This is a genomic window from Synechococcus sp. RC10A2, assembly GCF_047502605.1.
Genome location: NZ_JANSHP010000088.1, coordinates 1 through 46,693, shown reverse-complemented (window position 1 = coordinate 46,693; position 46,693 = coordinate 1). Strand labels below are relative to the sequence as shown.

General features: G+C 59.2%; 46 protein-coding genes and 2 pseudogenes. 28 read left to right on the top strand and 20 right to left on the bottom strand.

What is annotated here, in order from left to right:
* Positions 1 to 115 precede the first annotated feature (115 nt).
* Both NW848_RS12130 and NW848_RS12125 read left to right on the top strand, forming a co-directional pair.
* Positions 116 to 367, top strand: a complete 252-nt coding sequence (locus tag NW848_RS12130; protein ID WP_143597298.1) for a hypothetical protein — start codon at positions 116 to 118, stop codon at positions 365 to 367.
* Positions 368 to 661: 294 nt separating this feature from the next.
* The gene (locus tag NW848_RS12125; RefSeq protein ID WP_011429811.1) at positions 662 to 925 is read left to right on the top strand and encodes a sulfiredoxin; all 264 of its coding nucleotides are present in this window, start codon (positions 662 to 664) and stop codon (positions 923 to 925) included.
* Between the two features lie 21 nt (positions 926 to 946).
* Here NW848_RS12125 and NW848_RS12120 read toward each other — a convergent pair whose 3' ends face one another.
* From NW848_RS12120 to NW848_RS12105, 4 genes are all read right to left on the bottom strand, one after another.
* A complete protein-coding gene (locus tag NW848_RS12120; RefSeq protein ID WP_011429812.1) occupies positions 947 to 1,618 on the bottom strand; it encodes a response regulator transcription factor in 672 nt (223 codons plus the stop codon).
* 183 nt (positions 1,619 to 1,801) lie between these two features.
* Positions 1,802 to 2,590: an ABC transporter permease gene (locus NW848_RS12115; RefSeq protein ID WP_011429813.1), complete on the bottom strand. Its 789-nt coding sequence runs from the start codon at positions 2,588 to 2,590 to the stop codon at positions 1,802 to 1,804.
* The gene (gene cobA / locus NW848_RS12110; RefSeq protein ID WP_099812301.1) at positions 2,587 to 3,345 is read right to left on the bottom strand and encodes a uroporphyrinogen-III C-methyltransferase; all 759 of its coding nucleotides are present in this window, start codon (positions 3,343 to 3,345) and stop codon (positions 2,587 to 2,589) included. Before cobA ends, NW848_RS12115 begins: the two co-directional genes overlap by 4 nt.
* Positions 3,346 to 3,412: 67 nt before the next feature.
* Positions 3,413 to 4,168, bottom strand: a complete 756-nt coding sequence (locus tag NW848_RS12105) for a sirohydrochlorin chelatase (RefSeq protein ID WP_041438185.1) — start codon at positions 4,166 to 4,168, stop codon at positions 3,413 to 3,415.
* 142 nt (positions 4,169 to 4,310) lie between these two features.
* Here NW848_RS12105 and NW848_RS12100 point away from each other — a divergent pair, with 142 nt between their 5' ends.
* The 5 genes and pseudogenes from NW848_RS12100 (at position 4,311) to NW848_RS12080 (ending at position 8,286) form a co-directional block, all read left to right on the top strand.
* Positions 4,311 to 5,264, top strand: a complete 954-nt coding sequence (locus NW848_RS12100; RefSeq protein WP_011429816.1) for an asparaginase — start codon at positions 4,311 to 4,313, stop codon at positions 5,262 to 5,264.
* 75 nt (positions 5,265 to 5,339) lie between these two features.
* Positions 5,340 to 6,107, top strand: coding sequence for a hypothetical protein (locus NW848_RS12095; protein ID WP_414511169.1), 768 nt, complete (start codon positions 5,340 to 5,342; stop codon positions 6,105 to 6,107).
* Positions 6,104 to 7,054 carry a hypothetical protein gene (locus NW848_RS12090; RefSeq protein WP_414402381.1) on the top strand — a complete coding sequence of 317 codons (951 nt, stop codon included), beginning with the start codon at positions 6,104 to 6,106 and terminating at the stop codon, positions 7,052 to 7,054. The genes NW848_RS12095 and NW848_RS12090 overlap by 4 nt, the downstream gene beginning before the upstream one ends.
* Positions 7,027 to 7,314: pseudogene (locus NW848_RS12085) on the top strand (BREX system ATP-binding domain-containing protein); the annotation flags it as partial. The gene NW848_RS12090 and the pseudogene NW848_RS12085, both read left to right, overlap by 28 nt.
* Before the next feature lie 420 nt (positions 7,315 to 7,734).
* On the top strand, positions 7,735 to 8,286 hold the full coding sequence (locus NW848_RS12080) for a hypothetical protein (RefSeq protein WP_414511170.1): 552 nt from the start codon (positions 7,735 to 7,737) through the stop codon (positions 8,284 to 8,286).
* Between the two features lie 33 nt (positions 8,287 to 8,319).
* Here NW848_RS12080 and NW848_RS12075 read toward each other — a convergent pair whose 3' ends face one another.
* Positions 8,320 to 9,000, bottom strand: coding sequence for a DUF3318 domain-containing protein (locus NW848_RS12075; RefSeq protein ID WP_414402382.1), 681 nt, complete (start codon positions 8,998 to 9,000; stop codon positions 8,320 to 8,322).
* Positions 9,001 to 9,175: 175 nt separating this feature from the next.
* On the bottom strand, positions 9,176 to 9,667 hold the full coding sequence (locus NW848_RS12070; protein WP_099884135.1) for a YajQ family cyclic di-GMP-binding protein: 492 nt from the start codon (positions 9,665 to 9,667) through the stop codon (positions 9,176 to 9,178).
* A gap of 118 nt (positions 9,668 to 9,785) precedes the next feature.
* Here NW848_RS12070 and NW848_RS12065 point away from each other — a divergent pair, with 118 nt between their 5' ends.
* Together NW848_RS12065 and NW848_RS12060 are read left to right on the top strand one after the other, a co-directional pair.
* On the top strand, positions 9,786 to 10,628 hold the full coding sequence (locus NW848_RS12065; RefSeq protein ID WP_011429821.1) for an SDR family oxidoreductase: 843 nt from the start codon (positions 9,786 to 9,788) through the stop codon (positions 10,626 to 10,628).
* A gap of 112 nt (positions 10,629 to 10,740) precedes the next feature.
* Positions 10,741 to 11,103, top strand: a complete 363-nt coding sequence (locus NW848_RS12060; RefSeq protein ID WP_011429822.1) for an FHA domain-containing protein — start codon at positions 10,741 to 10,743, stop codon at positions 11,101 to 11,103.
* Here the strand turns inward: NW848_RS12060 and NW848_RS12055 are convergent.
* On the bottom strand, positions 11,100 to 12,365 hold the full coding sequence (locus tag NW848_RS12055; protein ID WP_240530488.1) for a lipopolysaccharide biosynthesis protein: 1,266 nt from the start codon (positions 12,363 to 12,365) through the stop codon (positions 11,100 to 11,102). The two genes, NW848_RS12060 and NW848_RS12055, sit on opposite strands and share 4 nt — an antisense overlap.
* Before the next feature lie 121 nt (positions 12,366 to 12,486).
* Between NW848_RS12055 and mrdA the strand changes: the two genes are divergently transcribed.
* The 5 genes from mrdA (at position 12,487) to NW848_RS12030 (ending at position 18,070) form a co-directional block, all read left to right on the top strand.
* Complete coding sequence (mrdA, locus tag NW848_RS12050) at positions 12,487 to 14,367, top strand: penicillin-binding protein 2 (RefSeq protein ID WP_414401344.1); 1,881 nt, start codon at positions 12,487 to 12,489, stop codon at positions 14,365 to 14,367.
* 332 nt (positions 14,368 to 14,699) lie between these two features.
* The gene (locus NW848_RS12045; RefSeq protein WP_011429825.1) at positions 14,700 to 15,017 is read left to right on the top strand and encodes an HU family DNA-binding protein; all 318 of its coding nucleotides are present in this window, start codon (positions 14,700 to 14,702) and stop codon (positions 15,015 to 15,017) included.
* Positions 14,992 to 16,233, top strand: a complete 1,242-nt coding sequence (locus tag NW848_RS12040; RefSeq protein WP_346426044.1) for a threonine-phosphate decarboxylase — start codon at positions 14,992 to 14,994, stop codon at positions 16,231 to 16,233. The genes NW848_RS12045 and NW848_RS12040 overlap by 26 nt, the downstream gene beginning before the upstream one ends.
* 26 nt (positions 16,234 to 16,259) lie before the next feature.
* The gene (locus NW848_RS12035; protein ID WP_011429827.1) at positions 16,260 to 16,925 is read left to right on the top strand and encodes a hypothetical protein; all 666 of its coding nucleotides are present in this window, start codon (positions 16,260 to 16,262) and stop codon (positions 16,923 to 16,925) included.
* 380 nt (positions 16,926 to 17,305) lie between these two features.
* Positions 17,306 to 18,070, top strand: coding sequence for a hypothetical protein (locus NW848_RS12030; RefSeq protein ID WP_240527877.1), 765 nt, complete (start codon positions 17,306 to 17,308; stop codon positions 18,068 to 18,070).
* 200 nt (positions 18,071 to 18,270) lie between these two features.
* Here NW848_RS12030 and NW848_RS12025 read toward each other — a convergent pair whose 3' ends face one another.
* Positions 18,271 to 19,347 carry an ABC transporter substrate-binding protein gene (locus tag NW848_RS12025; RefSeq protein WP_414402383.1) on the bottom strand — a complete coding sequence of 359 codons (1,077 nt, stop codon included), beginning with the start codon at positions 19,345 to 19,347 and terminating at the stop codon, positions 18,271 to 18,273.
* A gap of 18 nt (positions 19,348 to 19,365) precedes the next feature.
* Here NW848_RS12025 and nadC point away from each other — a divergent pair, with 18 nt between their 5' ends.
* From nadC to NW848_RS12010, 3 genes are all read left to right on the top strand, one after another.
* Complete coding sequence (gene nadC, locus NW848_RS12020) at positions 19,366 to 20,208, top strand: carboxylating nicotinate-nucleotide diphosphorylase (protein WP_011429830.1); 843 nt, start codon at positions 19,366 to 19,368, stop codon at positions 20,206 to 20,208.
* A gap of 156 nt (positions 20,209 to 20,364) precedes the next feature.
* Positions 20,365 to 21,297, top strand: coding sequence for a quinolinate synthase NadA (gene nadA / locus NW848_RS12015; RefSeq protein ID WP_414402384.1), 933 nt, complete (start codon positions 20,365 to 20,367; stop codon positions 21,295 to 21,297).
* 31 nt (positions 21,298 to 21,328) lie between these two features.
* A complete protein-coding gene (locus tag NW848_RS12010; RefSeq protein ID WP_414402385.1) occupies positions 21,329 to 22,852 on the top strand; it encodes an L-aspartate oxidase in 1,524 nt (507 codons plus the stop codon).
* Here the strand turns inward: NW848_RS12010 and gndA are convergent.
* The 3 genes and pseudogenes from gndA to tnpA all read right to left on the bottom strand — a co-directional run bounded on the left by gndA (position 22,849) and on the right by tnpA (position 25,337).
* Positions 22,849 to 24,258 (bottom strand): NADP-dependent phosphogluconate dehydrogenase, encoded by a 1,410-nt coding sequence (gndA, locus tag NW848_RS12005; RefSeq protein WP_414402386.1) that lies wholly within the window; start codon positions 24,256 to 24,258, stop codon positions 22,849 to 22,851. The two genes, NW848_RS12010 and gndA, sit on opposite strands and share 4 nt — an antisense overlap.
* Before the next feature lie 92 nt (positions 24,259 to 24,350).
* The gene (locus NW848_RS12000) at positions 24,351 to 24,848 is read right to left on the bottom strand and encodes a pentapeptide repeat-containing protein (protein WP_011429834.1); all 498 of its coding nucleotides are present in this window, start codon (positions 24,846 to 24,848) and stop codon (positions 24,351 to 24,353) included.
* 94 nt (positions 24,849 to 24,942) lie between these two features.
* Positions 24,943 to 25,337: pseudogene (tnpA, locus tag NW848_RS11995) on the bottom strand (IS200/IS605 family transposase).
* A 35-nt stretch (positions 25,338 to 25,372) separates the two neighbouring features.
* On the opposite strand from tnpA, the gene NW848_RS11990 reads away from it, so the two are divergent.
* From NW848_RS11990 to NW848_RS11970, 5 genes are all read left to right on the top strand, one after another.
* Positions 25,373 to 26,476 carry an RNA-guided endonuclease InsQ/TnpB family protein gene (locus NW848_RS11990; protein WP_099812285.1) on the top strand — a complete coding sequence of 368 codons (1,104 nt, stop codon included), beginning with the start codon at positions 25,373 to 25,375 and terminating at the stop codon, positions 26,474 to 26,476.
* 76 nt (positions 26,477 to 26,552) lie between these two features.
* Positions 26,553 to 27,746 (top strand): nickel pincer cofactor biosynthesis protein LarC, encoded by a 1,194-nt coding sequence (larC, locus tag NW848_RS11985; protein WP_414402387.1) that lies wholly within the window; start codon positions 26,553 to 26,555, stop codon positions 27,744 to 27,746.
* Positions 27,747 to 27,957: 211 nt separating this feature from the next.
* Complete coding sequence (locus NW848_RS11980) at positions 27,958 to 29,952, top strand: ABC transporter ATP-binding protein/permease (RefSeq protein ID WP_011429836.1); 1,995 nt, start codon at positions 27,958 to 27,960, stop codon at positions 29,950 to 29,952.
* 168 nt (positions 29,953 to 30,120) lie between these two features.
* Complete coding sequence (locus NW848_RS11975; RefSeq protein WP_414402388.1) at positions 30,121 to 31,902, top strand: NADPH-dependent assimilatory sulfite reductase hemoprotein subunit; 1,782 nt, start codon at positions 30,121 to 30,123, stop codon at positions 31,900 to 31,902.
* 115 nt (positions 31,903 to 32,017) lie between these two features.
* Positions 32,018 to 32,839 (top strand): tetratricopeptide repeat protein, encoded by an 822-nt coding sequence (locus tag NW848_RS11970; RefSeq protein ID WP_099835590.1) that lies wholly within the window; start codon positions 32,018 to 32,020, stop codon positions 32,837 to 32,839.
* A 15-nt stretch (positions 32,840 to 32,854) separates the two neighbouring features.
* On the opposite strand, the gene NW848_RS11965 is transcribed toward NW848_RS11970, so the two are convergent.
* Positions 32,855 to 33,199 (bottom strand): STAS domain-containing protein, encoded by a 345-nt coding sequence (locus NW848_RS11965; RefSeq protein ID WP_414508655.1) that lies wholly within the window; start codon positions 33,197 to 33,199, stop codon positions 32,855 to 32,857.
* 112 nt (positions 33,200 to 33,311) lie between these two features.
* On the opposite strand from NW848_RS11965, the gene NW848_RS11960 reads away from it, so the two are divergent.
* Positions 33,312 to 34,496, top strand: a complete 1,185-nt coding sequence (locus tag NW848_RS11960; protein WP_414508654.1) for a glycosyltransferase family 2 protein — start codon at positions 33,312 to 33,314, stop codon at positions 34,494 to 34,496.
* A gap of 9 nt (positions 34,497 to 34,505) precedes the next feature.
* On the opposite strand, the gene NW848_RS11955 is transcribed toward NW848_RS11960, so the two are convergent.
* Both NW848_RS11955 and NW848_RS11950 read right to left on the bottom strand, forming a co-directional pair.
* A complete protein-coding gene (locus NW848_RS11955) occupies positions 34,506 to 35,456 on the bottom strand; it encodes a DNA adenine methylase (protein ID WP_011429841.1) in 951 nt (316 codons plus the stop codon).
* Between the two features lie 73 nt (positions 35,457 to 35,529).
* The gene (locus NW848_RS11950; RefSeq protein WP_346426103.1) at positions 35,530 to 35,733 is read right to left on the bottom strand and encodes a PD-(D/E)XK nuclease superfamily protein; all 204 of its coding nucleotides are present in this window, start codon (positions 35,731 to 35,733) and stop codon (positions 35,530 to 35,532) included.
* A gap of 1,201 nt (positions 35,734 to 36,934) precedes the next feature.
* Here NW848_RS11950 and NW848_RS11945 point away from each other — a divergent pair.
* The 3 genes from NW848_RS11945 to NW848_RS11935 all read left to right on the top strand — a co-directional run bounded on the left by NW848_RS11945 (position 36,935) and on the right by NW848_RS11935 (position 40,266).
* Positions 36,935 to 37,711, top strand: coding sequence for a type 1 glutamine amidotransferase (locus NW848_RS11945; RefSeq protein WP_240527708.1), 777 nt, complete (start codon positions 36,935 to 36,937; stop codon positions 37,709 to 37,711).
* A gap of 76 nt (positions 37,712 to 37,787) precedes the next feature.
* Positions 37,788 to 39,197 carry a UDP-N-acetylmuramoyl-L-alanine--D-glutamate ligase gene (gene murD, locus NW848_RS11940; RefSeq protein WP_414508653.1) on the top strand — a complete coding sequence of 470 codons (1,410 nt, stop codon included), beginning with the start codon at positions 37,788 to 37,790 and terminating at the stop codon, positions 39,195 to 39,197.
* Positions 39,142 to 40,266, top strand: a complete 1,125-nt coding sequence (locus NW848_RS11935) for an FtsW/RodA/SpoVE family cell cycle protein (RefSeq protein WP_414508652.1) — start codon at positions 39,142 to 39,144, stop codon at positions 40,264 to 40,266. The genes murD and NW848_RS11935 overlap by 56 nt, the downstream gene beginning before the upstream one ends.
* A gap of 14 nt (positions 40,267 to 40,280) precedes the next feature.
* Here the strand turns inward: NW848_RS11935 and NW848_RS11930 are convergent, their stop codons facing one another.
* Positions 40,281 to 40,484 carry a hypothetical protein gene (locus NW848_RS11930; protein WP_414402391.1) on the bottom strand — a complete coding sequence of 68 codons (204 nt, stop codon included), beginning with the start codon at positions 40,482 to 40,484 and terminating at the stop codon, positions 40,281 to 40,283.
* Between the two features lie 287 nt (positions 40,485 to 40,771).
* Positions 40,772 to 42,022 (bottom strand): dynamin family protein, encoded by a 1,251-nt coding sequence (locus tag NW848_RS11925; protein ID WP_414511168.1) that lies wholly within the window; start codon positions 42,020 to 42,022, stop codon positions 40,772 to 40,774.
* A gap of 166 nt (positions 42,023 to 42,188) precedes the next feature.
* Between NW848_RS11925 and NW848_RS11920 the strand changes: the two genes are divergently transcribed.
* Positions 42,189 to 42,791 carry a Ycf51 family protein gene (locus tag NW848_RS11920; protein WP_414402393.1) on the top strand — a complete coding sequence of 201 codons (603 nt, stop codon included), beginning with the start codon at positions 42,189 to 42,191 and terminating at the stop codon, positions 42,789 to 42,791.
* On the opposite strand, the gene NW848_RS11915 is transcribed toward NW848_RS11920, so the two are convergent.
* Positions 42,731 to 43,600 carry an alpha/beta fold hydrolase gene (locus NW848_RS11915; protein WP_414402394.1) on the bottom strand — a complete coding sequence of 290 codons (870 nt, stop codon included), beginning with the start codon at positions 43,598 to 43,600 and terminating at the stop codon, positions 42,731 to 42,733. The two genes, NW848_RS11920 and NW848_RS11915, sit on opposite strands and share 61 nt — an antisense overlap.
* A gap of 3 nt (positions 43,601 to 43,603) precedes the next feature.
* Positions 43,604 to 44,269, bottom strand: a complete 666-nt coding sequence (locus tag NW848_RS11910) for a Crp/Fnr family transcriptional regulator (RefSeq protein WP_414402395.1) — start codon at positions 44,267 to 44,269, stop codon at positions 43,604 to 43,606.
* A 372-nt stretch (positions 44,270 to 44,641) separates the two neighbouring features.
* Here NW848_RS11910 and surE point away from each other — a divergent pair, with 372 nt between their 5' ends.
* Positions 44,642 to 45,421, top strand: a complete 780-nt coding sequence (gene surE / locus NW848_RS11905; RefSeq protein WP_011429851.1) for a 5'/3'-nucleotidase SurE — start codon at positions 44,642 to 44,644, stop codon at positions 45,419 to 45,421.
* Between the two features lie 56 nt (positions 45,422 to 45,477).
* Here surE and NW848_RS11900 read toward each other — a convergent pair whose 3' ends face one another.
* Together NW848_RS11900 and hisH are read right to left on the bottom strand one after the other, a co-directional pair.
* The gene (locus NW848_RS11900; protein WP_414347111.1) at positions 45,478 to 45,939 is read right to left on the bottom strand and encodes an EVE domain-containing protein; all 462 of its coding nucleotides are present in this window, start codon (positions 45,937 to 45,939) and stop codon (positions 45,478 to 45,480) included.
* Between the two features lie 6 nt (positions 45,940 to 45,945).
* Positions 45,946 to 46,596 (bottom strand): imidazole glycerol phosphate synthase subunit HisH, encoded by a 651-nt coding sequence (hisH, locus tag NW848_RS11895; protein ID WP_011429853.1) that lies wholly within the window; start codon positions 46,594 to 46,596, stop codon positions 45,946 to 45,948.
* Positions 46,597 to 46,693 lie beyond the last annotated feature (97 nt).

Genomic DNA, 46,693 nt, shown 5'->3' with positions numbered 1-46,693 from the left:
AAAGTTGCATCCAGCTTTGTGGCTTGCGAGGCAGATACCTTGAGCTTGCAGAAGACAGTCAGGACTTGGGTCATGCAGGTTATATTAGGCGCTATCCCTCCCCACCGTATAGACGATGGGGAATCCCGCGCGTTTTCTTGAAATAGAACTGACCGCGCGGCCACTGTCGGTGGCGGAAGCAATGCGGGAAATCCGGGATCCTGTATCGGCCATGGCCCAGAAGCTGCCGATGCTTTTGGCCGTAGAGGTGCCCAGGGGAGATTCTACTGTCTCAGAGTCGGGGGATTTCTCCTGGGAAGCGATCAACACCGCCGCTTCCCCACCCTGCCGGGCTACCGCTGGAGTGGAAGGTTCCAGCGTGGGCTGAGAGGCTTCTGCTGGGCAGGTGAAAGATGACTGCGGCGGCCTCTTGCCAGGGGAGGTTTGTGGGGCCTTGCCTGTCCTGACGGCAGGGGGTACGGGAGGAGCCTTGCCGGCGATCTTTCCCCATAAAGCCTGGAGGAGTTGCCACATGGCTAAGTTGGCTCCTGAGCGAAAGGGCAGCGAGGGATGGTGCTATCCTGCCATGCTCTGACCTGAGAATCCACCCCCTCTGCAAGCCTTGCTAGAGCAAAGTCATAACGAGTATGATTAAGGAGCTTACCTAGGGAGAGAATTCACCATGGCGCAAATTCGCGAGATTCCCTTGGCCCAAATTCGTCGCCCCTTGCCGCGGCAGACGGATCCGGAGAAGGTGCGGGCACTGATGGCTTCCATCGAAGCAATCGGGCTGCAGGAGCCGATCGAGGTTTTGGAAGTGGAGGGAGAGTACTACGGGTTCTCGGGCTGCCACCGCTACGAGGCATTTGTCCGCTTGGGTAGGGAGCGGATTCCTTGCCGGGTGCGCAAGGCAACGCCTGCCGTCTTAAGACTCCACCTAGCCTAGAAGGGATCCCTCTCTCCCAACCTATTTTTTGTCGCTCGACTCTTCCCGGGGGATGTAGCCCCGTTCGTAGGCAAAGCGCACCAGTTGGGAGCGATTTTCCAGAGAGAGCTTGCTGAGAATGTTGGTCAAGTGGGTCTGCACGGTACGCGGACTGATGAACAGCTTCTCGCCAATTTGCTTGTTGGTGAGGCCGCGGATCACTTCCCGGAACACCCGCTCTTCGGCAGGGGTGAGGGGGAGATCTGCCAAGGTGGGACGGGGGGCAGCTTCAGCTTTGGCCTGGGTCTGCTGCTGGATTAGGCGCAGAATCTCCAACTGGGTGCGGCGGGCTCGTTCGATTTGCGCCTCGATCTTGGCCACCAGCTCCAGCGGCTCGAAGGGCTTGATGATGTAGTCGTCGGCTCCCCACTCGTAGCCCTGAACGCGGTCATCCAGCTCGCTGCGAGAGGAGAGGAAGATGAAAGGAACGAGTTCGCCGCCCCGCTGTTGGCGCAGTTGGCGGCAAAACTCGAAGCCATCCATTTCCGGCATCACCACATCCGATACCACCACATCCGGCTGCTCTTGGGCAAACAGGCGCAACCCTTCTACACCCGAAGCGCCTGTACAAACCCGATAGCCGTGCTGGGTGAGGTGGCGGCTCAGCACCTTTAAGGAGAGGGGATCGTCATCTACGACCAATACGCGCTTCATGATGACCGGGGAGAGGCTGTTGAGGAATGGTTGAGGCGTAACAGAGGGATGACTTGAGGGCAGTGTTCAACCCTTGCCGCAAGATTGAAGTTTAGACAGGGATACTGGCAGTCAACTATAGATAGATCCTTGCCCCATGATAGTTTCGGAAGCGGTCTGGCTGCCGGCTCAGGCGGACTGGGCCTAAGCTCCCATCCCGGAGTAGTGTTGCAAACCCTTGCGCCACAGCCAGCGGTTGACCAGCCAAAACAGAACCAGCCAGGCCAGGCCCATGGCAAAACCGCGCGGGATATCTTGCGGGATCCCCACCCAGAGGCTGGCGGGAAAATGCACCAAGTAGGGAAAGGGCGTCCAGGCCAAGGCCTGACGCACCGCCGGCGGAAACACCTCCAGAGGGGCGATCACCCCTGAGAGAAATAGGTACACCAAAAAGTGGAATTGCTCCAAGGCCGATATTCGCTCCACCCAAAAGGCCAGCAGCGCCAGGGTGTACTGCATGAGAAAGCGCAGGGCAAACGCCAACAAAATGGCCAGGGATCCCAGCGCCACTTGTTGCCAAGACGGGATCCAAAAAGCGCGGGGGTAGAGCAGGAAAAAGAGGGCAATCAAAGCCACGGTAAAGGGGAGGCGGGCCAGGCGTTCCATCAGGTGGCTGGCCACATGGTGCCAAGCGGGATCCAGAGGCTGCAACAGAAGGGGCGAGAGTCTTCCCTCCACCACCTCCCGCTCAAAGTCCCAGATTACCCAGATGATGCTGAACTGGCGCACCAGGAACACGGCCAGGAAATAGCGGATGAACTCTAGGGAAGACAGCGAGAAATCTCCTGAACGGGCCGCCTCGCTCCAGAGCCCCATCATGATCAAGGGCAGGGATCCGGCCAAGGCCCACAGGAGCAGCTCCGCCCGGTACTCCAGCATGTAGGCGTAGTAGGCGGCAAAGAGCGCGCTCAGCTTGCGAAAAAAGGCGTTCATTGAGGTTCTGAAGGGGCAAGGGGGTACAAGGTGGGCAACAGGCTGGCCAAATTGACCACCGCCCCCACCACGACAATGGCGGGCGGCGCCGCAGGCGAGGGCTGACCGGCCAGAGACTCCAAACGGAGCAGATGAATCTCTTGCTCCGGGGTGGTGCCCCAGCGGATCAAGGCGACTGGGGTAGCGGGATCTTTTCCTCCCGCTAACAATTCGGCAGCGATGTAGCCGAGGTTGTGCATGCCCATGTAGATCACCAAGGTTTCTACGGCCTCGGCTAGGGCACGCCAATTGACCTGGGGGCGGTATTTGCCTGCCGCCTCGTGGCCAGTAACAAAAGCAACCGAGGAGCTGAGGTCGCGATGGGTGAGGGGGATCCCGGCATAGGCGCTGGCGGCCATGCCCGCTGTAATTCCCGGCACCACCTCCACCGGGATCCCGGCCTGCACCAGGGCCAGCATCTCCTCTCCCCCCCGCCCAAACATGAAGGGATCCCCGCCCTTGAGGCGCACCACCACGGCTGCCGTCTGGGCTTTCTCGATCAGCAAGGCGGTGATCTGTTCCTGAGGAAGGGTGTGGGCGCCGCAGTGTTTGCCGGCGTAGATCCGCTCTGCTGTGGGCGGGATCAAATCCAAAATGGGGGATCCCACCAGGGCATCGTAGATGACCACGTCCGCATGGGCGAGCAGGGCCTTGCCCTTCACCGTCAGCAGTCCCGGATCCCCAGGTCCTGCCCCCACCAGATACACTTTGCCCATCTCGAGTCCCAATGGTTTTCCGGAGATATCTATTCTGCTGGAACAGGACAGTTTTGACCAACCAACTCTACTTCCAGGTCAGACAGGCCGTCTGCAGGGTCTCCTGAATGGCCTGCACCAGTTGGGGATCCCGCCAGAGGGGCGGCTCCACCGTGATCTGCAACAAGGGCCATTCTCGCTGCAGCCGCTGAGCCTGTTCCTGTAAAGCGCGCAGCAGACCGCCCGGAAAGAGAAAAAACGGCAGCACCCGCAGGCGATACTGGCCGAGGCGCAGGCAATGGATTACGGCCGCTTCCAGTGTGGGGGGCTGGGCGGCAAAAGCCACATGCAAGCGGATTCCGGGCAAGCGCTGTTCCAGAGCTTGGATCCCGGCCTGGAGCTGGGCGGCAAATCCCGGCAGGCGGCTGCCATGGCCAAACAGGATCCAGCCGTGGGTCAGTTCCCCCAACCGCTGCGCCGCTGCCACCCGCGCTGCCACCAGATCAAGCAGGGCTGGATGCTGGCCAATCGGCGGTGTCAACAGCAGCTTCAGGTGCGGCCAGCGAGCTTGAACCTGCTCCAGGGCAGCCGGCAAGTCCTCCTCCACATGGGATCCCCCGCCCATAAACAGCGACAGCAGCACCACCGGCCCCTCCAGGCGGGCTGTCAGGTGTCTGTGAATCTGCTCCGCCAGGCTCAGAGGCTGACCTTCCAACTGGGCCAGCTCCACCGGTTGAGGAGCCAGCCGCTGCCGCACCCGGGCCAGCAAATCCGCCGCCGCTTGCTGGTATTCGGGATCCCGGCTGCCGTGACAAACCAAAAACACCAGCGGGGCTGAGGACATGGCAGCAGTCAGGGATCCAGACGCAACTGTTCTATTTTGCTACTTGGAAAGGTTCCGGCAACGTCTCGCACCGCATCTGCGCGTATGATTTGATAAAGTACACACCTCCTTTTCAGACTCGTCGGCCCTTTCCCAGGATTTCATGTCATTTGAGAATCGTTCTACCACCCCCGAACTGTTGATCCATGTCTTGCGGGAGGGGTTGACCGAATCCATCCATCATTGCCAAGCGGTCGTGGCCGATAGCCGCGGGCGATCCCTGGCCATGGCCGGCAAGAGCACCACCCCTGTTTTTGCCCGTTCTGCGCTCAAACCCTTCCAAGCGCTGGCCATGCTCTCCACCGGCATCCGCGAGCGCTATCGCCTCAGCGAGAAAGACATCGCCATTATGTGCGCCTCCCATCAGGGCACCACGGCCCATGCGCGGCAGGTGTTCAGCATGCTCTGGCGGGCCGATCTGTCTCCCGATTTGCTGGTCTGCCCCACCCCACCCGGCAAGCCCAGCCCCCTCTGCCACAACTGCTCCGGCAAACATGCCGGCATGCTCCTGGCCAGCCGCGCTCAGAACTGGACTCTGCAGGACTACGCCCAGCGGCAACACCCCGTCCAGGCCCTGGTGCGGGCCAAGTTGGCCGACTTGTTGCAAATGCCCTCAGAAGAGTTTTTGTTTGCTCGTGACGACTGTGGCGTGCCCACCTACCAGCTACAACTCAACCACCTGGCTTCCCTATATGCCCAACTGACCGCCGGCGAGCGGCCGGACTTGGAGGCCATCGCCCGCGCCATGACCCACCACCCCGAAATGGTGGCTGGTGAGGGATGTTTCGACACCGAATTGATGCGGGCCACCCAGGGAGAGTTGGTCAGCAAGTCCGGCGCCGAAGGGATCCAGTGCATCGGGCGCGTCGGAGAGGGGATGGGCCTGGCCATCAAGGTACAAGACGGGGCCGCGCGGGCCAAATATGCCCTGGCCCTGCACCTGCTGCAGCGCATGGGCTGGATCCAACCGGCTGCCGCCGAGATGCTGGGGGAACGCTTCCTCGCCGTCGGCCCCTACACCCGCCTGGAGGTGGAAGGGGAGCTGCGCATGCCTTGAAGAGCCGGAGGTGGGAAGGCCTTGCACCCAAACTCTTGGTGATGCTAGTTTTCTGAAGAAAAGGCCCAAAAACTAATGATTGAAGCCCTCTTCAAGACTCTTGACGACGAGCTAGGCAAGCTATTTGCCCTGACTAAGAAAGCAAAGGAGACCGCAGGGAAAGCCCAAGTCGCTTGTAAAGGAGGGCAAGTTCCAGCCCTGAGCCGCCAGCTACAAGGCTGTAGCTCTGTCCTCAGCGAGGCTCTTTCCCAGGTGGAGACGGTAAGACAAGCCCTTGAACAAACCCAGCAGGTTTTGGAGAGAACTTCTCTTGAAGAACTTGCTAGCGAGGTAGGAGAACGAGTCGGCCAGCCTTGGCTGCCTACGGAAAGCCCCCATGTCTTTGTAGCTTTCCCCGCCTTGGTGCGCTTTTCCAGGGAGGGAGTGCGCATAGATCGCAAGCTTCTACGCTCTCAACGGCCCAGTGCCATTGCAGAGAAGATTCTCCGAGCAAGAATGACCAAAGGGAAAGAAACTAATCCAGAGGTAGTTCTTGAACGCATCTGGAAAGCGGCAAAAATTGCAGCGGGTTACTTGAGAAAGTCAAGCGCAGAGCTGCCTCGTTCTCTTCAAGTACCTGCTCGCGATGTCTTCGAGGTGCTCCACCTCAACAACCCAGACTACACCGAAGTGGAGTTTACGCGGCATCTTTACCTCTTGGATCGAAATGGCACCAACCATGTGGAGGGCTACCGCTTGATCTTCTCCGCGTCTACAGGCACGCGCTCGGGTCGCTACTACCGCATTCGAGACGAAGCTGGGGTGGAGCACGCCTACTATCTTTTGGAGTTTGAGAAGCTATGAGCGAAGAGGGCCAGGGTCGGCTAGAGCCTAATTTGTGGCTGCGCTGTCTGGAAGAAGACTACTTGCGTTCTTTTATCCCTGAAGGTGGTGCCACTGTCAAGCTGGCCGTTGTTCCGAAAGATTCCTACTCTTGGGTGCGGAAAGCGCTGCTGGAAAAGCTTAACCAGTATTCCTTTCATATTTTTGATTTGACAGAGGAGTGCTTAAAGCTGCATTCAGTCGAACAGCTTTGGTTTGCCCTTGCTCAGAGAGTAGATTGGGAGACTTTTGCCAAAGATCTGCGCTTCAACATTCTCCAAAAAATTGGATACCCTCCCAGGCTAGATCTGCAGGACTGCACTTTAGAGCAGTTGGCCGAATTCTATCAGATTGAAGCCCGTGAGATCAAACTAGAGTTTCAGCGGGAAATTAAGAGAGGTATTTTTCTGGATTACTCACTAGCCCTTGACTTTCGCAAAGCCATAGTCCGACTTGTCTACGAACCCCTTCAAAGCCCAGGCACTCTGGAAGGTCTATGCTCTGCAATTCAAGAGTGGCTTAAAGGTACGCTGAGCTCTATCAGCCGGGTGCGTGAAGCGGCTATTTTTCGAAAGATTGACAGGACAAATGCTCGAGAGATTCTACTTTCTTTCTTAAGACTATTTACACGACGATCCGGCTTAGTAGCAGTCCTTGTCAGCTTGCTTCACTACTACGAGCGGACCCCCAGTGGACGCCCTAACTTTACCAGTCGACAAATCCTTGAGCTCTACGAGACTTTGCGTGAGTTTATCGATGCGGAGAGTGAACTAGAAAAAACTGTGTTAATTTTCTTAGCTCCTCCAGAGTTTATTGAATCTGAGCGTCTGTCTTATCATAGATATCGAGCTTTGCAAACTCGAATTGAGAATGAGGTTTCTTCTCTTCAAAAGCCTAATCCATGCACAGCTATGGTGCAGCTTCTATGAATGTAGCGATTGCAGCTAGGCGGGCCATTGAAGCCCTACGAAATGGCGTTCCTAACCGGTTCGCAGTTGCAGAACTTGGCTCTTGGCAGTCTCAGATTGAGGAGCGTTTTCAAGAGCTGTGCAAGGGTGCTAGTTCAGGCCCTGCAGGAATGCTGATAAAGGGGGATTTTGGGACAGGCAAGTCCCATCTTCTACTAACCCTGCAGGAGCGAGCAAGGAAGAATAATTTTGCCACCTCCCTAGTTGTCGTCTCCAAAGAGTTGCCCCTCGGTAACCCCAATCGCCTGATTCCCCGCCTCCTTGCCCAGGTCGAGCTCCCTGACATGGTTGAGCGTGGGATCCAAGGCATGGCAGCCCGGCTACAGTACTCCTCGCCTTCTTTCCAGAAGTTCCAGCTTTGGGTTAACCAGTGGCAGTTTGGGTCAGGCTGGTGGCCGGCCACCTTGGCTCTGTACCAAAGGTTAGGAGGCGATGACGAGAAGCTAGACGCCATTGTCCGCTTTTGGGCTGGTGAGCCCACTCTGAAGTCCTCAGAGGTAAGGCGAAGCCTACGGGATCACGGCTTGGCAGGTGCTTATCCCATTGGCAAGCTACCCCCTGCAGAAAGCCTACACTGGCAGCGCCTGGCCTTCTGTGCCCAGCTATGTCGGGCCATAGGGTTTGGGGGCTTGGTGGTTTTGGTGGATGAGATTGAGCTTATTGCCCAGTACAGTCTTCTTCAGCGGGTCAAGTCGTACCGCGTTCTTGGGCACTTGTTTGGTACAACAACCCTGCCTGAAGAAATAAAGAAAGCTCCGCTGGTTTTCGTAGGAGCAGTAACCCGCGATTTCGAGAGGGTCATTCTACAAGAAAAAGGAGATTGGGAGAAAGCACCTAAGATAGCTCTCCAGAAGCATATGTCTGAGGAAGTCGTAAAGGCCGGCATGGAGGCTATTAGCCAAGCTACCCCTCTCCGTTCCTGCTTAGAAGCCCGCGAGGCCATTCAATCCATGTGGCATAGGGTAGCGGATCTCTACCAGAAAGCTTATCCCGATTGGGTACGCCCATCGCCGCCACAGCTTCCTGAGCTCTACAGCACAACCACTGTGCGGTCAATTATTCGCCGCTGGATTACGGAGTGGGATGTGCGTCGGTATTACAGCCCCGATACAGAAATTGTGATTGTAGAAGATGAGGCGATCAAGTCTACCCCAACTGAGGAGCTTCCAGAGTTGGAAGAGGACGAAGAATAAGCCCAGTCAATCCCTAACTAGCTTTGAGAGGCCTCAGCGCTGGAAAGGGTTTTGGAAAGGATTCGGGCTGGAGCTTTGCCTTCTGTTGCGGTACTTGGGGTTGATGGTCAGGGTGCCAGCTCCCAGGCCTCGCTGCGCCAAAAACTCCAGGTTGCGGTGGCGCATGGTGGTGTCGTAGTCAGTTTTAACGCGATCTTCTAGAATAGCCACCTGCTGCAGCGCACTTAGCAAAATGGAAGCTGCCTGTTCGGACGTGTAGCCATTCTGGGAGGCATAGCGCACGGCAAACTCGTCGGCTGCCACCTGGGCCTTCTGGCCTTTCTCTGCTTTGCGCAAAAGAAACACCGCCGACGCCGCCAAGCCGGCTGCCAAGCCCACGCCCAGGTTATCCCCCATCTGCAACTCCACCAAAATGCCCATGCTGCCGGCCCCGATCAGCGCGGGATACAGCAACAGGGCCGACCAGTTATCCCCCAAGGCCAGCTCGGTGGCCATCACCGCTTCCCGCAAAAAGTAGATCTTTTGTTGGTCAGGGCTCAGCTTCTGCCAGCGGCTGAGGTCAATGGCGAAGCGGGTGTACTTCTGCCAGGGGAAGCGCCAGAGCGGCTGCACAACCCGAGATTGGTCAGGGGTGCCGATCTCGATCTGCACCTCGGGGCGGATCTCCACCGGGAGAAACTGGATCAGGCGATCGAACTCAGAGATAGTGTACATACTGGCACGGCAGAGTCGCGGCTGGAGATGGAGATCATCCCCATAGTAAGGGATCCTAGCTTTTTCTGCAGACTGGTTCCAAGAGAGGCTGTGGCGATGGGATGGCGAGAGCCGGGATCGCTCTGCACCAATCCTTATCATCAACCAGGGATCCCCCCGACTTTGTATCGGCTCTCTATCGGTAATTGACAAATTGGAGCGCCACCGGGTAATCCTGCTGCTTGAGCATTTGAATGACCGCCTGCAGCTCATCTTTGTCTTTGCCGGAAACCCGCACCAGATCCCCTTGAATGGAGGGCTGCACTTTTTTGAAGTTGTCGCGGATTTGTTTGGCAATCTGCTTGGCCAGCGCCGCATCGATGCCCTTTTTCAGCCGAACCACCTGGCGCACCCGGTTGCCGCCGGCACTCTCCGGAGGTTGAAAGTCGAAGATCTTTAGGGAGAGGCCCCGCTTGGCCGCCTTGGTGAGGAGGAGATCGCGAATGGAGTTGAGAGCCATCTCGCTGGCGGTGGTGATGGTCAGGGATCCCTCCTCCAGCTCGATTTCTGTCTGAGTATCCTTGAGGTCATAGCGCTGTTTGATCTCCCGCCGGGCTTGATCCACGGCATTCACCAGTTCCTGCCGGTCGAAGTCGCTGACGATATCGAATGAGTAGGTAGAGGCCATAAACTGTATCTTCGCTACCGCTCCGTATCTTAAGCCCTCAGGCCAAGCAGGGATCCCCAACCCCCAAAGAAGCTACAACAGGTAAAGGGATCCCAGTCCAGATTTGCGGAGAAGCAGGATGGCCGATGTTGTTTTAATTACAGGCGCTTCCGAAGGCATCGGCAGGGCCACGGCCTTTACCTTTGCCCGTGGCGGCTACCGCTTGGCGCTGGCTGCCCGTACCGCCGAAACCCTGAGACAAACCGCCATCGAGCTGGAGCAAAGCCTAAACGCCGAGGTCTTGGCCGTTCCCACCGATGTCACGCAGCCAGAACAGGTGCAAAACCTGGTGGAGAGAACCCTAGAACGCTATGGCCGCATCGATTGCCTGATCAACAACGCCGGCATCTGCCTGAAGGGCCCTTTTTTGCAAACCACCCTGGAACACTGGCAGGCGCTGATGGCGGTCAATTTTTGGGGCTACCTGTACACCATCCGGGCCGTGCTCCCCGATATGCTGAAGCGCAAAAAAGGTCAGATCATCAACGTGGGATCGGTCGGCGGCAAGATGCCCCTGCCCCAAATGAGCGCCTATTGTGCCAGCAAGTACGCGGTCAGTGGGCTGACGGAGGCGCTGCGGCTGGAACTGCAACCCCACGGGATCCAGGTGATCGGCGTCCATCCGGGCATTGTCAGCAGCAATTTTCTCAAGCGAGCCATTTTTTTGGATGAGGGGGGGCCGGAGTCCTCTCCCGATGGCCAATCGCAAGCCTCAGGTGGGAAAGCCCGCGAGCAAATGCAACAGGCGCTGGAGAGTTTTTGGGCCAGCCGGCCAGAAGAAGTGGCCGCAGCCATTTGGGACGCCGCTCGCCAGTCCAAGTCGGAGGTGGTGGTGGGCATGGCCCAATGGGCAGTAGGAGCCTATGCCCTTTTCCCAGAGCTGGTGGGCCCGCTGCTGCAAAGGGCCGCTGGCCGACCTTGAGATTTGGCAGGTCATCTTAGGCGATTCTGCAGCTCTGCCAATTCTGGAGTCGAGCTTCTATTCTATAGTATGGTGCTAAGGTTAGATTCGGGCAGTTGCAGCGGAAGGGATTATGGTTGATTCTGCGCCTTCTCCTCCGAGTGCTCAGCAGCACATCTTGGTCGTGGAGGATCGAGATGGCCGCCGCAGCCAGGTGCTGACCTCTGCGAAATACTTCATTGGTCGCGACCTGGCCAACGACATCTGCCTTAACTCCCAGTACGCCTCCCGCTACCACGCCATGCTGCTGCGCGTTCCTGCTGAGAAGGAGGGAGAGTACTACTACCGCATTCTCGATGGCGATCTGGAGGGTAGGCCCAGCACCAACGGCCTGCTGATCAACGGCCAGAAAATTTCTACCCACCAACTTAAGTCGGGGGATGTCATCAGCTTTGGTCCGGACGCCAAGGCCACCTACATCGTCAAGACCTCCTAGTTCGAGCTGGGTTGGCCTCCCTCTGGAAAGCGCAATTGCTGTCGAATTAGCAGCAGCAAGGCCAGCACCAGCGCCACTTCTGAGAGCAAGGTGGCCGAAGCCGCCCCTCGCCAACCCCACCTCGGGATCCAAACCGCATTCAAAAGCCCGTTGAGCCCCAGAGCCAGCAGTTGCAGGCGGCTGCGGGGCTTTTGCAACCCTGACCCGGTGAGCAGGTGAGACAGCAGCAGGTGGATCCCCTCCAGCAAGATCACCGGGCTAAGCCAGCGCAGGATGAGGGCCGTCTCTTGGTAAGCCGACCCCAGCACCCAAGGGATCCCGTAAGAGCCCAATGCCACCCCCAAGGCGGCCAAACTGCCGTAGCCCGCCACCCAAGGGGAAAGGTGCCAGGCGTAGCGGCAGCCCTGCGGCAGGCTTTTCTGTCCTTGGCGGCACAGCTCGGCAAAGTGGCTGGTGAGCAGAGCGATCATCGGCGTTTGCGAAAAGTTGATCACCCGGTAGGCAGCGCTGTAGAGCCCCCCCGCTGCTGCCGAGGCCAGGCGGGGCAAAAGCAGCTTGTCCAGGTCGGTGAAGGTTTTGGCCGCCGCCAGCCCCACGGCAAAGTCCCAGCCCGCCACCAGCCGTTCCCCCAGATCTCTCCAGGCCAGGGGGGGAGAAGGCTTGCTCCACCGTCCCATCCCCCGCGCCATCAGCAGCAGCACCGCCAGCACCATCAGCCCGTAGAGAATGGCCCATTGGGTTAGGGATCCCCAGCCCAAGGCCACCGCCAGCAGCACAGCCCCCAATCGCCCCAGCGCCATGCCGGTGTCGATGAGGGCCACGCCGGCAACTTGCTCTTGCCCAATCAGGATCCCTCGGTACACCTCAGGAATGGCGATAAACAGCAGGTCGCTGGCCAGCAGGATCCCTACCAGCAGGGGAGAAGTCTCCGCCAGCCAGAGGCTCAGGAGGGGCGCCAACAGCAGCGCCATCCCGCCGCAGCCCAGTCCGGCCAGCCACAGGCTGGGACTGATCTCCGGGGCAGCCGCGGCAGATCTCCGGTTGCTTAGGCGCTGGATCAGCAATTCCGATTGGCCCCAGTAGCCAAAGGGGGCAGCTAGGTTGCTGCAGGCCAAAATCGCGGAGAACACTCCAAAAGCTTCCGGCCCCAACAGCCGCGCCAGCAGGATGAAATAGGCCCCGGACAACCCCAGGCGCAGGCCATTGCCCACCATCAGCCAGGCAGCCTGGCGCAGCCGTTGTCGTTGCCCTGCCCTATCCACGCGGCCCTCCTGGACGAAGCTTGCCGCAGCCGGGGATACTGGAGGGAGGCCGAGACGGCCCGCCCAGACGTGTGACGTTGTGCGCTGGGTGGATGAGTTGCAACTTTTGCAGCAATTCTTCATGGCCAAACTTTACCCTGTTGGCGGCCCCGCCTCATCGGCGGGACGGGATCCGAAGACCCTGTTTTCTCTCCACTCCAGGCCCCCCGACCCGCGCCGCGTCCTTCCCCCGCCGCCCAGGAGCCCTCGCTGGCTGGGATCCCCGCCAGCCAAAGCGGTGGGCCAGGGCTACCGAGCTGTTGTCTTGCTCCTGCTGGCCAGCGTGTTGCTGTTTGGAGGGCTGGGATCCCGCCTGGCCTACCTGCAACTGGTGCGCACCCAGTATTACCGCCAGTTGGCCGATACCAACCGCATTCGTCTCTTGCCCCAGCCGCCGGAACGGGGGCGCATTGTGGATCGCAACGGCGTGTTGTTGGCGGGCAGCCAGCTCTCCCACTCGGTCTTCCTGTGGCCGCTGGTGCAATCGCGGCAGGGCTGGCAGGAGACGATCCCCAAGCTGGCCCGGTCCTTGAACATGGCTCCCGAAGAGATTGCCCAAAAACTGGAGCAGGCGGGCTATCGCTCCCCGTTTCCGGTGCGCATCCTGCGCAACGCCAGCCCCCAGGTGGTCACTCAACTGGAAGAGATGAGCCGCGAGCTGCCGGGGGTGATGGTGGAGGCAGAGACGGTGCGGTTTTATCCCCATGGCGACCTGGCCGCCCACCTGCTGGGCTATACCGGCGAGATCTCGCAGGAACAACTGCGGGCCGATCCCAGCTATCGCCTGGGGGATATCGTCGGCCTGATGGGCGTGGAGGAATTGTTCGAGAGCCATCTGCGCGGCCAATGGGGCGGGCGCCAGGTGGAGGTAGACGCCATGGGAGAAGTGCTGCGGGTGCTGGGAGAGCAAGCGCCTCGACCGGGCAACACCCTGCAGCTGACTTTGGATGTACGCCTGCAGCAGGCAGCGGAGCAGGCCCTGGGCCAGCAGAAAGGAGCAGTGGTCGCCATGGATCCCCGCGACGGCTCGATCCTGGCCATGGCCAGCTATCCCACCTTTGATCCCAACCTCTTTTCCAGCCGCATCACCCAAGCCCAGTGGGAGAGCCTGCAACAGCGGGACTTCCCCTTCCTCAACCGCGCCCTGCGGCCCTATCCCCCCGCCAGCACCTACAAAATCATCACCACCGCCGCCGGGATCGAGTCGGGAGCCTTTCCCCCGGATACGGTGCTGCAGACCGGCCCCTACATCCAGGTGGGCGGGTGGAGGTTCTGGGACTGGAACCGGGCCGGTTTCGGGCGGCTGAACTACCGCCAGGCGATGGCCTACAGCAGCGACACCTTCTTCTACCAAATTGCCCTGGGCACCAAGGCCGCCCCCCTGCAAGAATGGTCGCGCCGCTTCGGGCTGGGGCAATTGACCGGGATCGGCCTCAAAGGGGAAGCTGCTGGGCTGGTGCCCGACGCCGAGTGGAAACAGCGCCACTGGCGCGAGCCCTGGTACGTGGGCGATACGGTCAACATGTCCATCGGCCAGGGATTTATCACCGCCACGCCGCTGCAGATGGCGGTGGTAACAGCAGCGGTGGCCAACGGCGGCTGGCGGGTTCGCCCCTTGCTCTCGCAGCAGGTGATCCCGGAAAGCCCCGTGCCCCTGCGGCAGAAGGTGGGTCTTTCCCCCGCCACGCTGGAGATCCTGCAGCAGGGGTTGCGGGATGTGGTGGTCTACGGCACCGGCGGCAACGCCAACCTGGGGCCGGGCTTTCCCCCCACCGCCGGCAAAACCGGCACCGCCGAGGATCCGCCGCGGCGCTCCCACGCCTGGTTTGTCGGCTATGCCCCCTACGACCGGCCCGAATTGGTAGTCGTGGTCTTTCTGGAAAACAGTGGCGGCGGGGGTGGATCCCGGGCCGCCCCGATCTTCCGCGAGGTGATGCGGGCCTACTTCCAACGTGACTCGTGAGGCCCTGGGCGCGACTTGCCCCGGCATTCGAGGGGAGTGGATATTAGGATTATCGGTTGATCTCTCTTTGTTCCCAAAAAATTCCACTCAGCCCCCCTAAAATCCCTTCTCCAACCGGCTTCTGCCCTAACTTGGCTGTAGAATATGTCAGTGATTTGGAGCCAAACTGCCACAATCCTGCCATTCGCGCCAGCGGCGCCTTGGCGCAGTGCAGGGCAAGCCCCGCTCCTAAAAACTGAGAACACTCTGGGCCGTGGTTGCTTCGCAGCACCTCGCAAGTACGCGGCCAGAGTCTGTTTTAACCCTATTGCCTAACTCACGAGGAGATCAGGATGAACAAGGCAGAGCTTGTGGATGCCGTCGCTCATCGCGCCAACGTAACCAAAAAAGAAGCTGAAGCTGTCCTGACGGCGGCGCTGGAGATCATTGTCGAAGAGGTCGCATCCCGCGATGAAAACGGTGAACCCAAAGGAAAGGTGACCCTGGTGGGCTTCGGCTCCTTTGAGGCCCGCAAGCGCAAACAACGAGAAGGTCGCAACCCGAAGACCAACGAGAAGATGGTGATCCCAGCCAGCATTGTCCCGACTTTCACTGCAGGCAAAACTTTCCGCGATGCGGTGGCAGGTGGCCACAAGTCTTCGGGAGTTTGACGGGATCCCAGCCGTTCGCGCTCCTCAGGCGGAGTTCTCTCAGCGAACCTGGGCTTTGGGATGGACAGGCGTGCAACGGCCTCAGCATGGTGGCAATCGCGCTTGGGGGGCAGCCATTGCCGGCTGCCCTGCCGAGGCTATTTTGGATTTTTCGGCCAGCCTCAACCCCCTGGGTCCGCCGCAGTCGGTTTTGCAAGCTCTGGCTCGGGCCCTGTCGGCGTCGGATCCAGTTGCGATTAGCCGCTATCCGGATCCCGACTACCGCGAGCTGCGGGCCTGTTTGGCGCAGCGCTGGGCGGTCGATCCGGAGTGGATCTTCGTGGGCAACGGGGCGGCGGAATTGCTCACCTGGGCGGCCCGCGATGCCCAGGGACGGGAGGTTTGGCTGCCCCGGCCGGCTTTTGGGGACTATGAGCGGGCCCTGCGGGCGGCGGGTGTAACCCTCAGGGGTTTGGATCTTTTGCCCTCTCAGGGATCCCCCCCCTTGGCCTTGCTGCAGAAAGAGATCCGGGCGGACAAGACAGGCCGGGTGCTCTGGCTAAACAATCCTCACAACCCGACGGGCCGGCTTTTCCTCCGGCAAGACATCTTGCCCCTTCTGCCCCAGTTCGAGCAGGTGGTGGTGGATGAGGCTTTTATGGACTTTTTGCCAGGAGACGCCCCGCAGGAGCTGCCCCCTCTGGACGCCAGCTCAGAGGTGGGAGAGCTGCCCCGCAGCCAGACTTTGATCCCTCACCTGGAGGCCCACCCCAACACCATCGTCATCCGTTCGCTGACCAAGTTCTTTACCTTGCCCGGCTTGCGCATCGGCTTTGCTGTGGGGCATCCGGATCACTGGCGGCGCTGGCGGCAGTGGCGGGATCCCTGGAGCGTCAACGGATTGGCGGCGGTGGCGGCGGCGGCGGCTCTGGCAGATGAAGACTTTCGCCGGCGCACCCTGGCCTGGCTGCCTACGGCGCGGGAGCATTTGCTGAGAGGTCTACAGGGGCTACCCGGCTGGGATCCCTGGCCCGGCCAAGCCAACTTTGTGCTGGTGCGCTGCCCTGGCTCCGCTACGCAGATTCAAGAAAAGCTGTTGCGGCAGCACCGCATCCTGGTGCGGGATTGCCTGAGCTTTCCAGAGCTGGGGGATCGCTATCTGCGCATTGGCCTAAGAACCCTGCCGGAGCAGGAGCAGTTGCTATCGGCCTGTCGAGAGATCTTGGAAAATAGCTAGAGAGCTTCTTTCTGGCGAGAGGGATTATGGTTGAGGTGGTGACTCCCCTTTGGCGGGAGTGCGAGGCCTCTATCGTGAAGGGGGTGGCCCACCACAGCGATCTGGAACTGCTGCGAGCCTTTCAACGGCAGCCGCAGGCGGCGCGCTACTTCATCGCCCTGTTTTGCCGCTACTGCGCCTGGGTGGATGGGATCCTGGCCGAGCATCTGCCCCCGGAGCAGCGGGCTGCTTGGCGAGAGGAGGTTTGGCTGCGCCTGTATGCGCGCCTTCAGCATCTCGATGTCCGCACGCTCCAGAGCGAGGGGGGCGGGGATCCGGTGCTGGCACCCTGGCTGGCGGCGCAAATCCGCGAGCTGATCTGGCCTTTTGCGGGGCGGTCTGACGGCGCTGCTGAGGGTGAGGCTGCCCCTCCTCAAACTGCGAGCGCTGGTGCAGCGAAGCCCCCTCTTTCGCCGGCATTGGCCTGTTACCTGAGCGCGGCTCTGGACAACTTGCCGGGAGATATGCGCTTTATTCTGCTGCTACGGGATCGGTTTGGTTGGTCGCCGGAGCGCATCGCTGCCCAGCTCAAAGCTGACAGGTACTACCTCGCCCCAGAGGAGGTGGATGCCATTGTTGCCTCCGCTCGCCAGCTCCTGCTTCAGCATCTGCCGGCAGATGTGCGCGCCCTCTATCTTGCGGCCAATCCCTAGAAGAAGGCCTTCGGCTTGTGGCATGGTAGTGATGGCTTGCCTTTGTCCCTGGGGTTGGCTCTGTGGTTAAGCGGTTCTCGGGTTCAGCACCGGATCGGTTCTGCTGGCTTCCTAGCTCTTAGTCTAGCGAGGGTGAGTTGCCTATGAGTTTTTCTCCACTTCCCTCAGATGCTACTCGACCCCTACCGAGGGCCCCGCAAGCCCAGCCGACTCCTCAACTGACGCTTCAGGAAGCGCTGAGCTGCTTGCATCTGGATGAGCTCAAGGAATTGGAGCGATTTCGCCTCTGGCAACGTTTGCAGCGCAGGCCATCTGTCCCCTTGCCGTGGGCAGATCCCCTTGGAAGCGATATCCCCGTGGAGCGCTCTTCACCTGTGCTGATGCAAGAAGTCGTGGAAGACTTGGAGGAGGAAGAAACGCCACGGCCGGCGGGGGTGCTCTCCCCTCTTTGGGTCTTGCTGGTGTGGGCCCTCTCCTGCGCGGGGATCGGCTTTGGGGTGCGCTGGCTGATCTGGCCGGAAGAGCTGTCGCTTCCCCAAACCGCTGTCCTGGCCCACAAGACGGAAAAAGGGATCCCTGCCCAGGTGGATTTGGCCCGGTTGCCCTTGCTTCCCCTGGAGCCGCTGCCAGGACAGGTAGGGGAAGAGTTCTATTCAGGTGGGCTGGATCCCAGTCAGTTGGCGCTAGGGTTGGCCAACACTCCCAATCTGGAGGAGCTGCGGGTCGATCCCCTTCAGGATGTCGCCAACTTGTTGGACAGCCTACAAACCAACTTGGCCGCGGCTGCACAGAAACCTGCTCCTTCCCGCCCGAAAACAGTGGAGAAAGTGGCAGCCAGCCTGGAGCGCCCCTCTCAGCCCAAAGTGGCCACTGTTTCAGAATCTTTGCTCACGGTGCCCCTGCACAGCAACGATCTCGATTCCTTGGGGCCTAACCGCGGCGAAGGAACTTTTTTGGTGCTGACCACCTACTCCGGAGAGGAAAGCTTGGCGCGAGCTCGGCAAGTTGCCAATGACGCTTTTGTAAGAGATGTGAACGGCCAGAAGTTCGTGCAGTTGGCAGCATTTGAACAACTGGAATATGCCCGCTACCACGCTGAAACTTTGAAGAACAAGGGCTTCAACGTCACCATTGCCGAGCAGTAGCTTTGGCCAGCGGTCGGCAGGATACCCGAAGGTTAGTTACAGCCATTCATTGACAAGTAGCAGTGGAGCAGTGAGATGCCTAGTCCCCCTCTCCCAAAGGGAGAGGGTCTGGGGGTGAGGGCCTTTGGCAGAGCGGAACGGTCGGCAGCCCCCTCCAAACCGATGCAATCCCCTCCCCCTTCCCTTTTTCGCAACCTGACCTAGCTTTTGTAATAGGCAGTGCCTTTATTGACAAAGTCCAACGTGTAGGCGGCTTGGTAGTTAATGGTTGGCTCAAAGACACCCGCCACTGTCATGCTCTCGAAGAAGCTTTGCCAACGCTCGTGGGTCATGGCGCCAATGCCCTTTTCCAGGGCATCGCCAGACAAAATGATGCCGTACTCCTTCAGCTTCTCAAAGCTGTAGGCCAACTGCTCATCAGTCATCTCCGGGTTATCCTGCTTGATGAGGCGGTAGGCGGGGCGGGGATCCTCCAAAAAGCTGTACCAGCCCTTGATAGAAGCATCCACAAACCGCTGCACCAAGTCAGGCTTGCTTTCCACCAGTTGGCGCCGCGTCTCGATGGTGGTGGCATAGGGGTTGTAGCCGTAGTCGGCCAGGAGGAAGACCACTGGCTTAAAGCCTCCTTGTTTTTCAATGGCAAAAGGCTCAGAGGTGAGGTACCCCTGCTGGGCGGAGCTGGGATCGGCCAAGAAGGGGCCAGGGTTGAAGTTGTAGGGGCGGGTTTGGTCGTCAGTAAAGCCGTACTTGGCTTTCAGGAAGGGCCAGTAGGTGGTAAAGGCCCCCTTGGATACGAAAATGGGTCGGCCCTTGAGCTCCTCCAGGCGCTTGGTGCCGGGATGGGCCAGGAGAACCTGCGGGTCTTTTTGGAAAATAGCCGCCACGCAGATAAGCGGGATCCCTTCCCGCACAGCATTGATGACCCCTGCGCTTCCCCCCATGGCAAAGTCGGCGGCTCGGCCAGCCAAAATCTGGGTGATGTTGACGCCAGGGCCACCCATTTTGATGGTGACGTCTAGCCCATACTCGCGGTAAATGCCTGTGGCCACCGCCTGATAAAAGCCGCCATGCTCGGCCTGGGCATACCAGTTGGTAGCATAGGAAACTCGCTCGAGCTTGGATCTCTGGGCCACTATCAGAGTGGGGGAAGCCCGTCGTTGAGCCTGAGCCCCTGCTGCGGCCAGCCAACTGCCTCCAAGAGCGGCAGCTCCTGCTTTGAGCAGCTGACGACGGCTGAAGGTGCCGCCCTTGGGTCTAGAGGATCCAACCGAGGCCATAGGTAACTAAAGCGAAAGATGACGCAAGCATTATACATCCCGGAGGAGACCCTGTGTGCCTGGCTACAAGAAGATCTCGGCCACGGCGATCTCACCAGCGAGCTGACCCTGCCCCCCAGCGTTGAGGGGGAGGCGGTGATCCTGGCCAAGGAGCCAGGGATCCTAGCTGGCCTGGAAATTGCCAGGCGGGTTTTCCGGCTGGTGGATCCCCAGCTAGCGTTCGCCTCCCAGGTAGAGGAGGGAGCCTCTGTTGTCGCTGGCCAGGAGGTAGTCCAGATCAAGGGATCCCTGCGGGGCATTCTGGCGGCAGAACGGCTGGCGCTGAACCTTCTCCAAAGGCTTTCCGGCATTGCCACCCTCACCCGCACCTACGTAGAGGCGCTGCGGGGAACCTCAACCCAGCTTCTGGACACCCGCAAAACTACCCCCGGCTTGCGCGCCCTGGAGAAATACGCCGTGCGGGTAGGGGGCGGCAAAAACCACCGCTTTGGCCTCTTCGATGGCATCTTGATTAAGGAAAACCACATTCGCGGTGCCGGCGGCATCTTGGCAGCCGTCCAGCGGGCCAAAGCAGGTGCCCCCCACCACCTCAAGGTCGAGGTTGAGGTGCGCAACCTCCAGGAGCTGGAGGAGGCTTTGGCGGCAGGCGCCGATCTCATCCTTCTCGATAACTTCCCCTTGGAGCAGATCCGGGCTGCCGTTCAACGGGTAGGGGGGAAAGTTCCCCTAGAAGCCAGCGGCAACATGAACCTAGAGCGCGCCCGGAAAGCGGCGGAGGCAGGCGTTGACTACATCAGTGTGGGGGCCCTGACTCACTCGGCCAAGGCCCTGGATCTCTCCTTGCTCGTGGTGCGGCCCTGAGGTTTGCCCCAGGGAGCGCTGTTTCTAATGCTAGGCTAGGTAACGATCCCGCCTAAAGCAGGAAGGCCAGTTGCTGCCTGCTGGCAACTTCTCCTTAGCCCCGCACCAGTCCAGCTCTGCACCCGTGGCCGGCCCAGCCAAAACAGAAGGTTCACCATGACCCAAGAAACCCTTGTCCAGGAAATTGCTCGACTCAAGCAGGAAAGGCAGGCCGTTATCCTAGCCCACTCCTACCAACTCCCTGAGGTGCAAGAGGTGGCGGACTTTGTGGGAGACTCCCTGGGCCTGGCCCGTGAGGCGCAGAAGACGAACGCCCAGGTCATCGTCTTTGCGGGCGTCCACTTCATGGCCGAAACGGCAGCCATCCTCAACCCGGAAAAGACGGTGCTGCTGCCGGATCTGGAGGCTGGCTGCTCCCTAGCTGACAGCATCCGCCCGGAGGATGTGCAGCGCTGGAAAGAGGCCAACCCAGAAGGCCTGGTGGTTGCCTACGTCAACACCGCTGCCGAGATCAAGGCCCTAGCCGATGTCTGCGTAACCAGCGCCAACGCGGTTCAAGTGGTGGCTAGCCTGCCGCCGGATCGCCCCATCTTTTTTGTGCCGGATATGTTCCTGGGGGCCTATGTAGCCCAGGCAACGGGGAGGGAGCTGGATCTATTCCCCGGCGAGTGCCACGTCCATGTCGGCATCCGGGAGGAGCACCTCAAGGCAATGGCAGAGAGGCACCCGGAGGCGGAGTTCCTCATCCACCCCGAGTGCAGTTGCGGCTCCAGTTGTCTATTTCTCAAGCCGGACGCCAAGCTCCTTTCTACCGAGGGGATGGTGCGTTATGCCAAAACTTCGGCCAGCCGCGAGTTTGTGGTCGCCACCGAGGTGGGCATTCTCCACCGGCTGCAAAAAGAGGCCCCCAACAAGAGGTTTATCCCTGTCAAAGCAGACGCCGTCTGCGAGTACATGAAAAAAATTACCCTGGAAAAGGTCTACCGCTCCCTGCTGGAGATGCGCCACGTAATCCAAGTGCCAGAGGCGGTGGCCGAAAAAGCCCGCAAGTCCCTCCTGGCCATGCTGTCGGTGCCGGCGGGAGCCTAGAAGCGCCCTGGTCGAGGGGCGGTTTTGTCCAGTGGTGTCCACGCCTTTCTCAGCGGAAACAGACCTCCTGATCCTGGGAGCAGGGGTGGCAGGGGTCTATGCAGCCCTGTGGGCGGAAGCGGAGGGGGCCAGAGCCCTGGTGGTGAGCAAGGATCCCCTCCCCTCGGGATCCACTCCTTGGGCGCAGGGGGGGGTGGCTTTTCCGCTGGATGCGGCGGATGTGGAGGCCCACCTCCAGGACACCCTGCAGGCAGGCCGGGGCCTGGTGGAGACCGAAGTGGCCCGCTCCATTCTGTGGGAAGCGCCCTTTCACCTAGAGAAGCTTTTGTCCTGGGGGCTCCCCTTCCACCCTGAGCCAGTGCGGGAAGGGGGCCATTCGCGGGCGCGGGTACGCCATCTGGGAGGGGATCGGAGTGGGCTATGGCTTCTCAGAGGCCTGCTGGCTCGCCTGAGCAAGCCGCCTTTGGAGGGCTACACAGCCCTCAGCCTTTTGATGGCAGGGGAGAGAGTGGGAGGAGCCCTGCTCCTCGGGCCGGAGGGCTTTCTTCAGGTGAGGGCGGGGGCGGTTCTCCTGGCTACAGGCGGGTTTGGCAGCCTCTTCCCCCTCTCTACGGCGCCGCCGGGAGCTAGCGGCGATGGCATGGCCTTGGCCTGGCGGGCAGGGGCCATCCTAAGGGATCTGGAGTTTGTGCAGTTTCACCCCACCGTCCTGCCCAATGGAGCCCTGGTCAGTGAAGCTGCCCGAGGGGCAGGGGCCGTGCTCCTCAATGCCTGGGGGGAGCGCTTTATGCCTCGTTATGCGGAGCTGGAAGAGCTGGCGCCGCGGGATGTGGTGGCCCAGGCGGTGTTCTGGGAGCGGCAGCGGACGGGGGGAGTTTACCTTGACCTCCGGGCTGTGCCCCATCTGGAAGAGCGCTTTCCCACCGTGGTTGCCTCTGCCCGCGCTTTGAGGCTGGATCCCGGCAAGGATCCCCTACCGGTTGCTCCTGCTGCTCACTACGTCATGGGGGGGGTGCGAACGGATGCTTTTGGCCGCACTGGCCTGCCGGGCCTCTATGCTGCCGGGGAGGTGGCCTCCACAGGGTTGCACGGGGCAAACCGTTTGGCTTCCAACAGCCTTTTGGAAGGGCTGGTCATGGGCAAGCGAGCTGCTCTGGCTGCCCTGCGGGACCTCCAGGAGCCCCCCCTTCAGGTGCAGGCTCTACCTGTGCTGACAGCGCCGCCCTCTCTACTTCCCCAGCTCAGGCAGCAAGCAGAAGAAGCCCTGGGGGTGGTGCGGGAGGGAGAGCGGCTGCGGGCTTTTCTGGCTTTTGCGGAAGCCCTGCCCCTGGAGGAGAAGCCGTGGGCCAGTCGGGAAGAGGTCGAGGCCGGGAGTTTGCTGTTGCTGGCTCGCTGGGTAGCCCAGGGGGCTTTGCTGCGGGAGGAAAGCCGGGGATGCCATTTCCGCAGGGATTTCCCCCAAGAAAGGGAGCCTTTCCACACCGAAGTGTGGGGCTCTACGTTTAAGCAAGCGCCGCTGGATCTGGCGGCTGCCCCAGGGCGGGGCCCTGCCTAGGCGTTCCAGGCGTGGTGGAAAACCCCCGGCCTGTCGATGCGCTCAAAGGTGTGGGCGCCGAAGAAATCCCGCTGGGCCTGGGTGAGGTTCTGGGGCAGCTCGGCGGTGCGGTAGCTGTCGTAGTAGGCCAGGGAGGCGCTGATGGCCGGGATCGGGATCCCCAAGGCTGCTGCAGTGGCCACCACTCGCCGCCAGGATCCCTGCCGTTCCTGGATGGCCCGCTTAAACTCCTCATCCAAAAGGAGGTTGACTAGCTCCGGATCCCTTTGGTAGGCCGACTGGATTTTGCCCAGGAGGCGGGCGCGGATGATACAGCCCCCCTTCCAAATGCGAGGGATCTCGCTGAAGGTGTACACATAGCCGTGGGCAACGGTGGCTTGCCTGAGCAGGGCCATCCCCTGGGCATAGGAGCAGATCTTGGAACAGTAGAGGGCGGCGCGCAGATCCTGAAGGAAGCTGTCGGGATCCCCTTCCAAGGTTGTTCCTGGCCCTGGCAACTGCTGGGAGGCGGCCACCCGTTCCTCTTTCATCGACGAGAGGATGCGAGCCTGCACTGCCGCCTCAATGGTGGGCACCGGCACCCCAAGATCCAGGGCGTCCTTGACCGTCCACAGGCCCGTGCCCTTCTGCCCCGCCTTGTCCAAAATGAGATCCACCAGCGGCTTGCCCGTCTCCGGATCCAGCGTCCCCAAGATCTTGGCGGTAATCTCAATCAAAAACGACTCCAGCTCCGTCTCGTTCCAGGCCTGGAAGATCTCCTGCATCTGGGGGGCTGACAGCTTCAGCCCCCTGCGCATGAGGTCGTAGACCTCGGCAATCAGTTGCATGTCGCCGTACTCGATGCCGTTGTGCACCATCTTGACGTAGTGCCCACCCCCTTTAGGCCCCAGGTAGGTGACGCAGGGGCCATCGGGCACTTGAGCGGCAATTTTGGTGAGGATGGGCTCCAGTTGCCGATAGGCTTCCAAGCTGCCGCCGGGCATGAGGCTGGGGCCGTTGAGGGCACCTTCTTCCCCGCCGCTCACCCCCATGCCGACAAAGTGGATCCCGCTGGCTTCTAGGACCTCGGCGCGCCGGTCGGTGTCGCTGTAGAGGGAGTTGCCGCCATCGATGAGGATGTCGCCTGGCTCCAGCAGGGGCTTAAGCTCGTCGATGATGGCATCCACCGGCGGGCCTGCCTTAACCATGATCAAGATTTTGCGGGGCCGCTCCATCAGTTGCACCAATTCCGGCAAGCTGTAGGCGGGGGTAATCTGCTTGCCTTGGGCCCTCCCTTGGATAAACTGCTCGGTTTTGGCGCGAGTTCGGTTGTAGACGACAACCGGAAAGCCATTGCGCTCGACGTTGAGGGCCAGGTTTTCCCCCATTACCGCTAGGCCAATGACCGCGAAGCTGGGCTTGCTCATGGTGGGGCAGGGTAACACCTCCCCCAATCTAAGGGGCGATCCGGCCAAGAGGGTTCAGGGATCCTGTTTTCTTCACCTTTTTTTGCCGGCTTTCAAGGACAGCCCAGACTCGCGCGGGTGGAAACCCCGGTTATGGGATGGGATCCCTCTGCTCGCTGGCACAGTTGCCGCAGGGCTGCCCGATCCACGTAGGCGTCGCTAAAGTCGGCGCCGGCAATCTGCGCCCCATCCCAAACGGCCCGCGCGGCGATTGCCCCCCTGAGGTTGGCCCCCCTGAGATCGGCGCCCGCTAGGTTGGCCAGATCCAGCAGGCTGTTGCTGAGATCTGCCCCCGCCAGGTTGGCTCCTGCCAGGTTGGCCTTGGTGAAGGCCACGCCGGCCAGGTTGGCCCCCTGCAAGTCGGCGCCCTGCAGGTTGGCGCTGACAAAGCTACTGCCCCGCCAGTCCTGACCCGACAGATCCTGCCCCTGCAGATCGGCGTTGCTGAAGTTGAGACGGGTCTGGCCACCCGCCGGGGATCCCCACAGGCCCCACAGCAGCAGCGTTGCCCCCAGCAGGATCCCTAGAAGGATGCAAAGTGTTGACGGCATCTGGGATCCCCCCTTTAGTACCTCAGGACGCTTCAAAGGGCTCAACTCCTTCCGCAAGTTCTTATCAGAAAATCTAGGTCTAAAACCCTGCCCTCTAGGGCAGCTTTTCTTGGTTTTGGATGTAGGCCACTAAGAGTTGCAGAGGAGCACCCCCAACACTAGAAGCCAAGTAGCTGGGACTCCACAAGGCATTCTTGCCGCAAGGTTTAGGTAGTTTAGCTTGCCCGTACTTGCGACTCGAAACTCCCTTAAGCACATTCACCATTTGAGAGATAGACCACTTGGGCGGGTAGGCAATTAGAAGGCGGACGTGGTCTGCCTCGCCGTTAAACTCCAAGACCTCAAAGTCCATCTTTCGGGCAACACTCTTAAACGCCTCCGCAATCAAGTTCAAACTCTCTTGAGTGAATATCTTTCGCCTGGATTTGTGACAAACACCAAATGGGCCTGCAGGCTAGAAACACTGTTGCGGTCTCTCCTTAATTTCATGTGCTATCTTGGAAATGCCAACTTGACTCTAGCCCATGAAAGCTCGATACAGGTATAGGTTCTACCCCACAGACCAACAGCGGCAGAAGCTTGCCAAGTTGTTTGGCTGTGTCAGGTACGTCTGGAATGAAGCCTTAGCCCACTGCCAAGCCGTTGGGAAGTATCCAGGGTACAACGCTTTGGCCAAGCGCCTAACCGAGCTTAAGCAATCGATTCCGTGGTTGGGCGAAGTTTCAAGTGTTGCTTTACAGCAATCTCTCAGACATTTGGACAAAGCTTACCAGCGTTTCTTTGCCCAGGAAGGAGGTGCGCCGCAGCTCAAAAAGAAAGCAGCCAAGCAGTCAGCAACGCTAACTAGGGGAGCTTTTTCTATCAACGGTAAGCGGGTTTACTTGGCCAAGGTGGGAGCCATTAAGCCTATTTGGAGCCGACCTTTGCCGAGTACCCCTAGTTCCGTCACTGTAATTAAAGACACTGCCGAGCGTTACTTTGTCAGCTTTGTGGTGGAGACGGAACCTGTTAGCATCCCTGCTCGCTCACCCAGTATTGGAGTGGATTTGGGGATTAAGACCTTCGCCGCCACAAGCGATGGGGCCAAGTTCCCCAGTCCCAACTATAGGCCTCTGTACAACCGTATTGCCCAGCTGCAAAAGCAGCTTGCCAGGCGGGTGAAGGGATCCCATCGGTGGGAGCGAACCCGGCTGAGGATTGCCAAGCTGCACAACCGCATTGCCGACATGCGGCTCGACTTCCTGCACAAGTTGTCAACCCAGCTCACGGTCGAAAACCAAGTCGTGTGCTTGGAAGACCTCAACGTTAGCGGGATGTTGAAAAACCGTCGGTTGTCCAAGGCGATTAGTCAGCAGGGGTGGCATACCTTTCGGGCTCTCTGTGAGGGCAAAGGTGAGAAGTACCAGAGGGAAGTGCGCCTAATCGACCGGTGGGAGGCTACAAGCCAGTACTGTTCGGCTTGTGGCTGGCACTGGGGCAAGTTGGATTTGGCTACCCGTGTGGTGGTCTGCGACGGTTGCGGGGCAGTGCATGACAGGGACGTCAACGCTGCCAACAACCTAAAGCAAGTCGGGATGGGGCATCGCCCGACTCTAAAACGGACGTGGAGACTGCGTAAGACTGGCTAGCCAGCAGCAGTTTGTGAAGCGTCAAGAATCTCTCGCCTTTAGGCGAGGGGAGTATGTCAAGTCAACATGCTTTGGTATGAAAGTAGCTTACTTTGACTGCGCAGCAGGCATTGCCGGCGACATGTGCCTGGGGGCGCTGCTGGATTGCGGGCTGACCCTAGAGTATCTCAACCAGCAGCTCCAGGCGCTGGGCCTCGAAGGAGAATACAGCCTACAAGTATGCCGGGTGCAGCGGTGCGGCCAGCCGGCTCTGCAAGCGGTGGTGGAGGTGTTGGACGAGTCCCCGCCCGCCCGCCCCTGGAGGGAGATCCAGGCTTTGATTGCCGGATCCCGGCTGGCCCCCGCAGTCAAGGCCCGCAGCCTCAAGGTCTTTGAGAAGCTGGCCCAGGCGGAGGCAAAAGTTCATCAGGTTCCCCTGGAAAAAGTGCATTTCCACGAGGTGGGGGCGGTCGATGCCCTGGTGGATATCGTCGGCACCTGTGTTGGTCTCGATTGGCTGCAGGTGGAGCAGGTGATCTCTTCTCCCCACCCCATTGGCGGCGGCTGGGTCAGCACCGAACACGGCCAGCTAGCGGTGCCTGTGCCGGCGGTGATTGAGCTGTGGGAAATGGGGCGTGTGCCAGTGTTCAGCAACGGCGTGGAAGCCGAGCTGGTTACCCCCACCGGGGCAGCCTTGGCAGTGGCGCTGGCAGAAGCGTTTGGGCCTTGTCCACCGCTGCGGCTGGAAAAAGTGGGGCGTGGGGCCGGCAGCCGCGAGCTGCCCATTCCCAACATCTTTCGTCTCTGGATTGGCCAGTCCCAGGGGGAAGAGCCGACCGAGATCGTCTCGGTGTTGCAAACTCAGATTGACGATCTCAACCCTCAAGTGATTGCCTATACCTGCGAGCAGTTGCTGGCCCTAGGTGCCTGGGACGTGTTTACCCAGCCCATCACCATGAAGCAAGGGCGGCCGGGAGTGTTACTGACGGTGATCTGCCCGCCGGAGCGGGTGCCGGAGTGCCAAGATCTCATCTTCCGGGAAACCACCACCCTGGGCATCCGCCACTCCCAGCAGCAGCGCACCGTCCTAGAGCGAAGGATCGAGCGGGTGGAAACCCCCTACGGCCTGGTGGACATCAAGGTGGCCTGCCGCCACGGCCACATCGTCAACGCCCAGCCGGAGTTTCGCGACTGTGTGGCCCGCGCCCAAGAGTTCCGCGTGCCGGTCCAGACGGTGTGGCTGGCAGCCCAAGCGGCCTGGCAAAAGCGGCTGCAGGGGGATCCCGCCTAAGAAGGTTGGGCCTTGGACAAGCGCATGCTCGTGCATAAGATCTGGCTGGATATAAGGATTTATGGAGCCAGATCGGAAATGTTCCAGAGTAGGCAACGGGGCTCTTCCTCAGATTCCCGATGGATTGGCTCCTGTTGGACAGAGATGCGGATCCCTGACCTGCTAGCCTGAAAAATATCAATACCCCGCGCTCTTGCCGACAACCGCAACCATGGAATCCCAAGCCGCCCAATTTAACTTCGACCGCCAACTCTGGGATCGCTTTATCAGCGTAGCGCAACCCTACTTCTACCCGCGGGTGCGCTACGGGGGCTGGATCTTCTTCGGCTTGCTAGCAGCATCCATGGTGTTTGTGGTTGCCCTCATGTTTTTTGTCGAGATTGGGGTAACCCTGGTTGGACAGGCTCTTTTTCCAGAGTTCTTCCGCACCCTAGCAGCAGGCTTGGTCGAGCAAACAGAGAGGAATTTAGCCTCGCCGGTGCTATGGGTGGCCGCAGCCAGTTTGGCCCTGAGCAGCCTGGCCTTTGGGCTGGTGTGGCGCCAGATTTGCCGCCGTTGGCTGCAATGGGTGCTGCTGACCTTTTTGCTGTTCCTGTCGCTAACGGTAAACCGGCTGAACGTGATGATCAGCTTTATCTTCCGGTTTATCGACACGGCTCTGCAGCAAAAAGAAGAGAGCACCTTCTGGCAATTTTTGATCATCTATGGCGTGCTGATCATCTCCGCCATCCCCATTTTGGTTATTTACCGATATACACGGCTAAAGCTGGCCCTGTTTTGGCGGGAATGGCTGACCGACTACTTTCTGGATCGCTACTTTGATCGGCGGGCCTACTACGAGCTGGATTCCAACGCCGCTAACACAGAGATCGATAACCCTGACCAGCGCATCTCGGAAGATGTACGCTCCTTTACCGGCACCACTCTTTCTTTTTTGTTGGATATTCTTGACTCCATCCTCACCCTCTACGCCTTTACTGGGATTCTCTACAGCATTTCCCGCCCCCTAGCGGTGGGGCTGGTTATCTATGCTACCATCGGCACCGGGATCGCCATTTTGGCCGGCCGCAAGCTGATTAAAATTAACTTCGATCAACTGCGCTACGAGGCCGACTTCCGCTACAGCCTAGTCCACGTGCGGGACAACGCCGAGTCCATTGCTTTTTACCAAGGGGAAGACCTGGAGCTGAGACAGATCTTGAACCGCTTTGCTGCCGCCTTGCGCAACTTTAATTTGCTGATCATCTGGCAGGCCATTATCGACATTTTTCAGTACGCCTATAACTATTTCACTCGCATTGTGCCCTACGTAATTGTGGCCCCCCTTTACTTTAGCGGCGTGCGCGATTTCGGCACCATTACCCAGGCTACCATCGCCTTTAGCCAGGTGCTGAGCGCCCTTTCGATTGTGGCCAACCAGATCCAGAGCATCTCCAGCTTTGCCGCCGGGATCAACCGCCTGGGATCCTTTTACGAAGCTTTGGAGAATCCTGCCCTGCGCCAGCTGCGCCCTCGAGAAAGTACCATCCAAACCCGCATTGCTCCCCAACTGGCCCTGCAGCAGGTGACTTTGCTAACGCCTAATTCGGAACGAACCCTGGTGCGGGATTTGTCCTTGACTTTAGAGGCGGGCCAACGGCTGCTGATTGTGGGAGCCAGCGGCAGCGGCAAGAGCTCCCTCCTGCGGGCCATTGCCGGCCTGTGGAACAACGGCCAGGGATCCATTGCCCGCCCCGATACCACCGAGATGCTCTTCCTGCCGCAAAAGCCCTACATGCTGCTGGGATCCCTGCGGGATCAACTGCTCTACCCGGGCCGCCGCCGGGATCTTAGCGACGCAGATCTCCTCCGGGTTTTGGCCCAGGTGAACCTGGCCGATTTGCCGGAGCGGGTGGGCGGCTTCGACGTGGAGAAAGATTGGGCTAGCACCCTCTCTTTGGGCGAACAGCAGCGCTTGGCCTTTGCCCGCATTTTGATTACTCAGCCCCGCTACGCCATTTTGGACGAGGCCACCAGCGCCCTGGATGTGGCCAACGAAAAGCTGCTCTACCTGCAACTGCAGCACCTCAACACCACCTACGTCAGTGTCGGCCACCGACCCACTCTCCTGGCCTACCACGATCTGGTCTTGGAGCTGCAGGGCAACGCTGCTTGGAAGCTCTGGTCGGCGGCAGACTACGGCGCCCGCCTGGCGCTGGCCGGCTAGAGATGCTGCCGCAGCTCTCAATCTGCGGCGGCACCCCTCACCCCCATCCTCTCTCCCTCTGGGAGAGGGGGGCAGGCTGTTCTAACCCCAACCCACAGAACTGGACGCGACCCAGGGGAGATGCTACCCTGTTTCACAGGTATTCCGACCGGATTACTGGAGAATCACATGACTCCCTTTGCCGCCTCTGAGGCCAAGCGCTCCAAGGTGGAGCAGATCAAAGCAGATAGCCACTTCCTGCGGGATCCCTTGCGGCAGGAGCTGGCCCAGGACACCACCCACTTCAGCGAGGCGGCGGTGCAGGTGCTCAAGTTTCACGGCGCCTATCAGCAAGACGACCGGGATCTGCGGCAGCAGCGGAAGCAGGAAGGTCTGGAGCGGGCCTACCAGATGATGTTGCGCACCCGCATTCCAGGGGGGCATGTGCCGCCACAGCTTTACTTGACCCTGGATCGGCTGGCGGAGGAGTACGGCAACGGCACTTTGCGGGCCACCACCCGGCAGACCTTTCAATTACACGGGATCTTGAAGCAAAACCTCAAGGCCACCATTGGCAGCATCATCCGGCAGATGGGATCCACCCTGGCCGCCTGTGGAGACGTCAACCGCAACGTCATGGCGCCGGTCGCCCCCCACAAAAACCGGCCTGCCTACCGCTATGCCCAGGAGTATGCCCGCAAGCTGGCGGATCTCTTGGCTCCGAAGACTTCTGCCTACTACGAGCTGTGGGTGGATGGGGAGGCGGTTCCCATCCCGCCGGTGGATGCGGAAGTCCGGGAAGCGGAGCAGTTTGTCGGCAACGGGGTGAGGCTGGAGGGGCCAGAACCTCTGTATGGCCCGGTCTATTTGCCCCGCAAGTTCAAGACGGCCATCGCCGTAGCTGGGGAGAACACCGTCGATGTGTACTCCCAAGACCTGGGTTTGATCGTGCTCACCGACCGCAAGGGCAACCTCAAGGGCTTCAACATCGTGGTGGGCGGCGGCATGGGGCGCACCCACGGCAAGGAGGAGACCCAACCCCTTTTGGCCCAGAAACTCTGCTTTGCCCCGCCGGAAGCGGTGTACCGGATTTGCCAGGCGGTTTTGGCGGTGCAGCGGGATCACGGCAACCGCTACGACCGCAAGCAGGCGCGGCTGAAGTATCTGGTGCGCGACTGGGGGATCCGCAAGTTTCGCCGCGTGGTCGAGCAGTACCTGGGGGAGAAGCTATTGCCCTTCCGGCGCATGCCTAAGTTTGTCCCCAACAGCGACGACTACCTGGGCTGGCACGAGCAGGGGGATGGCCGTTGGTTTTTGGGCCTCTCCATTGAAAATGGCCGCATCCAGGATACGCCGGAGCGGCAGCTGAAAACGGCCCTGCGCAAGATTGTGGAGGAATTTTCCCTGCACCTGCGGCTTACCCCCACGCAGGACGTGATCTTCATCGACATCGAGGAGGGCCAGCGAGAGGCCATTAACCAGATCCTCAAGTCCCACGGGGTGCTCTCCAAAGAGGAGATCCCGGAGCTGGTGCGGCTTTCCATGGCCTGTCCGGCGCTGCCCACCTGTGGCTTGGCCATTACCGAGTCGGAGCGGGCCCTGCCCACCCTGATCCGCCAGTTGGATCAGGTGTTGCGGGAGCTAGATCTGCAGGATTCGCCCTTTTTGGTGCGCATGACCGGCTGTCCCAACGGCTGTGCCCGCCCTTACTTGGCGGAGCTGGGATTGGTGGGATCCGCCCCCGATGGCTACTACCAAATCTGGCTGGGGGCTAGCCCGCGAGGGGATCGCTTGGCCCAGCCGTTTCAGGATCGGGTGCACATCAGCCAAATTGTGCCTTTGATGAGGATTCTCCTGCAGCTCTACAAACAGGAGCGCCACCCCCAAGAGCGCTTTGGCGACTACTGCCACCGGGTGGGGATCCCCTACCTACAGGCCCAGGTGCAGCGGCTCCAGCAGGTTCAAAGCTAAGGGGACTGCCCCTCCCTTCCTCACTGAGGGCAAAGTGGGTCACTGGTTCAGGAGGCTGCTAGGCTTCCAGGGGAGCGAATGATAGAGTACAAAGAGGTTTTGTGCGAGCCCCTTCATGCCTCAGTCCAAACCTGACGAACCTTTCGTCCGCAAGGTCTTCAAAGCGCTGGTGCTGGTGGTCGGCGCAGCGATGTTCCTAAGCTTCTCCTTTGGCCCCATCCTCCAGGCGCTGGGGCCTTCGGACTCGCAAGACACCGCCAACTTGGTTACTGAGCAACTGCGGGCCCAGGCGGACGGCTACCGGGCTGTGCTGGAACGGGAGCCGGATAACCCCATCGCCCTGCGGGGGTTGATCGACACGCAACTGCAGCTCAACGAGCCGCAAGGGGCCATCGAGCCGCTGAAGAAGCTGGTGGAACTGGAGCCGGAAAATCGGCAACTGCGAGCTTTTTTGGCCCAGATTCAGCAAGATACAGGGGATCTGGAAGGGGCATTAGAGCAGCTCCAGATCCTTCACGAGAAGGATCCCAAAGATAGCCAAGTCCTGCAGGAGCTGGCCGACGTTCAACTAGCGCTGGGCCGCCCTTCTCAAGCCATTGAACTACTGGAGAACTATCTGAAGGAAGTCCCGGAAGATAACGATGTCCGTCTGCGCTTGGCCTTTATCTACGTCCGCAATAACCAGACGGAAAAGGCTGTCGCCCTCTACGACGAGATGATTGCGGCGGATCCCAGCGACTTTGCGCCCGTGTTGGGCAAAGCAATAGCCCTTAGCTCCGCCACCGATGAAAACCTACGGGCAAAAGCCCCGGAGCTATTTGAGCAAGCAGCCCGCCTGGCCCCACCCAAGCTGCGGGAGCAGATCCGGCAAGAGGCCGAGCTCTCTGCCCAAAGAAACCAGCCTCAGGCTGTTGAGAGCCAGGAGACTGCTCCCTGAGGAGAGTCGTCCCCCTCAAGACTCGGAGACCTCCTTGAGGGCCGCTTCCACCGAGGGATAAGTCTCGAAGAGAGAGTCCAGACGGGTAACCTTGAGAACTGTCTTGGCTTTCTCTCCTAAACCGCAGAGCTTGAGATGACAGTCGGCGGCGGCGCAGGCGCGTCTTGCCCACACCAAAGCCGAAACTCCCCTGCTGTCGATCTGCGTAACCTGGCTCAGATCCAGCAAGAGGTGCTTGGGTTTCTTGGCGAGAATCTGACTCAGCTCTCTCTGCACCAAAGCAGGCTCCAGCTGTCCTGCAGGAAGCTTGACGAGGGCGACAAGGGATCCCCCGGGGCTGAGCTGAGTGGAAACATCCACAAAGGGCTAAGAAAGAAAAAGCCGAGGGCAAGGGTCACATTGATTCTGAACCAAAGCCACCGGCTTGGGCCTTGCTGGGCAACTTTTATTTGGAGGTAGGAAGGTAGCCCTAATGGATACGCACGCGATGATCCCGATGGAGGATGCGGCTGCCCTGGGTTTGTTGGCCCTGCAGATGCCGATGGCGGCGGTGTTGCTGGCGCGGCTGCTGCCCTCTTTGTGGCGCCCTTCTCCTCTCCCTCCTGGTCAACCGGGGATCCCTTTTCCGCCGGGCTTGGTCAGCGTCTTGCTGCCCACCCTCAACGAGGCCGAGCGCCTGGATCCCTGTCTGGAAGGGCTGCACCGCCAGGGAGCGGTTGTGCGCGAAGTTCTGGTGGTGGATAGCCGCTCCCAGGATGGCACCCGCGAAAAAGTGCTGCAAATGGCCGCGCGGGATCCCCGCTTTCGCCTCGTTACCGACGATCCCCTGCCCAGCGGCTGGGTCGGTCGCCCTTGGGCGTTGCACTATGGATTTCTCCAGTCGGATCCCGCCTCTGAGTGGATCTTGGGCATTGATGCCGACACCCGCCCCCAGCCGGGCCTGGTGGAGCGGCTGCTGGAAACTGCCCAGGCCAAAAAGCTGGATCTCATCACCCTGGCGCCGCAGTTTATCCTGCAGCACTGGGGGGAAGGCTGGCTGCAGCCAGCTCTTTTGACAACCCTGATCTACCGCTATGGGGCGGCAGGGGAGACTCCCCACTTGCCGGAGCGGACGATGGCCAATGGGCAGTGTATGTTGGTGCGCCGCTCGGTGCTGGAAGCCATGAACGGCTATACCCTGGCGCGGGCCTCCTTTTGCGACGATGTCACCCTGGTGCGGCAGATCGCGGCAGCCGGCTTTAAAGTAGCTTTTTGCGACGGTCGGCACCTGCTCAAGGTGCGCATGTACACCTCTTTGGCCGAAACTTGGCGGGAGTGGGGCCGATCCCTGGATTTGAAAGACGCCACCCCCAGGGCCCAACTGTGGGGGGATATGGCCCTGCTGGTGCTTACCCAAGGGATCCCACTCTTGGCAGTGGGGGGGCTGGGGATCAAGGCCGGGCTGGGGTTCCCCTTTTCCCTAACAGAGCAAGTGTTGTTGGGGCTCAACCTGGGCTTGCTGGCCCTGCGACTGGGGGTGCTGATGGGCATTCGCGGCTCTTATCAGGATCCCCCCTGGACGTTTTGGGCTTCGCCGCTGGCGGATCCCTTGGCTGTCCTGCGGGTGATCTTGTCAGCCCTCAGCCGCCCCCGCTCTTGGCGCGGGCGCACCTACTAGTCGACTGCCTCAGGATCTCACCTGCCCCGCGAAGCGCAGCGGAGTGACAGCAGGCGCAAGCGAGTGTTGGGTGGCCCTCAAATAAGGCAACCCCTGATCGAGTAAGCCTAGCTGCACCGCTCTTTCAACAGGGTAGTTTGTGATCACTAGCTCCGTGATTTTGCCTCGTTTTGTCCCCTTGCAGTTGATAGCCCGGTTTGCTTGAACTTCATCAATAGCAAAGAAGGGCATAGCGTACAAAGAGCGAATGATTGCGGTGTCAGAATTAGAAAGCATGATGTACACCTTATTCTTGCTTAAGTCAATGCAAATGTCTCGTAATCGCTCTTGATCCTCTAGGCCGAAGCCACTGGCATGATAGGAGGTAAAGTTTGATGTTTGCGAGACAGGAACGTAAGGCGGGTCGAAATACACCCAGTCGCCTGGCTTGGCCCTCTCAACAACCGTATCAAATGGCACGCACAAAATTTCAACATTTTGTAGAGCAAGGGATGCAGCTAAAAGATTGTCCTTGTCTAGATACTTTGGAGCTTTATATCGCCCAAAAGGAACATTGAACTTTCCTTGCCGATTGACGCGATACAAACCATTATAGCCTGTCTTGTTCAGGTAAATCATGCGCGCTGCTCGTCCTACAAGACCCATTGACCAAGGATCTTTCTCTCGAATCTGGTAATAAAAACTTTCATTGTGTGGAAATTCGGAGAGTAGTTGAATAACTTCCCAAACATGATCGCGAATAGCCAGGTAAGTATCTATCAGCTCAGCGTTGATATCGGAAAGGATCGCCTGTTTGATTTTGCATTCTCTATACAGGCGAAAGAAAAGCGCGCCACTCCCAACAAAAGGCTCGTGGTAAGTTCTGAAATAGACCGGCATCCGCTCTAATAGGGCGTCTGTCAGTTGTGTCTTGCCACCGGCCCATTTTAGAAAAGGTCGCGGAAGAAGCAAATCGCTCATGTTACAATCCAAAATACAAACGTAACCAATCTTCTAAATCGCTGAACCAAACCACTTTCTCAGTAGACATCAGTTATCCTTGCATGTTCTTTGAAAACCCTTCGCCGTCAATTACCTCGATCCCTGGAATAGGCCAGTGCTCCATATCTTGAATGGTTGCAGGGATCTTCTCTTCCGCTGTGCCTGACGTCGCCTGAAACTTACACTCCACTCCCAGTCGCTTGCCGCTTTTTTCATCGCTAATGACCACATCAATATACCGCTGTTGCCCCCACAGCCTTCGTGCTGGTCTTCAATCCAAGAGATTGTGCCAGAGCAACAACTCGCTGCTTTAATTCGTCACCACTTTTAGGCGCTGTTCTTTTTCCTGACATAGAGAAAACTCCTCACAGACAATCAGCTTCGTTTGTTTTCACCACCCCTGCGCTCTCCCATCGCCACCCAACTCCCGAAGCTTTGCGGCTAGGCGCTGCTGTTCCTGACGGACTTGGGCGAGGGCTGCTACTGCCGCTCCTGCCCTACTTGTTCAATTCCCCCAGAAGCAAATTCCCGTCGGCAGTCCACCACTGCAAGTAGGTGGCTGTGGTTTCTACTTTTTGTCGGTGCCACACCCTCAAGAACCAGCCGATCTCCGGAGTCCAGTAGCAGTGGTTTTCATCTGCTGTTGCAGAAGCACATAGCAACCTTAATACAGATTAGTGATCGGGGGCAAGATGGATTTAATGCAGGGGCTCGTGGATTTCGTAGACAGCAACCCCGATCTCCGAGAGCTGGGGCAAGCCTTAGCTGTCAAAACAACACTCCAAGGCCATACTCACCCCTAGGTCTGTGACGTGTTGCAAGTGTCATCAAGCTTTATCAGCAACCGGAACTTATACTCCCAAACCAAGGAGCTGCTGGACTTGCTCTAGCTTATCGAGGCTCAAAGCCCTATCTCTCTCCCGAATAAAAAGCTGCTGCTATTGCGATGAGCTGAAGGAAAGTTTAGAAGAGGCAGTCCCAGAAGAATGAGGAAGCAGTTGCTCAAAAAAAGAGATACGGCATAAGGCAAAAGAGTAGAAGCTCCTGATGGACAAGGGGGAGCTAACAGTGTTTATGGTAGATGAGCGTCACCCGCTATGAGGTTACCTTTGTGGATAGAGGTGGGGGGTAAAGGAGAACAGATTGCGGCCGATATTAAGAATATCAGGGGGAGGCGAAGTTACTTTGGGGCATTAGATTATGACAAGAGAGAGTTTCCGTTGCAAGTATATAATAAGGCAGATTCTCAAAGCATGAGAGCGTTTATAGAGTACTTAAGACTTGAGAAAAAAGAACAAAGGATAGCGATTTTTTGGGATGGGGCGGACTATCGTTGCTGTAAATAGGTTAGGGCGTATTTAGAAGAAGTGAGCCAGAGGTTAAGAGAAGAGGAGTGACCAGCCAGGTGCATTCTTTTTGTTCCTTATACAACGGAACAGAATTTTGATTTTCCTATCATGAATATCTTAGGAATGCTACGATCAGCAGGGAAGTTACAGGAGCTATGCTATGCTGGGGTGTTAGTCATCGAAATCAGCATGCGTGTCCATTACTTACAACATGTGCCCTTTGAAGGTCTGGGCTATATAGAGTCCTGGCTCAAAGCCAAGGAATACCCTGTAACGGGCACAAGGTTTTTTGAATCGACGAGATTGCCGAGCCTAGATGAATTTGACATGCTCATCGTCATGGGTGGCCCCATGAGTGCCAATGACGAAAGTGCATTTCCTTGGCTAGGTCAGGAGAAGGAGTTTATCCGCAATGCCATCGAGGCCGGCAAGTCCATTTTGGGCATCTGTCTGGGGGCGCAACTGATTGCCAGCGCAATGGGTAGCCGAGTGTTTCCAAATCGTGTTAAGGAAATAGGCTGGTGGCCGGTACGAGGGGTACAGCCCCCTGATGAGCTAACCTTTCGCTTCCCGCCCTCGATTGAGGTTTTTCACTGGCACGGGGAAACCTTCGAGCTGCCCCCTGGTGCAATTCACCTTGCCAAGAGCGAAGGCTGTGAGAACCAGGCCTTTCAGCTTGGACGCTCAGTGATCGGCCTCCAGTTTCACTTGGAAACCACGCCAGAATTGGTGCAAGGGCTTGTCTCCCACTGCCGCAACGAACTGTTGCCATCTACCTATGTGCAGTCGGAAGCAGAGATCCTCTCAGCCTCCCCTGAGAAGTACCAAGCCATAAACCGTCTAATGGGCGAGGTTCTCTCCTTTCTCTGTCGCTCCGATCCCTAGGCCCCGCGCTGCGCTCTAGAGAGCGGCCAAAGCCGTAAGATGCAGATCTGCAAGCCAAAGTTCCAAGAGGATAGACGTGGGCCATCAGGTTTTGGGACTGGGGATCGCGGGTTGGTCGGCTGCACGGCTGCTGCGGGCCCAGGGAAAAGAGGTGTGGGTCTGGGACGAGCAGGATTCGGAGCTCTTGCGGCAACGGCAGGCGGAGCTGGAACGGGAAGGGATCCCTGTCCACTTGGGCCAGCCTTTTCAACTGCTGCCGGGAGTGAAGCAGGTGGTGGTCAGCCCGGGCATTGCCTGGGATCACCCGCTGCTGCAAGAGGCGCGGCGGCAAGGGATCGAGGTGGTGGGAGAGGCGGAGCTGGCCTGGCCGTTTCTTGAGCACCTGCCTTGGGTGGGGATCACGGGCACCAACGGCAAAAGCACCACCACGGCCCTAGTGGCGGAGATGTTCAAGGCAGCAGGGCTAGAAGGGATCCCTTGCGGCAACATTGGCTTGCCCCTGTCCCAAGTGGCTCTGGAGATCTGGCAAGGGCAGCGTCGGCCAGATTGGATCGTGGCAGAGCTGAGCAGCTACCAACTGGAGGCCAGCAGCCGCCTGATGAAGAGCTCCCCCGGAGGCCCACCCCGCATTGGAGTGTGGACAACTTTCACCCCAGATCACCTAGAGCGGCACGGCACGCTGGAGCGCTATGCCAGCTTTAAGGCGCGGCTGCTGGAGCGGGCCCAGTGGCGGGTGGTCAATGGCGAGGACCCCTACCTCTTTCGCCGGCGGCGAGACTGGGAAAAGACCTACTGGGTCTCGCTGCAAGATCCGCAAGCGGATGTCTTCCTGCGAGGGAGCACGCTTTACATCCGGGGGGAAGCGGTGGCGGAGCTGGAGGACTTTGCCGAGCGCTGCCCTGGCTCGCACAACTTGCAGAACTTGCTCTTGGCAGCAGCGGCTGCTCATCTAGCCGGGATCCCCAACGCTGCCCTTCAAGCCGCCATCCGCTCTTTTGCCGGCATGCCCCATCGGCTGGAACGGGTGGCCCAAATCCAGGTGGGATCTACCCCCATCCGCTTTGTCAACGACAGCAAGGCCACCAACTACGAGGCCGGCTGGGTAGCGCTCAACGCCCTCTCCCCGCCCATTATCCTCATTGCCGGTGGAAGGGCCAAACAGGGGGATCCCTCGGCCTGGCTGCGGCTTATTCAGGCCAAGGTGGCCCGCGTGTTGCTCATTGGGGAGGCTGCTCCTAAGCTGGCCAAGGCTCTTCAGGAAATCCGCTATACTGACGTCGAGATCCTGCCGACCCTAGATATGGCGGTGGAAAGGGCCTTTGCAGCTGCCTGCTCCCTAGCGCAAGCCCTGGCCAATCCAGCTCAGCCCATCACCGTTTTACTGTCGCCTGCTTGTGCCAGCTTCGACCAGTACCCCAGCTTCGAGCACCGTGGCCACCACTTTCGAGCCTGCTGCCAAGCCCTGGTGGGATTCCTGGAACGCTGAAGCGCGCTGGCTGCGTTGGCTGACGCTGGTCTGGCTGGGGATAGGGCTGGCGGTATTGTTTTCGGCCTCCTACCCGGTGGCGCAGCAGACTACCGGCGATGGCCTCTATTTCTTTAAGCGCCAGGTGCTCTGGTCAGGGCTGGGGCTGGTCTGCTTCACCATCCTAGTGCGCATCCCCTTGCAGCGCTGGTTCCCCTGGGCCGGGATCCTCTGCCTGCTGGGCATTGGCTTGGTCTGGGCCACCCACGTGCCAGGGCTGGGGGTTTCCCGCCTGGATGCCAGCCGCTGGCTGGATCTAAAGGTGATCCCGATTATTCAGCCTGCGGAATTGCTCAAGCCCCTGTTGGTGCTGCAGGGATCCTGGGTGTTTGGCCGTTGGTTTTACCATCCCCTCTGGTTTCGCGGCGTCTGGGTCGGGCTCTTTGCTTTGGCGCTGCTGGGGATCCTCATCCAGCCCAACTTGGGTACCACCGCCATCTGCGGCCTTACCCTCTGGGTCATGGCCTGGACGGCTGGGCTCCCCCTTTTTACCCTCTTGGCTACCGCGGGACTGGGGATCTTGGCGGCTGGGGTGAGCATTCTCAGCAAAGACTACCAGCGGCGGCGCATCTTAGCCTTTTTGGATCCCTGGGGGAATGCTCAGGGGGACGGCTACCAGTTGGTGCAGAGCCTTTTGGCTATTGGCTCAGGTGGCTGGTGGGGCAAAGGCTATGGTCTTTCCCTACAAAAGCTGTTCTACCTGCCCATCCAGTACACGGACTTCATCTTTGCTGTGTATGCAGAAGAGTTTGGCCTGGTGGGATCCCTTTTCTTCCTGGGGCTATTGAGCGCCTACACCTGGGTCAGCTTGCGGGTTATGCGGCGCTGTCTCGACCTGCCTGCCCGGCTGGTGGTCTGCGGCTGTCTGATGTTTTTGGTAGGGCAGGCACTGCTGAATATCGGCGTGGTCAGCGGCCTACTGCCGACTACAGGGGTGCCCTTGCCCCTGTTTAGCTACGGCGGCAGCTCGATCCTGGCGGGGCTGATCATGGCGGGGCTGTTGGTCCGGGCCGCCCGCGAGGTGGGCTAAGGCCTGTAAGCTTCTCACTCGGCAGCCAGTAGATAAAGACTTGGGGGTTCAGAGGGGATCAATCGGTAGGGATCCGCCTGGTTAAGCTCTCGACAGAGGTGAGCAAAAGACTGGAGACCTTCAAGGCGCTCGGTGAGCTCGCTGAGGGTATCTAGGTATTCGGCTAAAGCAGCTTGGGAAAGGTGCCAAGACTTGTCCAGCTCCTGGAAATAGGTCATCTGAAACTCGACGGAAAGATTCTTTTCTCTGAGAAAGACCTGCTCTGGCGTAAGCCCTCGATCAAATGGGGAAAGACGAGCAATGCGCTGGATGCGTTCGCTAGAGATGCGGCCAGCGAAGCCAGAAGCCTTGTACGTATAGGCCGTCCGGAGCTGAGGCCGATCTGCTGGCAAGAGAGCTGCACACCACCTTTCGCTCAGTTCCCGGAAACGAGGGACCTCGAAGTTTAGGACATCAACAGCATCTTGAAGGTACCCATGTTTAAGCAGAAGCTGGGATTCCGCCGCTAGGGAAACCGCCCAACCCTTGAGAGCAATATCGCTGAGCAATAGGCAGTGGACCTGGCGCTCAACAGGGATCTGATGGGCTTGGTCAGAGAAAAAAATTCGGATATTTCCTGTCCTTCCTCGATGCTGTTCTCGAGGTTAAGTAGCCACGACCTCAGCTCCTTATCACCTCTCGTAGAGGCTTTAATGAAGTTATAGCAGTCTTTAAAAAGAGAGCTGACCATCCACCGCCTGGTACTGGGATCTACATCCGACGCTTCAGAAGAGTTAGCTCCCCAGGCACATTGAGCATAAAAGAGTGCAATAGCAGAAAGAGGAATGATGCAAGGCGGCTCTGGAAGAGCCAGAATCTCCTGAATTTCCTCCCTCAGCTCCTCGATCCTTTGCTCTAGAGGGTTGTCGGTTTGATTCCGCATGTCAACCTTGTTGAGCAAGAAGACCATCAAACTGGTTTGACCTCTGAGAAACTCTACGACATCCTTTAGCTCTCTCAAGAGAGTTTCCCGTCCTTGCCAATCTGTCTGAGAGTAATCCAGTGCAACAAAGCTAAAGCACTTGCTGACATGCTCTTGGATAATCCTAAGGCTTATTCTATCTTGAATTGAGTTTAGGCCAGGCAAGTCATAAATCTCGACCTGTAAGCCCTCAGGCAGGCCTAACAGAAAAGGGTTTCTGACCGGCAGCAGCGGACACTCAACGTCTACCTGAGGGATGCCCACCTCCGCTTCATCCCTCTTCTTTCTCTTCTTTCGTCGCTCTTGGTGGTAGGCCTCCATCGTCAGCTTGAGCCTGCGGTAGATTTCTTCGTCCCTCAGGTCTTCCCACGTGCCGCATTCCCAGGTGGCTCCTTCGGTATTGTGGATAACTAGCCTGCTCCGCTCGCCGTGCCTAATCCGCAGGATCCCGGCACTCATCTCCTGGGCCTCAATAGGCGCGATTTTCCGGCCAATGAGGGCGTTCACAATAGTGGATTTACCCGAAGAGGTGGTACCAATGGTGGCGATCCGGAAGGAGGGCTTCTGTAGGCGGGCAACGGCCTCTTCGTAGACAACCCGAAAGGCCTGCAGCTTTTCCAGCAGCACAGAGCTGCTAATGACGTCGTGGTATTCGCTGAGGATCCCAGCAGTGAGGTTGCCAAGGGTGAACAGTGACTCTCTTGCGATCCGCAGGGCTACCGAGGGATCCGTAGAATCAAGCCTGTGATGCGCTCCTTCAGATAGAGTTGAAGATGACATGCCGACAGCTCTCAAGCCGCTTCGCCGGCACTATAGTCCTTTCGCTAGTACCGTGGTTCGTTTTCTTCGCATTTTTTCAGCGTCCTTCTTGCCAGCAATGCTGATTTAGTAGCATAAAGAAATGGCTCTAAAATGCACATAGCCGCCGGCAGTTCTGGGGTCAACAAGAGGTAGTTTGCGAATGATGGATGGCTCTTTGCAATCTTTCTTCGCCTCTGCCAGCCAGGTGGGGCTGGGAGTAGCGGTCTTCCTGGCGCTGCTAACGCTGCTGGCCTGGATACGCAACTGGCCTTGGAAGTTTTCGCTAGTGGGCTACACGGCCTTTACCTTGGTCCTAACGGCAGGCTGTTTTGCTCTGAGCCTAGGGCCCATTTTCCGCTCCCGCATCCCCGGGGCTGCTCCCTACACCACTGTCTATGACCAAGGGGCGGAGCGGGCGGTCATTGCCGTTAGCCCAGATATCACCCCGGAGCAACTGATCCTTACGCTGAAGCAGGCAGCTAGCGATCTGGCCTCCTCTGGTCGTTTCTCTACCGGCTCGCCAGTGTTTACCCTGCAAGCCCGCACTGTCATCCACCCCGAGCCGGGAGTCTCCGAGCCCTTACTTTTGGGCACGCTGCAACAGCCTTTGGGGAAACGCCTGCGCACCCCGGAAGAACAACAGCAGCAGCAAATCCACCTGGAGGAAGAGGCCTTTGCTCGGCTGCGTAGGTTAGCCCAAGTTCAGGAGGCCGCCCCGCCCTCTGAGGGGACTTTGCAAGAGCCTCCCTTGGCCCAATCCTGAGCCCTCAGCCAGCGGCGCAGATCTTGCCCTACTTGCTCAGGGATCTCCCAGGGAAAGAGGTGGGCCACGTTGGGATAGACAATGCAGGTGCACTGAGGGAGAAGGCGAGCCGTGGCTAGGCTGCTGGCAACAGTGATGTGGCAATCCTGCTCCGCAGCCAGAATCAAAACCGGTAGGTGCAGGCGGTGCAGCTCTCCCTCGCGGTTGTAGCCCTGTCGAAGGGCAGCGCGTAGGGCTTGGCGAGCCTGAGGAGAGGTATGCAGGTAAGCCGGCAAAGCTGCCTGGGCCAGGTAGCGATAGGTTCTCGGGGTATGTCTCTGGACTAGGTAGCGGTAGAGAGAGCGGCGGCCAAAGGTGTTGATGTTCCAACTCCAGCCGGGCCAAAGCCAGTTGAGCAGCGAAGCAATGCCGGTGTTGAGCTGATCCCAAAAATCGGTAGGGGGATGGTTGCTGCGGGGACAGGCAGCGCTGGCTACTAGGATCAAGCCTTTGACCCGCTGGGGTAGGCGCAAAGCCAACTCTAGGGCTAGGATCCCGCCCAAAGACCAGCCCAGTAGCAGACACTCCTGCCAGCCCAGGCGATCCAGCAGCTCCTGCAAATCCTCCAGGTGGGCCGACATCTCAAAGGGATCCCGCACCTGCGAACGCCCGTAGCCGCGCAGATCCGGCGCCACACAGGGGTGCATCCCCGCCACCGCCTCGGCAAAGACTTCCATGCAGTCGGCATTGCCCGGATGGCCGTGGAGCAGCAGGATGGGCAGCGAAGGGATCCCTTCTCCCCAGGCCCGGTAGTAGAGCTGCAGGCCCATAGCTTAGGCGCTGGCCACCTTTTTTGGCGTCGGCTGCAGCTTCACTCCATTGGGAATGCAGATCAGGTTCTGATCCAGGATCTGCACAAACCCCTTCGAGCGCAGGGATCCCAGCAGGCGAGTAACCGTCACGCGGGTGGCACCAATGGCATCCCCGATCTGGGCGTGGGTGAGGGGCCAGGGGAGGTACATCCCCTGCTCACAGGGCTGCCCATACTCGTCGATTAACAAGGTCAAAAAGCCCTTCAGGCGGTCGATGGCCCGACGCTGGCCCAAGTTGCCCAGCCAGAGCAACTTGCGTTGCAGTTGCTGGCGGAAGCTTTCTTGAATTTTCTGGTGCAGATAGGGCCACTGCTCCAAATCCTGCCAGTAAAACCACATCACCGTCGTGCGATCGACATGGGTGCAGGCTTTTAGCTCAAAGCGCTCCGGGTTGCTCAGCTCAAAGGGCACCCCGGGCGTGATAAACCCGACAAAAACCTCCCGCCGCTCCGGCGTTTGGCTGACCAGGCGCACCACGCCCTCTTGGGGGATGTACACCAATCCCGGACGAGTTGGAATGCGCACATCTTTAGGAAACGTACGAGAGCGGTAGTGCTCTTCGGCCCACTGGCGGAGTTCCCGCCATTCCTGAGCCTCTGCTGCCGATGTGATGGAAACAAGTGTCATGGGATCAACTTCCTGTCGCTCGAGCGACCTGATGGGTTTTACAGACTCCCCAGCTTTACCTGGCTACTGTTGCAACACAACGCTTTCGCCTTCGCGTCCGCGGAACAGAGTCGTGAGAGGATGGGGAAACCGCAAGGGGGCAAAACAAAGAGGAGAGAACCTACAGGCTTACTTTACCTTAGCTTCATAATGGCACTGAACCCTATGGGGCGACATCGGGTTTCTACTGATATTGTTCAAAAGGCTACGTCCAATAATAACCTCAAGAAGCCGTAAATTTTCAGAGCTTGTCGCCGAACTCAGCCAGCTAGGGGATGGCGCAGAATGGGGTCAGACTGGTGGATGTCTGAGTACAGGTGTGGGGTGGCTGCGATGAATATCCTTATCAGCAACGACGATGGCATCCAGGCGGCGGGGGTGCGATGTCTGGCCGCTGCGCTGGCTCAGGTGGGTGGACATCAGATCACGGTGGTCTGTCCGGATCGGGAGCGCTCGGCTACCGGCCACGCCTTGACGTTGCACAAGCCGCTGCGAGTGGATCCGGTGCGGGAGGGGTTTCCGCCAGAGGTGCAAGCTTGGGCCTGTTCGGGCACGCCCTCGGACTGCGTCAAGTTGGGCCTGGACGGTCTGCTGCAGCAGCCCCCTGACTGGGTCATTGCCGGCATCAACCAGGGAGCCAATCTGGGCACTGATGTGCTCTATTCCGGCACCGTCTCGGCAGCCATGGAAGGGCTGCTGGAAGGGATCCCCAGCCTAGCCGTGAGCCTGGCCAGCTTTACCCACCAGGATTTTCAGCCGGCGGCCCAGGTGGTGCTGATGCTGCTGGAGAAGCTGAGCCTGAAGCCTTTAGAGAAGCCGATGCTGTTGAACGTCAATGTCCCCCCGCTAGGGTTGGCTGAAATACGCGGCATGGTCTTGGCCCGCCTGGCCTGGCGCAAGTACACGGATCTCTACGAGAAACGGGTAGATCCCCGCGGCAAGGCCTACTACTGGCTGGCAGGAGAGGTGGTGGAAGAGGAGGTGGATCCCTGTTCCGATGTGCGGGCGGTTGCCGAGGGGTATGTGTCGATTACGCCCCTGCAGCCGGATTTAACGGCCTACGCCGCTTTCGAGAGCTTGCAGCGCTGGGGCCTCTCAGCCTTTGGCTTTTGAAAGCAAAAATGGCCTAGGGCAAGCAGGCTTGGCCGGGATCGCAGCCAGGGGAAACCCTAGAGGGGAACGGCTGCCAAGGCCAGCAGCCGTTCTGCCACAGCCTGGGGAACAGGCATCACCGACAGTCGCGTGCCTCGCCGCACCACTTCTAACTCCGCAGGGGTAAAAGTGGCCCTTAACTGGGCCAAAGGGATCAAGCGCCCAAAGGCGGCAACAAATTGCACCCGCACTGTCTGCCAGCGGGGCGCTGCAGGGGTTGACTTGGGATCGTAGTAGGGGCTGGTGGGATCAAACTGGCTGGGATCCACCACCTGAGTCTCCACGATCTCCATCAGGCCGGCTATGCCGGGGGGGTCGGCGTTGGAGTGGTAGAAAAAGGCGCGATCCCCAACCTGCATGGCCTTCAAGTAGTTGCGGGCTTGGTAGTTGCGCACGCCGTCCCAAAGGGTTTGGCCGTCCCGCTGCAGATCCCAGATGCTGTAGACGCTGGGCTCCGATTTCATCAGCCAGTAGTTCATGAAACGCTAGGCGCCGGCAGCAGGCAAGCGACGGGCAACAAACTCGACAAAGTTTTGCAATATCTTCAAGCCTACAGGGCCGGACTTTTCGGGGTGAAATTGGGTGGCAAACAAGGTGCCGCGGGCAATGGCGGCCACACAGGTTTGGCTGCCGTGCTGGGTGGTGGCGACCACCCAGCTTGGATCCTTGGGCACCGCGTGGTAGGAGTGGACAAAGTAAACCCAGCTTTGCTCGGGGATCCCTGCCCAAAGGGGAGAGTCGGGCTGGGTAAGGTGCAACTGGTTCCAGCCCATGTGGGGGATGCGCAGGCCCGGCTCCGGTCGAAAGCGCTGCACCCGCCCCGGCACGATGCCCAGCCCCGGCTCTGTCCCCTCTTCGCTGTCTTCGAACAAAACTTGCAAACCAATACAAATGCCCAAGAAAGGCTGCTGCCGCTCGATGGCTTGTCGGATTGCCTCCCCAAAGCCGCGCGCCCGCAACTGCTGCATGGCTGGGTCAAAGGCCCCATCGCCGGGCAGGACAAGGCCATCAAAAGCCGCTAGCCCAGCCGGCTCTGTGACTAGCTGCACCTCGGCCCCGGCCCGCTCCAGCCCTTTGCAAGCTGAATGCAGGTTGCCGGCATCATAGTCGATCACCGCCAGGCGCACGGCTTTCATGGCTTTTCCTGAAACCTTCAAGAGCCTATCAGTATAGTGGCTTTAGCTAATCCGCCGTTCGCGCTAGCGGGACGTAGTCCTGGAAGCCCCGCTCTGT

What these genes read in the sequence shown, in the direction of transcription:
- NW848_RS12130 (WP_143597298.1), top strand. Translation starts at nt 116, where the DNA reads ATGGGGAATCCCGCGCGTTTTCTTGAAATAGAACTGACCGCGCGGCCA.
- NW848_RS12125 (WP_011429811.1), top strand. Translation starts at nt 662, where the DNA reads ATGGCGCAAATTCGCGAGATTCCCTTGGCCCAAATTCGTCGCCCCTTG.
- NW848_RS12120 (WP_011429812.1), bottom strand. Translation starts at nt 1,618, where the DNA reads ATGAAGCGCGTATTGGTCGTAGATGACGATCCCCTCTCCTTAAAGGTG.
- NW848_RS12115 (WP_011429813.1), bottom strand. Translation starts at nt 2,590, where the DNA reads ATGAACGCCTTTTTTCGCAAGCTGAGCGCGCTCTTTGCCGCCTACTAC.
- cobA (WP_099812301.1), bottom strand. Translation starts at nt 3,345, where the DNA reads ATGGGCAAAGTGTATCTGGTGGGGGCAGGACCTGGGGATCCGGGACTG.
- NW848_RS12105 (WP_041438185.1), bottom strand. Translation starts at nt 4,168, where the DNA reads ATGTCCTCAGCCCCGCTGGTGTTTTTGGTTTGTCACGGCAGCCGGGAT.
- NW848_RS12100 (WP_011429816.1), top strand. Translation starts at nt 4,311, where the DNA reads ATGTCATTTGAGAATCGTTCTACCACCCCCGAACTGTTGATCCATGTC.
- NW848_RS12095 (WP_414511169.1), top strand. Translation starts at nt 5,340, where the DNA reads ATGATTGAAGCCCTCTTCAAGACTCTTGACGACGAGCTAGGCAAGCTA.
- NW848_RS12090 (WP_414402381.1), top strand. Translation starts at nt 6,104, where the DNA reads ATGAGCGAAGAGGGCCAGGGTCGGCTAGAGCCTAATTTGTGGCTGCGC.
- NW848_RS12075 (WP_414402382.1), bottom strand. Translation starts at nt 9,000, where the DNA reads ATGTACACTATCTCTGAGTTCGATCGCCTGATCCAGTTTCTCCCGGTG.
- NW848_RS12070 (WP_099884135.1), bottom strand. Translation starts at nt 9,667, where the DNA reads ATGGCCTCTACCTACTCATTCGATATCGTCAGCGACTTCGACCGGCAG.
- NW848_RS12065 (WP_011429821.1), top strand. Translation starts at nt 9,786, where the DNA reads ATGGCCGATGTTGTTTTAATTACAGGCGCTTCCGAAGGCATCGGCAGG.
- NW848_RS12060 (WP_011429822.1), top strand. Translation starts at nt 10,741, where the DNA reads ATGGTTGATTCTGCGCCTTCTCCTCCGAGTGCTCAGCAGCACATCTTG.
- mrdA (WP_414401344.1), top strand. Translation starts at nt 12,487, where the DNA reads ATGGCCAAACTTTACCCTGTTGGCGGCCCCGCCTCATCGGCGGGACGG.
- NW848_RS12045 (WP_011429825.1), top strand. Translation starts at nt 14,700, where the DNA reads ATGAACAAGGCAGAGCTTGTGGATGCCGTCGCTCATCGCGCCAACGTA.
- NW848_RS12035 (WP_011429827.1), top strand. Translation starts at nt 16,260, where the DNA reads ATGGTTGAGGTGGTGACTCCCCTTTGGCGGGAGTGCGAGGCCTCTATC.
- NW848_RS12030 (WP_240527877.1), top strand. Translation starts at nt 17,306, where the DNA reads ATGCAAGAAGTCGTGGAAGACTTGGAGGAGGAAGAAACGCCACGGCCG.
- NW848_RS12025 (WP_414402383.1), bottom strand. Translation starts at nt 19,347, where the DNA reads ATGGCCTCGGTTGGATCCTCTAGACCCAAGGGCGGCACCTTCAGCCGT.
- nadC (WP_011429830.1), top strand. Translation starts at nt 19,366, where the DNA reads ATGACGCAAGCATTATACATCCCGGAGGAGACCCTGTGTGCCTGGCTA.
- nadA (WP_414402384.1), top strand. Translation starts at nt 20,365, where the DNA reads ATGACCCAAGAAACCCTTGTCCAGGAAATTGCTCGACTCAAGCAGGAA.
- gndA (WP_414402386.1), bottom strand. Translation starts at nt 24,258, where the DNA reads ATGAGCAAGCCCAGCTTCGCGGTCATTGGCCTAGCGGTAATGGGGGAA.
- NW848_RS12000 (WP_011429834.1), bottom strand. Translation starts at nt 24,848, where the DNA reads ATGCCGTCAACACTTTGCATCCTTCTAGGGATCCTGCTGGGGGCAACG.
- NW848_RS11990 (WP_099812285.1), top strand. Translation starts at nt 25,373, where the DNA reads ATGAAAGCTCGATACAGGTATAGGTTCTACCCCACAGACCAACAGCGG.
- larC (WP_414402387.1), top strand. Translation starts at nt 26,553, where the DNA reads ATGAAAGTAGCTTACTTTGACTGCGCAGCAGGCATTGCCGGCGACATG.
- NW848_RS11980 (WP_011429836.1), top strand. Translation starts at nt 27,958, where the DNA reads ATGGAATCCCAAGCCGCCCAATTTAACTTCGACCGCCAACTCTGGGAT.
- NW848_RS11975 (WP_414402388.1), top strand. Translation starts at nt 30,121, where the DNA reads ATGACTCCCTTTGCCGCCTCTGAGGCCAAGCGCTCCAAGGTGGAGCAG.
- NW848_RS11970 (WP_099835590.1), top strand. Translation starts at nt 32,018, where the DNA reads ATGCCTCAGTCCAAACCTGACGAACCTTTCGTCCGCAAGGTCTTCAAA.
- NW848_RS11960 (WP_414508654.1), top strand. Translation starts at nt 33,312, where the DNA reads ATGGATACGCACGCGATGATCCCGATGGAGGATGCGGCTGCCCTGGGT.
- NW848_RS11955 (WP_011429841.1), bottom strand. Translation starts at nt 35,456, where the DNA reads ATGAGCGATTTGCTTCTTCCGCGACCTTTTCTAAAATGGGCCGGTGGC.
- NW848_RS11945 (WP_240527708.1), top strand. Translation starts at nt 36,935, where the DNA reads ATGAATATCTTAGGAATGCTACGATCAGCAGGGAAGTTACAGGAGCTA.
- NW848_RS11930 (WP_414402391.1), bottom strand. Translation starts at nt 40,484, where the DNA reads ATGACCTATTTCCAGGAGCTGGACAAGTCTTGGCACCTTTCCCAAGCT.
- NW848_RS11920 (WP_414402393.1), top strand. Translation starts at nt 42,189, where the DNA reads ATGATGGATGGCTCTTTGCAATCTTTCTTCGCCTCTGCCAGCCAGGTG.
- NW848_RS11915 (WP_414402394.1), bottom strand. Translation starts at nt 43,600, where the DNA reads ATGGGCCTGCAGCTCTACTACCGGGCCTGGGGAGAAGGGATCCCTTCG.
- NW848_RS11910 (WP_414402395.1), bottom strand. Translation starts at nt 44,269, where the DNA reads ATGACACTTGTTTCCATCACATCGGCAGCAGAGGCTCAGGAATGGCGG.
- surE (WP_011429851.1), top strand. Translation starts at nt 44,642, where the DNA reads ATGAATATCCTTATCAGCAACGACGATGGCATCCAGGCGGCGGGGGTG.
- NW848_RS11900 (WP_414347111.1), bottom strand. Translation starts at nt 45,939, where the DNA reads ATGAACTACTGGCTGATGAAATCGGAGCCCAGCGTCTACAGCATCTGG.
- hisH (WP_011429853.1), bottom strand. Translation starts at nt 46,596, where the DNA reads ATGAAAGCCGTGCGCCTGGCGGTGATCGACTATGATGCCGGCAACCTG.